Below are 54641 nucleotides of genomic sequence, written 5' to 3'. Positions count from 1 at the left end.
GGTCCAGACCCGCTGCACCAATCCGGCGCCGATCCAGCTGCGGATCCGCTCCTGGTGCTCGCGGACGTACTCCACCCCGGGCCCGGCCACGCCCGCCGCGCCGCTGTCCAGCAGTGCCTCGCCCTCGTTCACGGCCATCCGCAGCAGGTGCACCAGGGCCGCCATGCCCAGCGGGCCGGCGGCGACGCGCTCGCGCACCTGCTCCGGCTCGACGTCGGCCACCAGCTGGCAGACCGCCGACGGCGGCACCAGCTCCAGCATGCGGCGGCAGGAATCGGGGCTGAAGCTCATAAAGCTCACCTGCACCGCGCCGAGCCGGGAAGCAGCGGGGTCGAAGCCCCTCTCCAGCAGCAGCTCAAGGACCTTTTCCTCCAGCAGCAGGCCCGACGGGCTGGGATGCTTGAGCTCGATGGCCAGCCTGATCTCCCGTCCATCCTCCGCCAGCAGGTCCAGCACGTCCGCCAGGGTCATGAACTGCTCCGACGGTGCCCCGTACTCCACCGGCACCGCCGCACCCTTCCAAGAGGAAAAGTCGAAGGCCCGCAGCTCCTCGACCGTGTAGTCCCAGACGTCGCCGGTTCCGTCGGAGGTGCGGTCGAGGGTGTCGTCATGGATGCAGACCGGCTGGTCGTCCCGGCTGAGCCGGACGTCGCACTCCACGCCGTCGGCACCGTCGGCCAGCGCCTGCAGGAAGGCGGCCCTGGTGTGCTCGGCGTACCGGCCGCTGGCGCCCCGGTGGGCGAAGATCAGCTGGTCCAAGGGTCCTCCCGTCCCGCCGGCCCACGCCGGGCCCGCTCCTCCAACCCTAGGCGAGGCCCGTGCCTGCTGTCAGGGCAGGCGCACCGAACCGTATCAACGGCCGCCAAGGGCCGGGGACTACACTGGGGAGCCGGATCCCGGACCCGGGCTGATCCTCCCGGGTGCCCGGCCGCCAGGAACGAAGGAGCACCGGATGGCAGTCGCAGCCGTGACCGAGGAGCAGCGGGCCGAGGCCCTGCGCCGAATGAAGCTGCTGGCCACCGGCCTGCTGGGAGTCCTGGCCGTGATCTTCGTGTTCGCCTTCGCCTTCCAGGAGCGCTGGCCCTGGCTGCAGTACGTCCGCGCCGCGGCCGAGGGCGGCATGGTCGGCGCCCTGGCCGACTGGTTCGCGGTCACCGCCCTGTTCCGCCATCCCATGGGGCTGAAGATTCCGCACACCGCCATCATTCCGCGCCGCAAGGACCAGATCGGCGCCTCGCTTGGCCAGTTCGTGGAGGAGAACTTCCTGTCCGAGGAGGTCGTACGCTCCAAGCTCGCCTCGGTGGGGGTGGCCGAGAAGGCCGGAGCCTGGCTCGCCCGCCCGGAGGGCGCGGAGCGGGTGGCGGCCGAGGGGTCGGCCGCGATCCGCGGCATCCTGCGGGTGCTCGACGACGACGCCGTGCGGGACGTCATCGAGTCCATCTTCCGCCGCCACGTGGTGGACCCGCAGTGGGGGCCGCCGGCCGGGCGGATGCTGGAGCAGGTCTTTGAACAGGGCCACCACCACCGGCTGGTGGACTTGGTGGTGGACAGCGTCGTGGACTGGACCCGGAAGAATCCGGGGGTGCTGCCCCGCCTGGTGGCCGAACGGTCGCCGTCGTGGGTGCCGGCGTTCGTCGACGACCTGGTGGCCGAGCGGGTGCAGCTGGAACTGGACCGGTTCCTGGTGGCGGTCCAGCAGGACCCCGACCACCAGCTGCGCCGGGCCCTGGACGGCTACCTGACCGGGGTGGCCAAGGACCTGCAGACCGATCCGGAGGTGATGGCCCGGGCTGACTCCGTCAAGGAGCAGGTGCTGGACGACCCGCGGGTCCGGGACCTGGTCACCCGCACCTGGACCACCGTCAAGGGCGCCCTGGTCACGGCCGTCGAGGATCCGGACAGCGAGCTGAGCACCAATTTCAAGGCGGCGGTGCGGGAGTTCGGGCAGCGGCTGGTCGACGAGCCCGAGCTGGCCGGGAAGGTGAACCGGTACGTCGCGGATGCGGCGTCCTACCTGGTGAACACCTACCGCAGCGACATCGCCGGCGTGATCACCGAGACCGTGGAGCGCTGGGACGCGGTCGAGACCTCGGAGAAGATCGAACTCCAGGTCGGCCGGGACCTGCAGTACATCCGCATCAACGGCACCGTGGTGGGGTCGCTGGCCGGCCTGCTGATCTTCACGATCGCGCACGCCGTCTTCGGCTGATCTGCCCGGTTCGCCCGGCCGGCCGGGTCAGGCCGCCGGACCGTCCGGCAGGGCCCGCAGGTCGGCGGCCAGTTCGCCGTCGAGCGTCTCCGGGGCCGGGCCGAACGCCCGCCGGGTGGAGGCGATGACGGCGCGTCCCATGGCCAGGTTCCCGGCACCGCCGACGACGGCGCCCACGCCCAACGGCAGCGCCCGTCCCAGCATGGCGGTGCCCTGCCGGGCGACGACCTTGCGCATGAACCGGCGGCGGATGGTGGCCCCGAGGTTGCCCATGACGCCGGACGGCATGCCGCCGATGGTCCCGGCCCACGGGGACCCGCCCCGGCCGGAGGCCAGCTGCTGCATCAGGGAGGTGCCTTCTTCGCCGAGCATGATGGCCATGACCATGGTCCGCGCGCGCTCGGGGTCGGCGAGCCGGATGCCGTGGATCTCCGCGACCGACTGGGCGAACAGCGCAGTGGCTTCCAGGAACCCCACCGTCGCCGCGGCGGAGAGCCCCAGGGCTGCCACCGTTCCGACCGCGGGCACGACGGCGGTCGCGCCGACCGCGGCCCCGGTGCCGGTCACGGCGGCCAGGTAGTGCTTTTCGAGGATGCCTACGAGTTCAGCTGCGGAGGCGTCGGGGTGCTTGCGCTGCAGCCGGCGGATGTTGGCCAGGACCAGGGGCCGCTGCACCTCCACCGCTTTTTCGATGCCGCGCACCACTGCCGGCTTGGGGGTGCCGTCCTTGCCGAACACGCTGCGGCCGGCCAGGCGGAAGGCGCGGTTGGAATTCTTGGCCATGGCGAACAGAGCTTCCTTTCCTTCAGGGGCCGGGCGGCCCTGTGAAGAGGGTACGTGAGACACGTCAGGGGCGGCCCGGCGGAAGAATGCTTCCGCTGGACCGCCCCGTCGGCCGCTCCCGATGGAGCGGGAACTGCAGTTAGGCGCGTGCCCGGTTCTTGGTCAGGAAACCGTAGACGAGCAGGACGACGATGGAGCCCAGGATGGCCAGCAGCCAGGTCTGGATGGAGAAGAAGTCCTCCAGGCCTGCGTCGAAGAGGACGCTGCCAAGGAAGCCGCCCAGCAGGGCGCCGACGACGCCGAGCACCATCGTGATGATGATGCCGCCGCCCTGGCGGCCCGGGAGGATGGCCTTGGCGATCAGACCGGCAAGCAGTCCGAGGACGATCCAACCAATGATTCCCATGATGAATACTCCTTGCGTGGTACGAGTAGTGACTTTCCAGCTGACCTGTAGGTCTCTGCTGCCCCCACACTATTCATAAGCATGCTTAGGTTGCAAGTCAAGGGGTTTTGGAAGGTGGCATCCCCGGCGGCCAGAAGGGCCTGATTGGCGCTCCGGCTAGGCGAGATACCGGCGCAGGAAGACGCCGACGTCGCGCACTTCCTCGGCCCCGATCCGGTGCCCCATTCCGGGGTAGGTGCGCATGGTCAGAGCGGTGTTCGCCTCCAGCCACCGGGCGGTGTGCGCCACCGCGTCCTCATGGATCATCCAGTCCCGGCGGTCCCTGCCCCAGAAGAACGGCACCGGCTCCGAGAGCGGCTCGGCCATGGCCAGCAGCTCGTTCTCCGCGACGAAGCCGGAGAGCCCGACGACGGCGGTGAAGGCCTGAGGGCGAAGCCGCAGGATCGTCACGGCCATGGCCATGCCCTGGGAGAAGCCCAGCAGGCTCACCCCGGTGAACCCGCCCTCGCGGCGCAGCCGGTCGATCCTGGAGAGCAGCACGGTGCCCGCCTCGATCACCTCGCCGGTATCCGACTGCAGCAGGGGATCGAGCAGGAACCACCCGTAGTCGCTGCCCACCGGGAAGGGTCCGCGCAGCGCGGCGCCCGTCACGCCGTCGGGCAGCGCCGCGAACAGATCCCGCATCCGCTCCTCGGTGGAGCCGTAGCCGTGCAGCATGACCAGCAGGTGGGTGCCGGCGCGCCGCCCCTCGGGCGCGGACCACAGAACGGATTCCATTTCTCCAGCGTAGCGCTGCCCCATCAGGGCCCCGGCGCGGGCCCCACGCGCCGTCCCATTGCATTAGCTACGGGGGAAACCTAGAGTCGCTAAGACGCACATACCCGTGGCTCAAGGCCACAGATTGCGGGTGCGCATGAGAGTCGGACCAAGGCGGCACGCCACACCGACGGCGGTGGCCGCATGATCGTCACCCTGACCGCCAACCCCAGCCTGGACCGCACCATTGCCCTTCCCGGTCCGCTGCTTCGCGGAGCGGTACAGCGCGCCGACGCCGTCTCGGAAGAGCCGGGCGGCAAGGGCGTCAACGTCTGCCGCGCCCTGACGGCCTCCGGTGCCCGGGCCCTGGCCGTCCTGCCCGGGGCGGACACCGATCCGCTCATCACGGCCCTCGCCGGCACCGGCGTCCCCTACGCCAACCTGCCGATTTCCTCCGCGCTGCGGTCCAACATCACGCTGACGGAGCCGGACGGCACCACCACCAAGATCAACGAACCGGGCCCGGTCTTCACCGCCGCCGCACAGGAACAGCTGCTGGCCCTGCTGGTCCGGGCCTGCCGCGCCGCCGACGGGCCCGCCCGATGGGCGGTGCTGGCCGGGTCCCTGCCCCCGGGGCTGCCCGCCGACTTCTACGCCCTCGCCGCCCACGCCCTGCGGGAGGCCCTGGGCGCGGACGCCCCGGCGGTCGCCGTTGACTCCTCGGGCCCCCCGCTGCTTGGCGCGCTGCTGCACCAGGGCTCCCCCGACCTGATCAAACCCAATGCGGAGGAGCTGGCCGAGGCCTCTGCCGTCGCCACCGGCGAGGAGCTGGAGCAGGATCCGGCGCTGGCCGCCGCCGCCGCCCGGGTGCTCATCCGGCAGGGAGCCAAAACGGTCCTGGCGACGCTCGGCGGCAAGGGAGCCCTCCTGGTCACGGCGGAAGGCTGCTGGATGGGAGTGCACCCGCCCATCGTTCCGCGTTCGACGGTGGGCGCGGGAGATTCCTCCCTTGCCGGCTACCTTCTGGCCGCCGTCGCCGGCGCGTCTCCGCAGGACTGCCTGCGCCAGGCCGTGGCCCACGGTGCTGCGGCAACCGCCCTGCCCGGCACCGCCCTGCCGGCCCTCGCCGACACCACGCCCGAGGCGGTTACCGTCTCGACCATCGTCCCCGCCCCGCTGCCGCCCACCCCTGCGCCGGCCGGAACGGGACAGGAGGAGGACTGATGTCTGAACTCATCACCCCACAGCTGGTGACCCTGGACCGCAGCCTGGGCACGGACCGTGCCGAGGTCATCCGACACCTGGCCGAACAGGTGGTTGCGGACGGCCGGGCCACCGACTTCGACCAGCTGTATGCCGACGCCATGGCCCGGGAGCAAAAGACCGCCACCGGCGTGCCCGGCGGCATTGCCATCCCGCACTGCCGTTCCGCCGCTGTCACGCAGGCCTCCCTCGCGATGGCCCGGCTGGACCCGCCGGTGGACTGGGGCGCCAAGGACGGTCCGGCCGACATCGTGTTCTTCATCGCCGCACCCGAGGGCGCGGACCAGGAGCACCTGCAGCTGCTGGCCAAGCTGGCCCGCTCCCTGGTCCGCAAGGACTTCACGGCATCCCTTCGCGCGGCTTCCAGCCCCGGGCAGGTGGTTGAACTGGTCGACGGCGCCCTCGGCCTCGGGCCGGCCGCCGACGCCGGCTCGACGGCGCCTTCCGCTGCCGGGGCCGGAACGGCGGACGCCGCGGGATCGACCGCCAACGCCGCCTCGGCCGCGGGCACGGCGAGCGCCGGTGCAGCCGGTGCCACCGGCGCGCACGCGGCGGGTGCCGACACCGCTGCCGGGGCCGGAACGGACACGGGAGGAACCGGCTCCAGGCCGGCCCGCCTGGTCGCCGTCACCGCCTGCCCCACCGGCATCGCGCACACCTATATGGCAGCAGATGCGCTGGCTGCGGCCGCCGCGGAACAGGGCGTCGACCTGCAGGTGGAGACCCAGGGGTCCGCCGGCTCCACTCCCCTGGATCCGGCCGTCATCCGGGACGCTGACGCAGTCATCTTCGCGACCGACGTCGATGTCCGGGACAAGGGGCGGTTCGCCGGCAAGCCGGTGGTGGACGGGCCGGTGAAACGGGGCATCGACGAGCCCGGCGTGATGATCGACGAAGCCCTCGCCGCCGCCCGGAATCCCGACGCCCGCCGGGTCTCCGGCGACGGCGGCGACAGCTCCGGCCAGCCGGAGTCTGCGGCGGGCGAAAGCTTCGGCGGCCAGCTGAAGCGGGCCCTGCTCACCGGCGTCAGCTACATGATTCCCTTCGTGGCCGGCGGCGGCCTGCTGATCGCCCTGGGCTTCCTGCTGGGCGGCTCCAGCGGGTGGGAGCTGGCCCTGACGACCAATGACCAGCTCAGGGCTGATGTCATCCTTTCCGACTACACCCTGTTCAACCCACCGCCCGAAGGTGTGCTCTTTTTCCTGGGCGCGGTCTTCTACAAGATCGGCACCCTGTCGATGGGCTTCCTCGTGCCGGCGCTGGCCGGTTACATCGCGTACGCGCTGGCGGACCGGCCCGGCATTGCACCGGGGTTCACCGTGGGTGCGGTGGCCCTGTTCATGGACGCGGGCTTCATCGGCGGCATCATCGGCGGCCTGCTGGCGGGCTACGTGGCCCGCTGGATCGGCACCTGGACGGTTCCCAACTGGCTCCGCGGGCTGATGCCCGTGGTCATCATCCCCCTGCTGGGATCGCTGATCGCCTCGGGGCTCATGATCCTGGTCCTCGGCGGGCCCATTGCCGCCCTCACGCTGTGGCTGAATGATGCCCTCAGCGGGCTGAGCGGCGCCGCGGCCATCGTCCTGGGCCTGGTCCTGGGTCTGATGATGGGCTCGGACCTCGGCGGGCCGATCAACAAGGTGGCCTACGCCTTCGCCGTCGCGGGCCTGGGTGCGGGCAGCCTCGACAACCAGGCGCCCTGGCAGATCATGGCCGCGGTGATGGCTGCCGGCATGGTGCCACCGCTGGGCATGGCCCTGGCCTCGACCGTGCTGGCCAAGAACCGGTTCTCGCTGGCGCTGCGGGAAAACGGCAAGGCGGCGTGGCTGCTGGGAGCGGCCTTCATTTCCGAGGGCGCGATTCCGTTCGCCGCAGCGGATCCGTTCCGCGTGATCCCCGCTTCGATGGCCGGGGGCGCGGTGGCCGGAGCCATCTGCATGGCCTCCGGCGTGACGAGCCAGGCCCCGCACGGCGGGATCTTCGTGTTCTTCGCGATCGGCAACGTGCTCATGTTCGTCGTGGCCATCCTCGCCGGGATGGTGGTCTCCGCGCTGGTCCTTGTGGGCCTGATGCAGGTCGGCAACCGGGACCGCAGCAGGCAGTCGGCTACTGCGGCCGCGTAGGCTCTCCACTCACGACAGGAAGGCAGCTATATGCGCACCATCAAGGGAATCGGCGTCAGCGCCGGCCGGGTCCTCGGCCCCTCCCGGCGGATGCCGCCGCCGGTGCCGGAGCCGGCCGCCGATGCTCGTTTCGGCTCGGACAGCACCGTCGACGGCGAGAAGGAACGCCTGCGTGATGCCGCCGAAGCCGTGCAGCAGGACCTGCGGCACCGGGCCTCCACCGCATCCGGCGATTCGAAGGCCGTCCTCGAAGCGACGGCCATGATGGCCACCGACCCGATGCTGCTCAAGGCGGCCGGCAAGCACATCAACCAGGGGATGAGCGCCGAGCGCGCCGTCTGGGAGGCCGGCATGGAGGTTGCGGCCATGCTGCAGGGCCTGGGCGGCTACATGGCCGAGCGCACCCAGGACGTACTCGATGTCCGGGCACGGATCGTCGCCCGGCTCGACGGGCTGCCGGCCCCGGGCATTCCGGACTCGGAGGTGCCGTTCATCCTCACCGCGGAGGAGCTGGCCCCGGCGGACACGGCCACCCTGGACCCGAAGAAGATCATCGGCCTGGTCACCAGCGGCGGCGGCCCCCAGTCCCACACCGCCATCCTGGCCCGCTCGCTCGGCCTGCCCGCCGTCGTCGGGGCGCTGAGCGCGGACTCCATCGCCGACGGCGCCGAGGTCTTCCTCGACGGGACGGCCGGCACCGTGGTGGTCAACCCGGGGGTCGCCGAGCGGGAGGCCGCGCAGAAGTACGCTTCGCGGGTCTCGCTGCCGCCCTTCAGCGGGACCGGCGCGACGTCGGACGGGTACCGGGTCCCGCTGCTGGCCAATGTCGGCTCGGGCAAGGATGCCGAGAAGGCCGCGGCCGCCGGAGCGGAGGGGGTCGGGCTGCTGCGCACCGAATTCTGCTTCCTGGGCCGGGACACCGAGCCCTCCCATGAGGAGCAGGTGCAGGCCTACGGCTCGGTCTTCGCGGCGTTCCCGGGCCGCAAGGTCGTGGTCCGCACCCTGGACGCCGGCGCCGACAAGCCGCTGCCGTTCCTGACGGATATCAGCGAGCCGAACCCCGCCCTGGGCGTACGCGGCTTCCGCACCGACCGGGCGTTTCCGGGAGTGCTCGAACGCCAGCTGCAGGCGATCGCCGAAGCCGCCGGGACCCACGGAGCAGATGTGTGGGTCATGGCGCCGATGATCTCGACCGCCGAGGAGGCCGCCGATTTCGCTGTCATGTGCACGGCCGCAGGTTTGGCCGTGCCGGGAGTGATGATCGAAGTCCCGGCGGCGGCCGTCATGTCGGAAGCCATCCTGCGCCGGGTCCGGTTCGCGTCGCTGGGCACCAACGACCTGACGCAGTACACGATGGCGGCAGACCGCCAGCTCGGCACCCTTGCCGCCCTCAACGACCCCTGGCAGCCCGCCGTCCTGCAGCTGATCTCCCGAACCGTCGACGGCGGCCGCCGGGCGGGGCAGGGCTCCGGCGACGGCGTGGAGGGCCGCCCGGTCGGGGTCTGCGGCGAAGCGGCCGCGGATCCGGCGCTGGCGGTCGTCCTGGCCGGCATGGGCGTCACCACGCTCTCCATGACGCCACGGGCGCTGGCCACGGTAGGGGCTGTCCTGTCCTCCGTGACCATCGAGGAGGCCCGTGAGCTGGCGGCGCGGGCCCTCGCCGCCGCGACCGCCACGGAGGCCAGGACGCTGGTCCGCTCCCGGCTTCCGGTGCTGGAACAGCTCGGCCTCTAGCCCGGCCTCTGTTGCTCGATGAACTCCGCGCCCCGCCGGGGCCGCGGTCCAGGGAAAGGAAGGCAGAACATGGCGGAACGAAAAGCGACCATTGCCAGCCGGGTCGGGCTGCATGCGCGCCCGGCCTCCATCTTCGCCGAGGCGGCGGCGGCGCAGCCGGTGGATGTGACCATCGGGATGGACGGCGAGCCGGCGGAGGAGGCGATGGATGCGGCCAGCATGCTTGCCCTGATGAGCCTGGGCGCCTCCAACGGAGACGTGGTGGTGCTGCGGGCCGAGGGAGACGGGGCCGAGACAGCCCTGGACGAACTGGTCAAGGTCCTGGAGACGGACCTGGACGCGCAGTAGCCGTTCACGGCTGCGGAATATGCCGCGGAAAGCGCGCTGGAAAGCGAAGGAATCCCGGATAGTGCCGGACATGGCGAAGCCAGCGGCGGTTAGGCCGCTGGCTTCGGCTGTAACTTCACGCTGACCCCCCACAGGCAGCGGACGTTACATATTCATTATTCTGGCACACGATCATGTTAATGTGAACGCCGTTTCGAAAGTGTTATGTATGCGGCCGCACGGCGTTAATGGAAGCCAGCAGGTTCCGCCGGTCCCGCTGCTGCCGCCAATGCACGCCCTGGATCACCATGAGGCCCAGCGTGACTGCTATCACCGCGCAGAACGGCAGGTAGAAATTCAGGTCTCCCAGCTCCACGGGCGTCAGCCGGAGCAGCACGAAAAGGACCACTTTCAGCAGCCCGAGGGCGATGAGCCCGGCCGCGACCCTCGCCAGGCCCGGATAGCCGGAGCGGGCAGCTGTCGCCACCGCGGCAACCGCCACGCAGGCGGCCACATACCCGGGATAAAGGCGCCCCAGCGTGGCGTACAGCTCCACACTGAACTGATAGTCGTACCCGACCAGCCCCGTCCGGGTCTCCGGCAGGTCGCTCAGCACGAAGGTCAGCACGGTCAGCGCCCCCACGATGCCGAACACCCACCAGCCCACGGGACCGACGACAAGGCGTCCTGCGCGGGGTGCGTCGAAGGCGACCGCCATCCGGGAGCCCAAAATCAGGAAAATGACATAGAGGCAGAATCTCAGCAGCAGATTTGCCACATTCCCGCCGCCGAGGAAGGCGTCCACCGGTTCATAGAAAACGGGCAGGCTCAGTGCCATGGACACGGTCAGCAGCAGCAGGCACACGGTCATCGCCCGGCTCCGTCCGCGTACCGCGGCCGGGACCCGCACCACGAATCCCACGGCCGTAATCACCAAAGCGGCCCACTGCATTGCCGTGGCGGCATTCATCCGAGATTCTCCAACAGGGTCTGTTTGCGGTTTTCGTCGTGTTCCATTTTCCTCAGCGCCTTGCCCAGGACCTCCAGCCGATCCCGCGCCAGCAGGACCAGTTCGGACGCGCTGAGCCGGAACAGTGCCTGCTCCCGGCCCTGGAGCGGCCACCCGGCCTCGTCCGGGGTGAGCACTCCGGTGACCACCAGCCCGCTGGCCAGCGACACGCCGGCCAGCCGTCCGGCGGCGACGGCCAGTTCCGGGCTGAGCCGGCCCGCCTGCAGCTGCGCGGACAGATTCTGCGGTGCCACCCCGGTTTCCGCCGCAAGCCGCTGGCGCAGGTCGCCGGGGTCCACGGCGTCGAACCAGGCGCGGACGGAATAGGGATGCGGATAGGCGGAGAGCTCCGGCATGCGGTCCTCGCCCTCGCTGCGGGCGACCAGCACCTTCAGGATGCTGACGTAGTTGACCTGGCTGATCAGCTCGGCGTCGAGCGGCGGGCGTACGCCCGCCGCCAATCCGGAGTACTCGTCAAAGTAGGACAGCGCCTGGACCGGTTCCTGGTCGCAGGCACGCGCCACGCGGACCACCGTCGACTCCGAGACCTTTCCCCGGACCAGCTGCTGGGCGAGGGTGGAGCGTTTGATGCCGGCGAGCCGGCAGAGGTCGGCCGTGGACTCCCCGGGAGCGGCCAGCTGGCGCCAGGCGGTGAAGGCCTTTGCGCTCACGGACATGGCGCACCCCGCCCCCTGATTGGATTTATCCCCACGGCACCCAGTATAGTTGTGGCACTGGCTCCCCCTTCTGCGTTCCCCCCATATGCAGAGCGGGGAGCCAGCTCCAATTAACGCCGCGGTTCACGACGGCGCCGTGGGGCCCTCAGGGTTCCTGCGGCCAGGAGACCAGGTGGCTGTACCCTGGATGCTTTTCGAGATACCGCGCCATATACGAGCAGTACGGCTTGATCCTGCGGCCCTGCCCGGCAATGTCCTCCACCGCGTACTGCGCCAGCTGCGAGGACCAGCCCTGGTGCCGAAAGCGCGGTTCCACGACCGTATGGGTCAGCGCGACCGCACCGCCCTCCGGGACGAAGTCGGCAATGCCGGCCAGCTCACCGTCCACCCGCAGCTCGTATCGGTCCAGCTCGTCATTGCGCCGCACCTGCACATCTGCCCGCCTGTGTTCCATGGACAGAGCCTGCCACCGGCGGGCGGTTTTGGCCATAGCCCGACGCCGCTCACCCGCGTCCGGCTTCGCCGTCCAGCCGCCGCCACGCGGTTTCCAGCGCCTCGACGGCGCGGGCATACGAGGGCTGGTCGGAGGCCTGCTCCAGGGCCCGGCCCCGGGCCCCCTCCGCCTCACGCATGGCGCGGATCAGCGAGCTCGTCAGCGGCTGGGAAACATCGCTGAGGCCGGGCCGCTCCAGGGCCTTGAAGGGATCCAGTTCGTAGCTGCGCCACTGCTCCAGCACCAGCTCGTGCCGTTCCACGAGCGAGTCCAGCCGCCGCCGCTGCAGCCGGCGGCTCCTTTGTGCCAGCAGCGCACGCCGCCTCCGGTGGGTCCACCAGGCGGCGCCTCCGGCCGAAGCCAGCAGGACCGCGCCGGCCAGCGGGGCAAGCTGCGGCAGGACCAGGGCCGCCCAGACCGCGCCCAGCACCATGCCCAGGGCACCGGTGAGCACCACCCAGAAAAGTCGTTCGGTGTCTTCGGCCTCGTCGTCGCCCGTGCGCCGAAGCGAGGCGTCGGCCAACCAGGCGGTCCCGCCGGCCGCGCCGCCCATCAATACCAGGGCGGCAATGAACTGCAGCCACTCTCCCGGGCCCGTCATCGCCTGGCTTCCTTTCCGCCGGTGCCTGCGGCCGGGGCGTCCCCGCGCTCCGGCCTGCCTCCATTTCATGCCGTTCGACGCCGCTTGGCAACGTCCCCGGACCACGCCCGCGCGCCGCGCCGAACCAAGTATGCTGATTGTTCCCAGCGGTGCCGCCACGGCCCGCCGCCCCGACCCCGGCAGCGCCGGAGCTGAGGATAGACCATGACGATGCCCATGCCGCAGGCCCGCGGGCCGCTGAGCGCCGCCCTGCTGGACGCCCTGGGAACCCTGGACACCGCCTGCGACGACCGCACTGCGGATCTGCTCGCCCTGGCGGAGCGCAGGATTGAAGCCGGCACCGACGTGCTTCGGGACAACGACCTGCAGCTGAGCCTGTACTGCCTCTACGAGCTGTACTACGGCGGGCTGCCCGGTGTGCCGGCCGACGCGGAGTGGCATCCGGAGCTGATCCGGCTGCGGAGCGTGCTGGAGACGGCCTTCGAAACGGCCCTGCGCGCCGCGGTGACCCTTCCCGACCTCCCGGAGCCCACGGCGGCGGCGGTGTCGGAGCTGCTCTTCGCCCTGGCTGCTGAGGACGACGGGCCGTCCGTGTCCCGCTTCATCGGCCAAAAGGCCACCCTGGACCAGCTCCGCGAGTTCCTGATGCTGCGCTCCATCTACCAGCTGAGGGAGGCCGATCCGCACAGCTGGGCGATACCGCGCCTGCCGGTGGGCCGGGCCAAGGCGGCCCTGGTGGAGATCCAGGCGGATGAATACGGCGGCGGCCGGGCGGACCAGATGCACTCGCACCTGTTCGCCGTGACCATGGACGGCCTGGGCCTGGACAGCTCGTACGGCGGCTACCTGGACCGTGCCCCGGCCCTGGTGCTGGCCGCCAACAACGCCATGAGCCTGTTTGGGCTGAACCGCCGGCTGCGCGGCGCGGTGGCCGGGCACCTGGCAGCCTTCGAAATGACCTCGTCGATACCGAACTCCTTCTACGCCCGCGGCTTCCGCCGGCACGGGTTCGACGGTGCCGTCGTGCACTATTTCGATGAGCATGTGGAAGCCGATGCCGTGCACGAACAGATCGCCGCACGCGACCTGGCCGGCGGGCTGGTGGAGGCCGAGCCCGAGCTGCTGGCCGACGTCGTCTTCGGCGCCTGCACCGTGCTGGCCCTGGACGCACTGGCCGGCCGGGAACAGCTCGAGGCGTGGAAGGAAGGGCGCTCCGCACTGTATTTCCCGGAGGCTGCCGACGGCGGTTCCGGAGCCGCCGGCGCCGCGCTCGACGCCGCCGCCCTGGCCGAAGGAGTGCCCGCATGAGCCGGGACAACCAGACCGACGACGCCGCCGCCGCCTCGATTGTTGCCTACCCCAACGGACCGCTGCTGGTGCGGGGCAACTTCGAAATCGTCACGCCCGAGGGGGAACCGGTGCCGCGGGACCGCGAAACGGTGGCGCTGTGCCGCTGCGGCGGCTCGGCCATCAAGCCGTTCTGCGACGGCCGGCACAAGCTCCTGAACTTCGACACGGAATCCACGGCGAAGGCACCCACTCCGCGCACCCTTCCCGGTGCCGGCAACTGAACCGCAACCGCCCCTGGACAGCAAAAAAGTGCCCCCGGAACCAATGTTCCAGGGGCACTTTGCCGTAGGCCCTGTGGGGATCGAACCCACGACCCGCGGATTAAAAGTCCGCTGCTCTACCAACTGAGCTAAAGGCCCGCCACCGATCCGGACGCCGGCTCCGAAGGGCCGGCACGAATCAGCGTTTTTACTTTATCCCACCGGAACCCGGCGCGGGAAAACCCGCCGGCCGACGTCGTCTGCGGTGCCGACCCGGGGACCGTTGATCCGCCTCGATCCGGCGCCGCCCGCGGGAGTATTCTCGAAGCATGAGCGAGTCCTCATCCCAACCTCCCCGCCATCACAAGCCCAAGCCGTTCACTCCGCAGGACTTTGCGAACTTCGCCGGCGGCGCCGATCCGGCCCGGGTCTCCGAGGCCGCGCACCTCGCCGCCCAGGCGCTGGTCCACCACGGCCGCCGTGCCGATGACCCGGAGATCACCCGGCGCCTGGTCGAACTGGCCGACCGCCAGGGCCTGGAGTCCATCGCAGAGCTGTGGGCCGAAAGCCCGGCCCGGTCCCTTCCCGGGGCCCTGTGGCGCCTGTATGCGCTCCGCGCCGCCGTCCAGCAGGATCCTGAGCGGGTGGCCGCGTACTACGCCGCAGGCAAGGACGTTGCACAGGTGTCCAAGGTGGTCGCCGGCGTGGCCGAACCGCTCGGCGCCTCGGAGGTCCGCGGCATGGCCGACACCATCCTCTCGGGTGCCTTCCAGGGCGACTTCGACGTTGCCCTGGAACGGTTTGCCGCGTTCTGCCGGGTGGTGGCCCTCGGACAGACCCACCACGCCGATGACGCGGAGGCAGCCCACAGCGGGCGCGCCACCGCGCTGACACGCAACGCCCGGCAGCTGGTCCGCACGGCCGAAGACCTCGAGGCGTCCGCCCGTGCCTGGCGGCGCGGAGAACTGGACTGAACGGCGCTGCTGTGAGACCCGCCACCGGGCCCGGCCTCCGTGTTGACATCATCCACGGCGAGTAGAAGACTGAAACTGGTGTCGGACCGTGGAACCCCCGGGCTTCAACCTTTAGCCGCTGCGAGCGGCCTTCCGCCGAGAGGCGCTCCCGGTTCGGCACCATTACTCTGTCCGGGGCCGGCAGCGGCCGCCCCGCCCCAGACATCCGATATTCTTCTGGATGTGATGATCACCGAGCCGCACCCGGCGTCGTGAAGCTCCGCCTGTTTCCCCAGGACACCGCGGGCCTTGACCTGCTGTCCCGGACCGCCGGGCAGCTGCTGGACGGCACGGCCGTCCTGGCCGAGATGCTGGGAGCAGACCCCGACGGCTTCGACCGGCTGGTCGAAGACATGCACCGGATCGAAGCCGAAGCCACCGATCTGCACTTCGCCCTGATGACGCAGATGCGCACCAGCTTCATCAATCCCCTCCCCCGGGAAGACCTGTACGAGCTGTCCCTGCTGCTGCTCACCGCCGTCGAGCGCCTTGACGGAGCAGCGGAGATCATCGGCCTGTACCGGCCCGCCAAGCTCTCCCGCCGCGCCGCCGAGGTGCTGGAGGTGATCAGCCGCCAGTCCGAGCTGACCGTGGCCGCCATGCGTCGCCTGGCCTCGCTGCAGGACCTGGAAGAGTACTGGATCGAGATGCTGCGCCTGACCAAGCGGGCTGAACGCACGCACCGCATGTGGGTGGCTGAGATGCTGCAGGACCTCAAGCCCGCCGCGTACGCCCGCCACCGCGACCTGGCCGACCAGCTGGCCTCGGTGGTGTCCGGACTGCGCTCCACTGCCACCTACGTCGGCGGCGTGCTGGTGCGTGAATCGTAGGTGACCACCGTCCTGCTGGGCGCCACCGTGCTCATCGCCGGGGCCTACGCCTTCATCAACGGCTTCCATGACGTCTCCAATTCGGTGGCCACGTCCGTGCGCACCCGGGCCCTGACCCCGCGGATCGCCGCCGGCCTGGCCGCCGGCTTCAACCTGGCGGGCAGCCTGCTCAGCACCGCCCTCGCCGTCGCGCTCACGGTCCGGTTCGTGGAGCTGCCGGCGGGCACCGGCGGGCTCGGCATCCTGCTGGCCGGCCTGCTGGCGGCCTGCAGCTGGGGGCTGTGGACCTGGTGGCGGCGGATTCCCTCCTCCTCGACCCACGCCCTCGTCGGCGGCATCGTAGGCTCGGGTGCGGCTGCCACGCTGGTCGGCGGCGAGAACATCTCCGGCTCGGCCCGGGTGATCTGGGAACAGATCGCCCTGCCGCTGCTGCTGTCCCCGCTGATCGCCTTCGCCCTGGCCTACCTGCTGGTCTTTCCCGCCAGCTGGCTGATGCGCTACAGCTCCCCGCGGCGGGGCGACGCCGGCAACCGGATGGCGCAGTCGGTGTTCACCTCGGCCTTCGCCCTGGGCCACGGGCTGCAGGACGGGCAGCGGACCATGGCCGTGATCGTGCTGGCCCTGGCCGCCGCGGGCGCCGCCGACACGGCGGCCATCCCGCTCTGGGTGCAGATCTTCGCGGGCACCGCGCTGGCCGCCGGCACCCTGTTCGGTTCCTGGCGGCTGACGCACACGCTGGGCTACAACCTGGTCCGGGTGGATCCGCTGCGCGGCATGAGCGCCCAGGCGGTCAGCTCGAGCATGCTGTTCCTCGGCGGCCTCTGGCTGCACATGCCGCTGTCCAGCACGCAGCTGATGACGAGCGCGATCGTGGGCGCCGGCGTCAACCAGCGGTTCTCCACGCTGCGCCGGTCCGTGCTCCGCGAAATCCTGGCGACCTGGCTGGCCACCGCGCCGGCCGTGGCGGTGCTGGGCGGCATCCTGTTCCTCGCCCTGTCCCCCCTGCTGGGCTGACGAACGTCCCGGGCCTACCCGAAGCGGCCGGAGACGTAGTCCTCGGTGGCCTTCTGGGACGGGGTGCTGAAGATCGTGGCGGTGTCGTCGTATTCGATCAGCTTGCCGGGCTTGCCGGTGCCGGCGATGTTGAAGAACGCCGTCTTGTCCGAGACCCGGGCGGCCTGCTGCATGTTGTGCGTGACGATGACCACGGTGTAGTCGCTCTTGAGCTCCTCGATGAGGTCCTCGATGGCGAGCGTGGAGATCGGATCCAGCGCCGAGCAGGGTTCGTCCATGAGGATCACCTCGGGCGAGACGGCGATGGCGCGGGCGATGCACAGGCGCTGCTGCTGGCCGCCGGAGAGGCCCGAGCCGGGCTTGTCGAGCCGGTCCTTGACCTCACGCCACAGGTTGGCGCCCTGCAGCGACTTCTCCACCAGGTCGTCGGCATCGGACCTGGAGATCCGCTTGTTGTTCAGCTTGACGCCGGCCAGCACGTTGTCGCGGATGGACATGGTGGGGAACGGGTTCGGCCGCTGGAAGACCATGCCGACGTGGGTGCGGACGGTGACCGGATCCACGCCGGGGCCGTAGAGGTTCTCTCCGTCCAGCAGCACCTCACCCTCGACGCGGGCGCCGGGAAGCACTTCGTGCATCCGGTTCAGGGTGCGCAGGAAGGTGGACTTGCCGCAGCCGGAGGGGCCGATGAAGGCGGTGACGGACCGGGCCTCGATGTTGATGTTCACGTCCTCCACGGCCAGGAAGTCGCCGTAGTAGACGTTGAGGTCCTTGACATCGATTCGCTTGGACACTGTGGTTCCTTTTCTTTGCAGGTCCCGGCGCCTAGCGCCCGGCCTTCGGGGCGAAAATGCGCGCGATCAGGCGGGCGGCGAGGTTCAGCAGCATCACCGTGAGGATCAGCAGCAGCGCCGCCGCCCAGGCCCGCTGGGTGCTGGGGTCGGTATTGGTCGGCGAGGTGGGGCTCATCAGCTGCCGGTAGATGAAGGTCGGCAGCGTGGTCATCCAGCCGGAGAACGCGTTGAAGTTGATGGTGTTGACGAAGCCGGCGGTGACCAGCAGGGGCGCGGTCTCGCCGATGATGCGGGCAATGGCGAGGGTGACGCCGGAGGCGATGCCGGAGATCGCCGTCGGGATGACCACCTTCACGATGGTGCGCCATTTGCGCACGCCCAGGGCGTAGGAGGCCTCACGCAGCTCGTTGGGAACGATCTTGAGCATCTCCTCGGTGGAGCGGACCACCACCGGGATCATCAGCACGGACAGCGCGACGGCGGCCACGATGCCCATGCGGGCGCCGGGCCCGAGGATCAGGCCGAAGAACGCGGCGGCGAACAGGCCGGCGACGATCGAGGGGATGCCGGTCATCACGTCCACGAAGAAGGTGATGGCCCGGGGCAGGGGCCCGCCGCTGCTGTATTCGACCAGGTAGACCGCTGCGAGCAGGCCCACCGGCACGGAGATCAAGGTGGCCCAGAAGGTGATCTGGAGGGTGCCGACGATGGCGTGGTAGGCGCCGCCGAGGACGGGGCCGCCGGTTTCCACGGTGTTGTTGTCCACCGAGCCGGTCATGCCGCCCATCGAGGTGAGCAGGAAGTCCGGGGACAGGCCGGGCAGGCCGCGGGCCAGCACCGTCCAGATCACCGAGACCAGCGGCACCAGGGCCACGATGAACGCCCCGTAGATGAGGTAGGTGGCGAGGCGGTCGACGGCCTTGCGCCGGCCTTCGACCATCCCGGTCACCGCGGTGGCGCCGAGCACGAACAGGACGGCGGAGAGGATCGCGAAGGACGCGATGCTGAAGCCGATCAGGGCGGAGAGGGCCGCCCCCAGCACGATCGCGGCGCCGAGCACCACCCAGACGGCATAGCCCGGCAGCCGGTTCTTGGACAGCAGCGCGGCCGGTCGGTTCAGGACGGTCTGGCTCATCAGTTGGCTCCGGAGAATTCTTTGTGGCGGGCAATGATCCAGCGGGCGATCATGTTCACCGCGAGGGTGATCAGGAACAGCACCAGGCCGGCGGCGATCAGCTCGGAGAGGCGCAGGCCGTAGGCCTCGGGGAAGTTCAGGGCGATCTCGGCGGCGATGGTCTGGTTGCCCGGCCGGATCAGGCTGGCGATGAGGCCGCCGGAGGACAGGACCAGGGCGACGGCCATGGTCTCGCCCAGGGCGCGGCCCAGGCCGAGCATGACGGCGCTGATGATGCCGGGGCGGGCGAAGGGGAAGACCGCCATCCGGATCATCTCCCAGCGCGTGGCACCCATGGCCAGGGCGGCCTCCTCATGCAGCTTGGGGGTCTGCAGGAAGATCTCGCGGGACAGCGAGGTGATGATCGGCAGCACCATGACGGACAGGACGATTCCCGCCGTCAGCATGGTCTTGCCGGTCTGGCTGGCCGGGCCGGAGAACAGCGGGATCCAGCCGGCGTTCTCGGCCAGCCAGTTGTACGGACCCACCAGTGCGGGGGCGAGGACCAGCATGCCCCAGGCGCCGTAGACCACCGACGGAATCGCCGCCAGCAGGTCCACGAGGTAGCCCAGGCCCTGGGAGAGGCGCCGCGGCGCGTAGTGGCTGATGAACAGGGCCACGCCCAGGCCCACCGGAGTGGCGATCACCAGGGCGATGAACGCCGCGATGACGGTGCCCACCACCAGCGGCAGGATGTAGCTGAGGAACCCGTGTCCGCCGGTGATGTCCTCGCCCGGTGCGCTGAACGTCGGCAGCGCCTGCCAGAGCAGGAAGACGGCGACGGCAAAGAGGACCAGGAGGATCAGGCAGCCGGCGAAGAGGGTGGCCCCGGAGAAGACTCTGTCTCCGGCCCGGCCGGCGCTGTCATTGGCGCCCTTGAGGGACTTGCTGGTCACTGAAATACCCTTCAACAAACTTGTCGGCGAACGTTACGGGATCTGGTGTTCGGGACTTCGCCGGTGGCCACTTTTACCTTACCGAAGTCGGGAGGCGGCCTGTCCCGCCGCAGGCCTCCCCCGGTCCGGGAAACCGGATCGGGGGAGGCCCGGGCTGTGACGGAATCCGCTAGGACGCGGCCTGGATGGAGTCGATGGCGGTCTCCGCCTGTTCCCTGAGGTTCTCGGAGAGCGGAGCGTTGCCCGCGGCGTCGGCCGCGGCCGACTGGCCCTCCTCGCTGATCACGTAGTGGCCGAAGGCCTTCACCAGGTCCGCGGCCTCCTGGTTTTCGTAGCTGGTGCAGAAGACATGGTAGGAGACCAGGACCAGCGGGTAGGCGCCGGCTTCAGTGGTGGTCCGGTCCAGCTGCATGGCCATGTCGGCCTCCGGCCGGTGCTCCCCCTCGACCGGTGAGGACGCCTCCACGGCCTTGGCGGCGGCGTCGGCGCTGTAGGCGACGTATTCCCCGCCGACTTCAAGGGCGACCGTGCCCAGCCCGCCGACGGCGGATGCGTCGGCGTAGGTGATCGCGCCCTCCGTGCCGGACGCGGCGGAGACGACGCCGCTGGTGCCCTGGCCGTTCTCGAAGCCGCCGAGCGCCTCGGGCCACTCGCCGTCGGGCTCGTCGGTCCAGACCTCGGGCGCGGCGGCGGCCAGGTACTCGGTGAAGTTGGTGGTGGTTCCCGAGTCGTCGGCGCGGTGCACCACGGTGATCGGAGTGTCCGGCAGTTCGGTGCCCTCGTTGTGGGCGGCGATGGCCGGATCGTTCCAGGCGGTGATGTCGCCGCGGAAGATGGAGGCGAGGGTGGCCGCGTCCAGGTTCAGGGTCTCGACGCCGGGCAGGTTGAAGGCCACGGCGATCGGGGAGATGTAGGCGGGGACGTGGAGGGCGCCGTCGGGCCCGCAGGCCTCAAGGGCGGCGGCCGCCTCTTCATCGTCAAGGTAGGCGTCCGATCCGGCGAACTGCACGCCGCCGGCCAGCAGCGCGTCCCGCCCGGCGCCGGAGCCGTCCGGCGAGTACTGCACGGACGCGCCGGGGTGGGCCGCTGCGAACCCGGCGATCCAGGCCTGCATGGCCGAGTCCTGCGACGATGCTCCGGCACCCGAGAGGGTGCCGGTGATGGTGCTGGTGCTGTCGCCGGCGGTGTTGCCCGCCGCCGGGGCGGCGCTGTCGCTGCCGCACGCCGCCAAACCGAATGCGGCCACCGAGAGGACGGCCGCGGTACGGCCGAAACGCATTGCTTTCACTTCTGTCCCTTCCAGGGGATGGATGCCATGTGGCCGGTCCGGCGCCGGTGGACCCTTTGTGTCCGGGGAGGGATTCCCCATAAACGAGACTGCACCCCGAAGGTGAACGGCAGGTGAACTGCCGGGGAGCGGCCGGGGAGCGGCCGGGGAAGTTTCGGTGGCCGGCACGCGCCCGGCGCTGCAGGCCGTCACAGAGCGGAGGAGCCTCCGTGTACGTTTGCCCGCCGCATAGACTTGGACCCATGCCAGCCCGCGAGCGCCTGTCCCGAAGCCGGGGGTTCCTGCGCAACCGCTTCAAGGTGGGGCTGCGGCGCAGCCGGAACTCCCTGGTCCCCGCCCTGCAGATGACGATCTGCGCGGTCGGCGCCTACGCCTTCGCGGAATACGTGCTCGGCCACGAAGGCCCCCTGTTCGCCGCCACGGCGGCCCTGGTCTCCCTGGGCTTCTCGCGCGAACCGCGTACCCGGCGGGTGCTGGAGGTCGGCATCGGCTGCACCCTGGGCATCACCGTGGGCGAGCTGCTGCTGACCCTGCTCGGCCCGGGCCTGTGGCAGGCCGCCATCGTGCTGTTCGTCTCGGTGATGCTCGCCCGCTTCCTGGACCGCGGCGTCATCTTCACCACCCAGCTCGGCCTGCAGTCGCTGCTGGTGGTGCTCCTGCCCGCTCCGGAGGGCGGGGCGTTCACCCGCAGCGTGGATGCCGTCGTCGGCGGCCTGTTCGCGCTGCTGGTCACGATGCTGGCGCCCCGTGATCCTCGGCGGGAGCCGCGGACCGCCGTGCGGGAGCTGCTGCAGGAGCTGTCGGCCGTGCTGCGGCAGACCGGCGAGGCCGTGGCGCGCAGCGACTCCACCGCCGCCTGGCACGCCCTCGTGCGGGCCCGCAACACCCAGCCCCAGCTCGACCTGCTCGAGCGCAGCGTCCGCGACGCCAGGGAAATCGCCCGCCTCTCCCCCGCCTACCGCCGCCACCTGGCGGAACTGGGCGACCTGCGCGGGTCGATCAGCTACCTTGACCTGGCGGTGCGCAACAGCCGGGTGCTGGCCCGGCGCGCGGCGTCCGTGATCAACCACGCCTCCCTCAGCGACGACGCGATCGAGAACGTCTCCGAAGTGCTGCAGGACACTGCGGAGGCCGTGGACATCCTCGCCCGGGCGCTGGGCGGGCATGAATCCACCGACACCCGCGAGCGCCTGCTGCGCCACGCCCGGAACGCGCTGGCCGCCGTCGGAATGCGCCTGGAACCGCGCGCCATGGACGTGACCAATCCGCAGGGCGACGCCCTGATCATGCTCTTCCGCCCCATGCTCGTGGACCTGCTGGAATCCACCGGGCTGTCCCACGACGAGGCGGTGTCCTACCTGGCGGAGGTCTGACCCCGGCGGTGTCGGCGCCCCGGGATAGCCTTTTGCCATGGCCACCAAGACCCGTTCCCGCGCCGCCGCCAACTACCGCTGCACCGAATGCGGCTGGACCACCGCCAAATGGGTGGGGCGCTGCGGCGAGTGCCAGGCCTGGGGCACCGTCGAGGAAGCCGTCGACACCGTCGCCCGCACCACCGCAGCGGCCACCGTGGCCCGCCCCGCCCTGCCGATCGGCGAGGTCGACGCCGCCACCGCCGCCTACCAGCCCACGGGCGTGGGCGAGCTGGACCGGGTGCTCGGCGGCGGGCTGGTGCCCGGGGCCGTGATCCTGCTCGCCGGCGAGCCCGGCGTCGGCAAGTCCACGCTGCTGCTCGACGTCGCCGCGCGGGTGGCCGGGCAGGGCCGCAGGGTCCTGTATGTGACGGGCGAGGAATCCGCCGCCCAGGTGAAGCTGCGCGCGGAACGGATCAACGCCGTCAGCAGCGCCCTGTACCTGTCCGCGGAGACCGACCTCGCCCAGGCCCTGGGGCAGGTGGAGCAGGTGGATCCGGGGCTGCTGGTGGTCGACTCGGTGCAGACGCTCAGCAGCACCGCGGTCGACGGCAGCGCCGGCGGCGTGAGCCAGGTCCGCGAGGTCGCGGCGTCGCTGATCAACGCCGCCAAGACCCGGAACATGACCACCCTGCTGGTCGGCCATGTCACCAAGGACGGCTCCATCGCCGGGCCGCGGCTGCTCGAGCACCTGGTGGATGTGGTCTGCCAGTTCGACGGCGACCGGCACTCCCGGCTGCGGCTGGTCCGTGCGGTGAAGAACCGGTACGGGCCCACCGACGAGGTGGGCTGCTTCGACCTCACCGAAGACGGCATCGAAGGCCTGGCGGATCCCAGCGGGCTGTTCGTCTCCCGGACCAAGGACCCCGTCTCGGGCACCTGCATCACGGTGACCCTGGAGGGCCGGCGTCCGCTCGTGGCCGAGGTGCAGGCCCTGCTCGCCGAGACCGGCAACGCGCAGGCCCGCCGCGCCACCAGCGGCCTGGACTCCGCGCGGGTGGCCATGCTGCTGGCGGTCCTGCAGCAGCGGGCGTCCATGAACCTCGCCAAGGACGACAGCTACGTGGCGACGGTGGGCGGGGTCCGGCTCACCGAGCCGGCGACCGACCTGGCGGTGGCCCTGGCCATGGCCTCGGCGAAGATGGACAAGCCGCTGCCGGCCCGGCTGATTGCCTTCGGCGAAGTGGGCCTGGCCGGCGAGGTCCGGCCGGTGCCGGGGATCAGCCGCCGGATCAACGAGGCGGAGCGGCTCGGTTTCACCCACGCCGTGGTCCCGGCCTCCCCGAACGGTCCGGGCCAGGTGCCCGCCGGGTTCAAGGTGCGGGAGGTCGGCACCCTCGGCGAGGCCCTCGAACTGCTGTTCTAGGCGGAAACTACCCGGGCGGCGGCCGAAACCGCGGCCGTCATGTGACCTTTTCCGGCCTCGGGACGCTCCGTGCGCCCACTAGGATGGGAAAGTCTGAGCATAACTGTGCCCGAAACCGCCCCCGGGCCCAGGGCCGGAAGGATCTAACATGGCACGCACGCCCGAGGACGCACTCCGGGCCACCTTGGCGCGGGTCGCGCCCGGCACCGACCTGCGCGACGGGCTGGAGCGCATCCTGCGCGGCCGCACCGGCGCGCTCATCGTGCTCGGCTTCGACCGTACCGTCGACTCGATCTGCTCCGGCGGCTTCGACATCGGCATCGACTTCTCCCCCACCCGGCTGCGGGAACTGGCCAAGATGGACGGCGCCATCGTCTGCGACAAGGAGGCCCGGAGCATCCTGCGGGCCGCGGTGCAGCTGGTCCCCGACCACACGATCGAGACCCACGAATCAGGCACCCGCCACCGCACCGCGGAGCGCGTGGCCATCCAGACCGGTTTTCCGGTCATCTCGGTCAGCCAGTCCATGCAGATCATCCAGCTCTACGTCGGCGGGCTGCGCCACGTGCTGGAGGGCTCCGAGCCGGTGGCGGCACGGGCCAACCAGGCGCTGGCCACGCTGGAACGCTACCGGTCGCGGCTGGACCAGGTGACGAACTCGCTGTCCGCCCTGGAGATCGAGGCGATGGTGACCGTCCGCGACGTCGCGGTCACGCTGCAGCGGCAGGAAATGGTGCGGCGGATCTCCGAGGAGATCGCCCAGTACGTGCTGGAGCTCGGTGTGGACGGCCGCCTGCTCTCCCTCCAGCTCGAGGAGCTTACGGCCGGCCTGGGCCCGGGCAGCGACATGATCATCCGGGACTACATGCATCTGGCCGACGGCGAGCTGGCCGTCGACGAGCAGGTGGCCACGCTGCAGCGGCTGAGCCCCTCCGACATGGTGGACCTGGGCAAGATCGCCGCCGTGGTGGGTTTCCAGCCCGGACAGGACTCGCTGGAGGCAGTGGTCCAGCCGCGCGGCTACCGGCTGCTGGGCAACATCAAGTCCGTTCCCCCCGCCGTATCCAACCGGCTGGTGGAGCATTTCGGCGGGCTGCAGAACCTGATGGCGGCCAACATCGAAGACCTCATGCAGGTCGAGGGCATCGGTGAACAGCGGGCCCGCACCGTGCGGGAGGGCCTGTCCCGGATCGCCGAGACCAGCCTGCTGGACCGCTTCATGTAGCTACTCGAGCTGGAACACTGCCTTTTCGCTGGTCAGCGCCCCCAGGGCCGCGGTGAAAACGTAGGTCCCCGGTGCCGGGTTCCCGGGCACGGGCGCGCAGCCGGGGGCTGACCGTATGCGGTCCCAGGGCAGGACCGCCGATTCCGTCGCCCCGGGTTCGAAAGCCTTCCACAGGTCCTCTCCGGGCTCCTGGCAGTCCACCGATGAGAAGATGCGGTCCGAGCCGCTGGTGACCAGGAATTCCATCCGGCTGGTTCCCACGTTGATGTCGCAGGGCTCGGAGCCGGTGTTGGTCACGCTGAGCGTCAGCAGCGGACTGGTCCCGGCCGCGTAGACCGGCGAGTCGGTGCCTGCCTCCACCCGAATCACCCCGGCCGGGCACTCGTTGCGCCCCGGCTCCCCGTTGTCGGCGCCGTCGGCCGCGCCCGTCTGCTGCGGCTCCGCCCCCTCCTGCGCCGCCCCCTCCGTCGTTCCCGGGGTGGCCGCGGGTGACGGGGCGGGCGCTGCGGAGGGCGCCGGCCCGGCCGACGCAGTGTCCCCGCCGGAGGTCAGTGCCCGCACCACGGCAATGCCGCCGAAGACGATGCCTGCCAGCAGCAGCAGGGCCAGCAGGGCGGCCAGCCGGCGACGCCGGTACACCGCCGGGCTTTGCCGCTTCGGCCCGCCGGGGGAGGATCGCCCGACTGTGCCGCTGCGCCTGGGATCCGGGTTTCCTGCCATGACTTAAGGCTAGGGACCCCGGGACGCATAGGGCGGCGGGGCACGCCGGTGGCGGCCGGAATCACTGTCTGTCACGGCGGCACGGCACGGAGCGCCGCAGAGCACGGCAGTAAAGTAGGGGGTCGGCAAAGAGGAGGCACCACGGTGGAGACCGGTTCGACGGTTCAGCAGCTGCATCGGCTGATTCCGGAATGGTTCGGGCACGCCGCCCGGGACCTGCCCTGGCGGAAGCAGGAGTGCACCGCCTGGGGCGTGCTGGTCAGCGAGGTGATGCTGCAGCAGACGCCGGTGGTGCGGGTGCTGCCGGTCTGGGAGGAATGGATGCGGCGCTGGCCCGGACCCGAGGACCTTGCCGCCGAGCCGGCCGGGGAGGCCGTCCGGGCCTGGGGGCGGCTGGGGTACCCGCGGCGCGCCCTTCGGCTGCATGCCGCAGCCCGGGCCATTGCCGCGGACCACGGCGGCACGGTGCCGGACAACCGGGAGCAGCTGCTCGAACTGCCCGGCGTCGGAGACTACACCGCCGCCGCGGTTGCGGCGTTCGCCTGGGGCCGGCGGGAAACCGTGGTGGACACCAACATCCGGCGGGTGCACGCCCGGGCGGTCTCCGGCCGGGCGCTGCCGGCACGGTCACTGACGGCAGCCGAGATGCGCCTGGCCGAGGAGCTGCTGCCCGCCGGACGGGCGGACTCCGTGAAGTGGAACGCATCCGTCATGGAGCTGGGGGCCCTGATCTGCACGGCCCGCTCGCCGCGCTGCGATGAGTGCCCGGTGCGAGCCGAATGCGCCTGGGTGGCGGCCGGACGCCCGGAGCCGGATTACGTGCCGCGCGGCCAGGCGTGGGCCGGCACCGACCGGCAGGTGCGCGGTGCGATGATGGCGGTGCTGCGTGCCGCGTCCGGACCCGTTCCACGCGGCCTGCTGCTGCAGGGCCCGGTGGACCTGGTCGAGCCCGATGCGGACACGGAGCTGGCGCCGCTGGCGCGCCTGCACGGGCTCCAGGCCCCGGCCGAACAGATGGAGCGGGCGCTGGCCGGGCTGCTCGCGGACCGGCTCGCCGAGGAGCAGCCGGCCGGGATCCGCCTGCCGGGCTGACCTGCGGCCGGATCCAGCTGCTGGACCTGCGGCTAGATCTCGCCGAAGCCGTTGCGGACTTCGACGCCGAGGATTTCCACCGCCCGTTCGGCATCTGGTCCGGTGGCTTCGACCTCCAGCGTCTGCCCTTGGCGCAGGCCCAGCGTCATCAGCATCATCACGCTCTTGCCGTCCACGCCGTTGATCGTGATGTCGGCATCCAGGTCCGCCATGGCCTGGGCCACCGCGGCGGCCGGCCGGGCATGCAGCCCCATGGGGTTCACCAGCGTCCACGCCCCACGGTGCACGGCACCGTCGTCGGGGTCGGTGTCGTCTCGGGTGCGTCCGTCCGCGGCCGGCGCCTCGGCCCGACCCCCTGCTCCCCCGGCGGCCTCCGCATCTGCCACCACTTCTGCCACCCCGCGCCCGCCCTGGGCCGCGACGGCCGCCGCCACGGCTCCCTCCACGAGCGGCGCGTCGGCCATCCGCACCCGTTCCTGCTGCTCCGGGTCCAGGAACTCCACGGCCGACTCCGCGGTCATCACGGCTGAGCCCAGGTCGGTCAGCAGGACCGCCCCGTCGCCGGTATCCACCTCGGCGATTCCGGCGAGGATCTTTTCGAGGCTGGTGCCGATGCCGTCGTCGTCCGTGCCGCCGGCCGCTGCTATGGGCACGTCGGCGGCCATCTGGGCCGCCAGTTCCCTGACGCCCTGGGCCAGCCGGGCACTGTGCGAGACGATCACCAGGCCCACCGTCATTCCGGCGCCCCCGCCGCACGGGCGGCCGCCCTGAGGATCAGGGCAGTGGAGGCCGCGCCCGGGTCCAGGTGACCGGCGCTGCGCTCACCCAGGTAGCTGGCGCGGCCCTTGCGCGCGGTCAGCGGCTCCGTGGCCGCCAGGCCCTCCTCGGCGGCGTCGGCGGCGGCGGCCAGGGTCTGGGCGGCGTCGCCGCCGTGCTCAGCCGTACGGCGCGCGGCCTCAGCCGCCGGCGTCCACGCATCGACCATGGTCTTGTCGCCGGGTTCGGCCTTGCCGCGCGACGTCAGCCCGCCCAGCGCGGCCTCCACCATGTCGGCGACGTCGGTTCCGCCAAGCTCGGCCTTGCCGGCGGTGGAGGTGGCCGCGCGCAGGAAGGCGGTCCCGTAGAGCGGGCCGGCCGCGCCGCCCACCTTGGACATGAGGGTCATGGCCGCCGTCTTCAGCACATCGGAGGGCGCGGCCGGCGGCTCCGGAGCGGCATCAAGCTTCCCGACGACGGCGGTGAACCCGCGGTCCATGTTCTCGCCGTGGTCGGCGTCGCCGATCTCCCGGTCCAGGTCGATCAGCCGCTGCCGGTTCGCGGCCAGCACCTCGGCGCTGTCACGCATCCACTGCACCGCCCAGGCGGCGTCGGCGGCCATCTCAGGCACCCCACCGCAGGGCCGGGGTGTGCACCGGCGAGTCCCACAGATCGATCATTTCGTCGTCGAGCACCAGCACGGTGATCGAGGCACCCTGCATCTCCAGGGCGGTGATGTAGTTACCCACCAGCGAGCGTTCAACGTGCAGGCCACGGTCCTGGAGCACCTGCGCGGCGTGGGCATAGAGGATGTAGAGCTCGCTGAGCGGGGTGCCGCCCATGCCGTTGACGAACAGCAGCACCCGCGAACCGTCGGCGGCGTCGAGGTCGCCCAGCACGGGGGTGATGAGCTGGTCGGCGATGGCGTCGGCCGTCTCCATCGGCATCCGGCGCCGGCCGGGCTCCCCGTGGATCCCCACGCCGAGTTCGATTTCGTCCTCGGCCAGGGTGAAGCTGGGCTCTCCGGCGTGCGGGACGGTGCAGGCGGTCAGGGCCACTCCCATGGACCGCACACCGGCGTTGACCCGCTCCGCGACGGCGGTGACGGCGTCGAGATCGTCGCCGCGTTCGGCGGCGGCGCCGGCGATCCGTTCCACAAGCACGGTTCCGGCGACTCCGCGCCGTCCGGCCGTGTAGGTGGAGTCCTCGACGGCGACGTCGTCGTTCACCACCACGGTGCGGATCTCCAGGCCTTCGGCGACGGCGAGTTCGGCCGCGGTTTCGAAGTTGAGGATGTCGCCGGTGTAGTTCTTGACGATCAGCAGCACCCCGGCTCCGGCATCGGTGTGCTGGATGGCCGGGAGGATCTGGTCCGGGGTCGGCGAGGTGAACACGGCCCCGGGAACGGCGGCGTCGAGCATGCCGCGGCCCACGTAACCGGAGTGCAGCGGTTCGTGGCCGCTGCCCCCGCCGGAGACCAGGGCGACCTTCCCCCGGACCGGCGCATCGCGGCGGACCACGTAGTCCGGGTCGGTATGCACCTTCACCAGGTCGTGGTGGGCGAGGCCGAAACCCCGCAGGGAGTCTGCGACGACCTCCCGGGGATCATTGATGAGCTTCTTCACGGGCGGGCTCCTCCTGCCGGGCACGGGCCGGGGAACACCGCCCGCACATTTGCGCCCCACCCTACTCCGCCCGGACGGTGGGGCAACAGGGTTCATGCGGTGCACGGACGACAGCGGCGGCGGGAAGGAGCTTCCCTTCCCGCCGCCGCTGATAAAGCGTCTGCCGCTCCGGGGCGGACGCTTCGTGGAGCGCGTCCGCCGGCCGGGGCTACTTGCCCTTGAAGGCGTCCTTGATGTTCTCGCCGGCGTCCTTGACGCTGGACTTGGCCTGGTCGCCGTGGCCTTCGGCTTCCATCTGCTCGTTGCCGGTGGCCTTGCCCAGGCCTTCCTTGACCTTGCCGCCGAGGTTCTCGGCCTTGTTCTGCATCTTGTCGTCTGCGCCCATGGTGGACTCCTTCCGTCGAATGATGCTAAGTACCCTTACCTTATCGTGGAACGGGGCACTCCGCCACCGGGGCCCGCTCCGGAGACCTGGGCTCAGATACGGTCGGTCAGCTGACAGATCATCCTGGTGTTGCCCAGGGTGTTGGGCTTGACCCGCGCCAGGTCCAGGAATTCGGCCACGCCCTCATCATGGGAACGCAGCAGTTCGGAGTAGACCTCGGGGTCGACGGCGCGCTGGTCGGCCATCACCTCGAAGCCGTGGCGGCGGAAGAAGGCGACCTCAAAGGTGAGGCAGAAAACCCGGCTGACGCCGAGCTCGGCGGCGTCGTCGAGCAGCTGCTCCAGCAGCCGATGCCCGACGCCGAGCCCCCGGACGGCGGGATCGGTGGCCAGGGTGCGGACCTCGCCGAGGTCCTCCCACATCACGTGCAGGGCGCCGCAGCCGACGATGCGCCCCGCGGCGTCCTCGGCGACCCGGAACTCCTGGAGCGCCTCGTAGTAGGCCACGGCCTCCTTCGCGACCAGGATGCGCTCCTCCGCCAGCGGGGCGACCAGCGCCCGGATGCCGGGCACGTCGGAGGTTCGGGCCCGGCGGATGGTCAGGGACGGCGCGGAAGTCACCGGTTCAGTCTAGGACCGCCCGTACCGCGGGCTGCAAATCCTGTCCCGAAACACGGGAGGACCCGGCGGGCTGCTGCCCGCCGGGTCCTTTACCGCGTGTGCCTGTCAGCGATGGAGTCAGTCGCCCGGAACTCCGGCCTCGATGGCCGGCGGAGCTTCCTCCAGGGCCTTCGGGGTGCCGTGGCCGATGAAGGTGAACTTCGCCTCGTCACCCTCGCCCTCGACATCGACGGAGACCAGTTCGCCGGGCTTGAGCTCGCCGAACAGGATCTTCTCGGAGAGCTGATCCTCGATCTCGCGCTGGATGGTCCGGCGCAGCGGCCGGGCACCCATGGCGGGGTCGTAGCCGCGGGTGGCCAGCAGGACCTTGGCGGCGGGGGTGAGCTCGATGCTCATGCCCTTCTCCGCCAGGCGCTTGCCCAGCCGCTCCAGGAACAGGTCCACGATCTGGACGATCTCTTCCTGGGTCAGCTGCGGGAACACCACGGTGTCATCGACGCGGTTGAGGAACTCGGGGCGGAAGTGCTGGCGCAGCTCCTCGGTGACCCGGGCCCGCATCCGGTCGTAACCGGTCTTGGTGTCGGTGCCGGACTGGAAGCCGGTCATGACGCCCTTGGAGATGTCCTTGGTGCCGAGGTTGGTCGTCATGATGATGATGGTGTTCTTGAAGTCCACCACCCGGCCCTGGCTGTCGGTCAGGCGGCCGTCCTCGAGGATCTGCAGCAGCGAGTTGAACAGGTCCGCGTGGGCCTTTTCCACCTCGTCGAACAGGACCACGGAGAACGGACGACGCCGGACCTTCTCGGTCAGCTGGCCGCCCTCTTCGTAGCCGACGTATCCGGGAGGGGCACCGAACAGGCGGGACACCGTGTGCTTCTCGGAGTACTCGGACATGTCGAGGGTGATCAGGGCATCCTCGTCGCCGAACAGGAACTCGGCGAGGGCCTTGGCGAGCTCGGTCTTGCCGACGCCGGTGGGGCCGGCGAAGATGAACGAGCCGCCGGGGCGCTTCGGATCCTTCAGGCCGGCACGGGTACGCCGCATGGCCTGCGAGATGGACTTGATCGCCTCGTCCTGGCCGATGACCCGCTTGTGCAGCTCATCTTCCATCTTGAGCAGCCGCGTGGACTCTTCCTCGTTCAGCTTCACCACGGGGATGCCGGTGGAGTTGGCCAGCACCTCGGCGATGAGTTCCTCATCCACCTCGGCGATGTCGTCCAGGCCGCCGGACTTCCACTGGCGTTCCTTTTCGGCGCGCTGGTCCTGGAGCTTCTGCTCCTTGTCCCGCAGCGCCGCGGCCACCTCGAAGTCCTGCGCGTCGATGGCCGATTCCTTCTCCATCTTCAGCTCGGAGATGCGGTCGTCGATCTCCTTCAGCTCCGGCGGAGCGGTCATCCGGCGGATGCGCAGCCGGGCGCCGGCCTCGTCGATCAGGTCGATGGCCTTGTCCGGCAGGAAGCGGTCGCTGATGTAGCGCTCGGCCAGGGTGGCGGCCGAGGACAGCGCGGCGTCGGTGATCGAGACCCGGTGGTGTGCCTCGTAACGGTCGCGCAGGCCCTTGAGGATCTCGATGGCATGCGCCACCGACGGCTCCTTGACCTGGATCGGCTGGAAGCGGCGCTCCAGCGCGGCATCCTTCTCGATGTGCTTGCGGTACTCATCCAGCGTGGTGGCGCCGATGGTCTGCAGCTCGCCGCGGGCCAGCATCGGCTTCAGGATCGAAGCCGCGTCGATGGCGCCCTCGGCGGCACCTGCACCCACGAGCGTGTGGATCTCGTCGATGAACAGGATGATGTCGCCGCGGGTGCGGATCTCCTTGAGGACCTTCTTCAGGCGTTCCTCGAAGTCGCCGCGGTAGCGGGAACCGGCCACCAGGGACCCGAGGTCCAGGGTGTACAGCTGCTTGTCGCGAAGGGTCTCGGGGACGTCGCCGCGGATGATGGCCTGGGCCAGGCCCTCGACGACGGCGGTCTTGCCGACGCCGGGCTCACCGATCAGCACGGGGTTGTTCTTGGTGCGGCGCGAGAGGACCTGCATGACGCGTTCCATCTCGTGTTCACGGCCGATCACCGGATCAAGCTTGCCTTCACGCGCGGCCTGGGTGAGGTTGCGGCCGAACTGGTCCAGCACCACCGAGCCGGCGGGCTGGCCTTCCTGCTGCTGGCCGCCGGTGGAGACCGGCTCCTTGCCCTGGTAGCCGGAGAGCAGCTGGATGACCTGCTGCCGCACGCGGTTCAGGTCGGCGCCCAGCTTCACCAGGACCTGGGCGGCCACGCCTTCGCCCTCGCGGATCAGGCCGAGCAGGATGTGCTCGGTGCCGATGTAGTTGTGGCCGAGCTGCAGCGCTTCCCGCAGCGACAGCTCCAGCACCTTCTTGGCGCGGGGGGTGAAGGGGATGTGGCCGGAGGGGGCCTGCTGGCCCTGGCCGATGATCTCCTGCACCTGCTCACGGACGGCACCGAGGGAGATGCTCAGCGACTCGAGGGCCTTGGCGGCAACCCCTTCGCCCTCATGAATGAGCCCAAGCAGGATGTGCTCGGTGCCGATGTAGTTGTGGTTGAGCATGCGTGCCTCTTCTTGGGCAAGCACGACAACGCGACGGGCACGGTCGGTAAATCTTTCAAACATGAGGCACACTCCTAGCTAACGCGTAATTCGATGCTACGTGTGCCGCGTCGGCTTTTGGAGCGTGTTCGCCACGGGCGTGAGAGCCCTCCCGCCCGCGGCGAACGTTCCGCCGCTATCCCTGGGCGGCGCGGTAAGCCTCGATGATCTCGCTGTTCACCCGGCCGCGCTCGGAAACGGTGTACCCGTTGTTGCGGGCCCATTCCCGGATCTGTGCGGCTTCATTGCTGCGGCTGCCGGATCCGGTGCTGCGCTGGCGCCCCCCGCCGCTGCGCGTCCCGACCTTGCGGCCCGCGTCAACATACGGCTTCAGCGCATCCCGCAGGTTCTTCGCATTGTCTTTTGAAAGGTCAATCTCGTACTGTGTGCCGTCGAGGCCGAAACGCACGGTCTCGTCCGCACTTCCGGCGTCGAGGTCGTCGACCAGAATGATTTTTACCTTTTGCGCCACGTCAGGCTCCTAAGCAGTCAAACAGCGGGGGAAACATATTTGAGACCACTTACGATTATGGCGCATTAGCCTTAGGGCGTCAAAGCTGCCCGGCCGATTTATCGGATTTGCTTTCCCCGTCTTCAGGACCATCCGCCCGGGCTTCGGCATCAGCCTCGGCCTGAGCCTTTCGCTCGGATCGGTCCGCATTGAGCAGCGCCTTCATGGCGAAAAAGAAGAGCACGCCAACGGCCACCGACGGCAGCAGTACTTCGACATATTCCACGGTTATCCCATTTCCGGCTTAAGCAGGGGGAACAAAATCGTCTCCCTGATTCCCGCATTTGTGAAAAGCATCACGAGCCGATCGATTCCCAGGCCGATGCCGCCCATGGGCGGCGCGCCGTACTCGAGCGCCCGCAGGAAGTCTTCATCCAGGGCCATCGCCTCGGGGTCTCCGCCGGCCGCCCGGAGGGACTGCTCGGTCAGGCGCTGGCGCTGGATGACCGGGTCGATCAGCTCGGAGAAGGCGGTGCCGCGCTCCATGCCGCCGATGATGAGGTCCCAGGCCTCGATCAGCCGCGGGTCGTCCCGGTGCTGGCGGGCCAGCGGCTGGGCGGAGGGCGGGTAGTCGTAGACAAACGTGGGCTGGATCAGCGTGGGCTCCACGATTTCTCCGAACAGCTCGATAACGAGCTTTTCGGCATCCCAGGCCGGATCCACCTTTACGCCGTGCTCCTCCGCGACGGCGCGCAGCGTGGCGGCATCCGTTTCCGGGGTGATTTCCCGGCCCACCGCCTCGGAAAGGCCGGGGTAGACGGCCAGCCAGCGCCATTCACCGTTCAGGTCGATGGTTCCGGCCGGTGTTTCGATCACCCGGCTGCCGACGGCGTCGGCGGCATTGAGGATGATTTCGCGAATACGGTCGGCCATCACGAACTGGTCGGCGTAGGCCTCATAGGATTCGAGGGTGGTGAATTCCGGGCTGTGGGTGGAGTCCACGCCCTCGTTCCGGAAGATCCGGCCCAGTTCGTAAACCCGCTCGATGCCGCCCACGACCGCCCGCTTCAGGAAAAGCTCGGTGGCGATGCGCAGGGTCATCTTCTGGTCAAAGGCATTCAGGTGGGTTTCGAAGGGCCGGGCCGCGGCGCCGCCGTGAACCAGCTGCAGCATGGGAGTTTCGACTTCGACATATCCGTGCCCGTGCAGGGTGTCCCGGACCGCGCGGATAACCGCGGCGCGCTTGTAGACCATTTCGCGCGCTTCTTCGCGCACCATCAGATCCACATATCGCTGGCGGACGCGGGTTTCCTCGTTGAGATCGGCGTGCAGCACGGGAAGCGGCCGCAGCGCCTTGGCCGCCATGGACCACTGATCGGCCATGACGGACAGCTCGCCGCGGCGCGAGGAGATCACCTCGCCGTGCACGAAGACATGGTCACCGAGATCCACGAGGGACTTCCACTCGGCCAGGGACTCCTCCCCCACCTCCGCCAGGCTCAGCATGACCTGCAGCCGGGTGCCGCTGCCCTCCTGCAGGGTGGCGAAGCAGAGCTTGCCGGTGTTGCGGATGAAGACCACCCGGCCGGTGACGCCGACCGTCTCGCCGCTGGCCTCATCGGCCTGCAGGTGGCCGTACTTCTCCCGCACCTCGGCGAGCGAGTGCGTGCGCGGCACGCTCACCGGATAGGCTTCCCGGCCCGATGCCAGCAGCCGGGCGCGCTTTTCCGCGCGGATGCGCATCTGCTCGGAGTAGTCGGCGTCGGGCTGCGGGGACACGGGGGAATCTTCAGTGGTCACGGGAATTAAGTCTACCCAGTCTGTCCTAATTGACGCGTCCCGGGCCCGCGGTCCCTCCCGTGCGGCCCCTGCGGGGCGGGAAGCAGGGGCGCGGGGGCCGGCAGGTCAGGCTGGAATCAGCTCCATGTTGTCGATCAGGCGCACCGCGCCCACGCGGGCCGCCACCAGCGCCAGGGCGTTGGCGGCCAGCGGTTCCCCGGGGCCGGCGGGCAGGGCGGCCAGCGTGGCCGGGTCGACGACGTCGAGATAGTCAAGCTGCACGCCCGCCGCGGCCGCGAGGCGGGCCCGGGCTGCCGGGAGGTCAAGGGGCCTGCCGGCGGCGGCCCGGTCGCGCAGGTCTGCCAGCGTGCCGGCCAGCGCCAGGGCGGCTTCGCGCTCCTTGGGGGCGAGGAAGGCGTTGCGGCTGGATTCGGCGAGCCCGTCGGCGCCCCGGACGATCGGCACGCCCCGCACCTGGACCGGCCAGTTCAGGTCCTGCACCATCCGCCGGATCAGCACCAGCTGCTGGGCGTCCTTCTGTCCGAAGTAGGCGCGGTATTCGGCGGGCACCGGCGGCTGGGCGATGTGCAGCAGCTTGGCCACCACGGTCAGCACGCCGTCGAAGTGGCCGGGACGTGACGCGCCTTCGTAGCGGGTGCCGAGCTCGCCGGAGCTGACCCGGATCAGGGGCTCCCCGCCGGGGTACATCTCCTCCACGTCGGGTGCGAAGACGACGTCGACGCCGGCCTCGGCGAGCAGCGCCAGGTCCGCTTCGAGGGTGCGGGGATAGCGGGCCAGGTCCGCCGGGTCGTCGAACTGCAGCGGGTTGACGAAAATCGATGCCACCACCAGGTCGTTTTCTGCGCGGGCGGCGCGGGCCAGGGCGGCGTGCCCGTGGTGCAGCGCTCCCATGGTGGGAACCAGCCCCAGCTCGGGGCGGTCCTTTCCGGTGCCGGCAAGCAGCCGTGCGATGGTGTCCTGCAGTTCGGCGGCCGTGCGGGCCACACCGGGAGTGTTCAACTCGTACCTTCTTGGTCGTGCGGCAGTGCTTTCAGGATCGCCTCGCCCTGGGCGGGGCTCAGCAGGCCGCGCTCGACGGCGCGGCGGGCGGTGGCGCGGGAGAGCGCCTCGTAGGCCTCCCGCAGGTCTTCGGGCTGTCCGGCCAGGACGTCCGCGTGGGCACGGACGGTGCCGGCGTCGCCGCGGGCCACGGGCCCGGTGAGTGCGGTTTCGCCGGAGGCCAGCGCGTTTTCGAGCGAGGCGCGCATCAGCGGGCCGAGCAGCTGGTCCGGTTTCTCCACTCCGAGGCTGCGCAGCAGCTGGGTGGACTGGGCGGCGATCGTCACCAGGTGGTTGGAGGCATGCGCGAGGGCCGCGTGGTAGGCGGCCCGATCGGCCTCGTCGATGACCACCGGTTCGGCGCCCATCTCCACCACGAGGGCCTGGGCGATCGGCAGCACCGCGGCGGGGGCGGTCACGCCGAAGCTGCTGTCCGCCAGCCGGGTGAGGTCCAGGCTGAGGCCGGTGAAGGTCATGGCCGGGTGCAGGGCCAGCGGAATGGCTCCGCGCTGTCGCGCCGGATCCAGGACCGAGGTGCCGAACCGGCCGGAGGTGTGGGCCACCAGCTGCCCGGGCTGCCAGGACCCGGTGGCCGCGAGTCCGGCAACCAGGTCCGGCAGGGCGTCGTCGGGCACCGCCAGCAGCACCAGCTCGGACCGCTCCACGATGTCCGGGATCTCCAGCACGGGAACTCCGGGGAGCAGGTTCTCGGCCCGCTCCCGGCTGGCTTCGGAGACGGCGGAGACGCCGACGACGGCGTGTTCGGCGGCGCGCAGGGCCGCGCCAAGGACGGCGCCCACCTTGCCTGCGCCGATCACCCCGACGCCGAGCCGTCCGGCCCGTCGTCCCTGCGGCGTGGAAGGATCAGCGGTGCTCATCGGGCAGCTCCTCGGGTGCGGGGTGGTGCCGGTCCGCGGGTGCGGGCCCGGAGGCGCGGGCCTCGGCCTCGCGCCAGCGTTCGGTGCGGTCCCGCCGCCGGGCCTCCCGGGCCCGGCCGGCCTGCTCGACGAACAGGGCACGGGCGGTGCCGGCGTCCAGCTGGAGGATCCGGGGGCTGACCGGCCCGGCGGTGGAGTGCAGCCTCAGGTCAGCGAGGGCGAAGCGGCGGTTCAGCGGCCCCTGGTGCAGGGCCATGGACTGGGTGCGGGCGTGCGGGACGATGTCCAGCTGGCGGCGCAGCCGGCCGCTGCGTGCCAGCAGGGCCGTGCCGGTTGCCGCGTATCCGTTGCGGCGCCAGGCCAGCGGGGCGAGCCACCGCCCGCGGCGCGGAGTGGTGGTGTAGCCCCAGGCGTCGCCGCTGCCGTCCATGCCGGCGGAAAACACCTCGATCGGTTCCGCGGTGCCGGGATCCGGCAGGGCCAGCGCCAGGACCCGGAAGACCTCGTCGCGGGTGCCGGCAGGCAGCAGGCGGGTGCGGCCGTCGGCGTCGCCGCCGCTGTAGCCCGCCACGTTGACCGTGATGCGGTACCAGCCGGGGAACCGCCAGAGCATGGGCTGGGCGATGGAGAGGGCCTGGATCCGGCCGGGCGGAACCGTCTGGGCCCGGGTGTCCAGCAGCCCGGAGCGGATGCGCAGCCCGTCCGGGGAGGTCGCGGCGCGGAAGTTGAACCCGCTGCTGAACTGGGACCAGTAGGACCCGACGGTTCCGGCCAGGATCGGCACCAGCACCGCTAGGCTGAGCGGTTCGCGGGTGGCGAAGCCCAGGATCGCGGTGCCGCCGAGCCCGAAGACCACGAGGAAGACCGTGGTGCCGGAGAGCAGGGTCGAGGCGATCACCCGGCCCGGCCGCAGCGCCACCACGGGCAGCTCCGGCGCCTCTTCGGTGTCGGCGTCGGTCCCCGCAGCGGCGCCCGAGGCGCGGGCGAGGATGGCAGCGCGGAGCTTTTGCGCGTCGTCAAGCCGCAGGTAGGCGAGCCGGACGGCGGATTCGCCGGAGTCGGCAACCTCGAAGCGCAGCTCGGCGAGCCCGAACACGCGGGCCAGCAGCGGTTGGATGACGTCGATGGCCTGGACCCGGTCCAGGCGGGCCTGCCGCTGCTGGCGGAACACCACACCGGAGTGCACGCGCACGTGCTCCCTGGTCAGCTGGTAACGGGTGAAGCGCCAGGAGAGGTAGAACGCCACGGCAATGATGAGCAGCACCCCGGCGAGGGCCAGCAGGACCTGCAGGAGCGGGAAGTCGTCCAGGCCGAGGTCGCCGCGTTCGAAGAAGGCTTCGGCGCGTTCCCGGCCGGCGAAGTAGAGGATCGCCACCAGGGCAATCCAGCCCCGGACCAGCGGAGAAACGGGATGGACCCGGTGCCAGGTCTCCCCCGCGTCGGGCCCGGGGACTGGCAGCTGCCCGTCCGGGCCCGGCCCGGGCCCGGCCGCGGCGTCGTCGGCGGTCACAGTCCCGCCAGCTGCGCTTCGCCGCGCGCGGAGAGGTGCTCGCGCAGCCGTGCGCCCTCGTCGGCCGGCAGCCCCGGGATCTGCGCGTCCGTGCCGGGAGAAGCGGTGTGCAGCTTCAGCGTGCACAGCCCGAAGGCCCGCTCCAGCGGACCGACGGACACGTCCACGTACTGCATCCGCCCGTAGGGCACCACGAGCACGCGCTGGAAGAAGATGCCGCGGCGGATCAAAAGGTCCTCGTCCCGTTCGGCGAAGCCGATGGCGCGGACCTGCCGGGGCAGCAGCACCGCACGCCACAGGCACAGCACCAGCAGCAGGCCCGGGATGCCCCAGGCCAGCCAGGGGGCGAGGTTCCAGACGCCGGTGAGGGTGAGCACCAGCGGAACGGCGGCGGCGGCCAGCAGGAACACCGTCTCCGCGGACCAGCCGATGATCCGCAGCCGCAGGTAGCGCGGGCTGACCCGCTGCCAGGCGAGCCCGGGTGGATCAATTGCCGCGTCACGCATATTCGCCCTCGCCGTCCGGTGTTTCGGGATCATTGCCGTTGGTGCCCTCGGGCCCGTCGTCGGGCGGAATCCTGCAGAAGTTCTCCACCAGCAGCCCGGCGGCGGTCAGCACCGCGCCGCCGGCGGTCATCGCCAGGGCGGACCAGGTGGGGGCGTGTCCCGGCCGCAGCTGCCACAGCGGCAGCTGGTCCAGGAAGACGCCCACGTGCCAGCCCAGCAGCAGGACCCCGGCGTAGGCGGAGGCCTGCGCCAGCACCAGCGTACGTGCGGCGGCGATCGGGTCCAGCCTGGTCTTTCCGCCGCTGGCGCGCCAGCGGCGCACGCGCAGGCCCAGCACCAGCACCAGCACGACGACGGCAAGGACGGTCAGCAGCGCGGTGAGGCTCAGCGCAGGCACGGGCAGCGACCAGCGCTCGGCGAGCACGGAGCCGGCCCAGCCCGCGAGGCCGGCCAGGACACAGATGAGTGCCAGCCGGCGGTACCGAAGGGTCCTCACCGCATCAGTCTCCCTCGTAGATCTCCAGGCCCGGGAGGTCCTCGGCCCGGGCGGCGAGCTCGGCGACCGGCTCACCCTCCAGCATGGCCTCCGGCTCCATCCACGCCCAGGGCTGCAGGACGAAGGCGCGGGACGAGGCCCGCGGATGCGGAATGGTCAGGTCGGGGTCCTGAAGCCGCAGGTCCCCGTAGGTGATGATGTCGACGTCAAGGGTCCGCGGCCCCCAGCGCACGATGCGTTCGCGGTGGTGGCGCTGTTCAACCTGCTGGCAGTGCGCCAGCAGCTCGTGCGGGGCCAGGGTGGTGTCCACGGCGATGACCAGGTTCAGGTAGTCGGGCTGGCCCTCCGGGCCGCCCACGGGCCGGGTGCGCACCACCGGGGATACCGCGGCCAGGCTCATGCCCGGATGGTCGGCCAGGTCCGCGACGGCGGCGGACAGGGTGTCCCGGGATTCGCCGAGGTTGCTGCCCAGCGCCAGGACGGCCCGGACGGCGTCGTTTGCGGAATTCATGCGCGCTCCCGGTGGATGGTGACGGCGACGTCCCCGAAGGGAACCGTGATCGGTGCCTGGGGTTTGTGCACGGTGACCTGGACGGCGTCGATGGTGGGGAATCCCGCCAGCACGGCGGCTGCGATGCGCTCGGCCAGGGTCTCGACCAGGTTCACCGGTTCGCCGGTGAGTTCGGCGCTGACCGCTTCGGCGATCTCGCCGTAGTGGGCCGTCAGCGTCAGGTCGTCGGTGGCCGCGGCGGCGCGCAGGTCCGTATAAAGCACCAGATCGGCGATGAAGGTCTGCCCGTCGCGGCGTTCCTCGTCAAAGACGCCGTGGTACCCCGTGGCGGTGATGCCCCCGAGGCGGATGGTGTCCCGCGGCGGTCCGGCGGGAGCCGCTGCCGGCGTCACTGTCCGCCCTCCCGCCAGGCGGCGGCGACCCGGACGGCGGCGGCGCTGGAGGCGACGTCGTGGACCCGCACGCACCAGGCGCCCGCGGCGGCGGACAGCGCGGAGACCGCCGTGGTGGCGGCATCGCGCTCCTGCGCAGGCACGACAGCGCCGTCCGTGCCGGGCAGGGTGCCGAGGAAGCGCTTCCGCGAGGCGCCGACCAGTACCCGGTGCCCCTCGGCGGTGAACCGGTCCAGGGCGTGCAGCAGGGCCCAGTCGTGTGCGGCGGTCTTGGAGAAGCCCAGGCCCGGGTCGAGGATGATCTTCTCCGCGGCCACCCCGGCGTCGAGGAGGCGGCCGCGCAGCGAGCGCAGCTCGTCGAGGACCTCGGCCGGGGCGTCGTCGTAGACGGCCCGGGGATCCTGCCGGCGCACCGGCCCGCGGCTGTGCATCAGGACGTAGTACGCGCCGGTCCGGGCCACCAGTTCGGGCATGCCCTCGGCCATGGCCGCGCCGGAGACGTCGTTGATCAGCACCGCGCCGGCGGCCAGGGCCTTCTCCGCGGTCTGGACGTTCATGGTGTCGATGCTGACCGTCACCCCGGCGGCGGCGAGGGCGGTGATGACCGGAAGCACGCGCCGCTGCTCCTGGGCGGGGCTGATGCGCTCGGCGTCGGGACGGGTGGATTCACCGCCCACGTCGACGATGTCGGCGCCGGCGCGGACCAGGTCCAGCCCGGCGGCGACGGCGTCGTCCACCGTGGCGAAGCGGCCGCCGTCGCTGAAGGAGTCAGGAGTGACGTTGAGGATCCCCATCACCAGGGTGCGTCCGGTTGGCAGCCGGCGGAAGCGTTCATCGGCGCTGCTGCGGCGCAGCACGGGCAGCGGCGAGGTGGACGGGCCGGTTCCGGGGGCGGCGGCAAGGGAATCCATACGTGGGTCCTATCGTCCGAGGATCAGGGACATGGCTTCGGCGCGGGTGGCGGTTTCCCGCAGCTGGCCGCGCACGGCCGAGGTCACTGTACGTGCTCCGGGCTTGCGGACCCCGCGCATGGACATGCACAGGTGTTCGCATTCGATGACGACGATCGCCCCGCGCGGCTGCAGGTTCTCCACCAGCGCGTCGACGATCTGGGTGGTGAGCCGCTCCTGGACCTGCGGGCGCCGGGCATAGAGCTCCACCAGCCGGGCGAGCTTGCTCAGCCCGGTCACCTTGCCCTCGTGGGACGGGATGTAGCCGATGTGCGCGGTGCCGTGGAAGGGCACCAGATGGTGCTCGCAGGTGGAGTAGAAGGGGATGTCCTTGACCAGCACCATCTCCTCGTGGTCGAGGTCGAAGGTGGTGGCGAGCAGGTCCTCGGGGCTTTCGTGCAGCCCGGCGAACACCTCTGCGTAGGCCCTGGCCACCCGCTTGGGGGTGTCCTGCAGGCCGTCGCGGTCGGGGTCCTCGCCGATGGCCAGGAGGATCTCCCGCACCGCCCGCTCAATCCGGGGCTGGTCAATCGCATCGGAGGCCGCCAGGTCCATGGCCGCCAGTTCGTCGTCGAAATCCGTCACTGCTTGATCCTACCGCGCATGCCGCAGACGGCAGGCGGGCCGGGACCTGTCGGTCCCGGCCCGCCCGTGCGCTACGGCTTCCGTGTGTCGTCGGGGGTGTCGAAACCCGCCCGCGAGCCGCGCGAGCCCTCCGGCTCCGGCAGCCCGTCGGCGTTGACGTCGAAGTCCCGGGGGATGTCGGCGTCGGCAATCTGGTCCTGCGGGGCCACGGTCGCCGGGTCCGGCCCGCCGGCCGCCCGGGCCTGTTCGCGTTCGCGCGGGGAGACGACCGGGGGCAGCTCGTGGACCGGGCGGGTCGGCTTGGACAGCCAGATCTCGCGGACGTCGCGCTTGCGCACGTCGCGGAAGATCTCGGCGATCTCGGCCTGGTTCAGCGTCTCGCGTTCGAGCAGCTCCAGCGCCAGCCGGTCCAGGACGTCCCGGTTCTCGGTGAGGATCTGGTACGCCTCGTCGTGGGCGTTGTCCATCAGCCGGCGCACCTCCTCGTCCACCACGTAGGCGACCTGGTCGGAGTAGTTGCGTTCCTGGCCCATGTCCCGGCCCAGGAACGGCTCGCCGCCGCCGGAGCCGAGCTTCACGGAGCCGATCCGCTCGCTCATGCCGTACTGGGTGACCATCTTGCGGGCCGTGGAGGTGGCCTTCTCGATGTCGTTGGACGCGCCGGTGGAGGGATCGTGGAAGACGATCTCCTCGGCCACCCGGCCGCCCATGGCGTAGGCGAGCTGGTCCAGCAGCTCGTTGCGGGTCACCGAGTACTTGTCGTCCGCCGGCATCACCATGGTGTACCCGAGCGCGCGGCCGCGGGGCAGGATGGTGACCTTGGTGACCGGGTCGGTGTTGCGCAGCGCGGCCGCCACGAGCGCGTGTCCGCCCTCGTGGTAGGCGGTGATCTTGCGCTCCAGCTCCTTCATCACGCGGCTGCGCTTCTGCGGGCCGGCAATGACCCGGTCGATCGCCTCGTCGAGGGCGCGGTCGTCGATCAGCTGCGCGTTGGAGCGGGCGGTGAGCAGGGCCGCCTCGTTGAGCACGTTGGCCAGGTCGGCGCCGGTGAAGCCGGGGGTCTTCTTGGCCACGGTCTCCAGGTCGACGCCGGGTGCCATCGGCTTGCCCTTGGCGTGCACCTGCAGGATCCGCAGCCGGCCCTGCATGTCCGGGGCCTCCACGCCGATCTGCCGGTCGAACCGGCCCGGGCGCAGCAGCGCCGGGTCCAGCACGTCGGGCCGGTTGGTGGCGGCGATGAGGATCACGTTGGTGGTGTTGTCGAAGCCGTCCATCTCGACCAGCAGCTGGTTCAGGGTCTGCTCGCGCTCGTCGTTGCCGCCGCCGACGCCGGCGCCGCGGTGGCGGCCGACGGCGTCGATCTCGTCGACGAAGATGATGGCCGGGGAGTTGTTCTTGGCCTGCTCGAACAGGTCGCGGACGCGGGAGGCGCCCACGCCGACGAACATTTCCACGAAGTCGGAGCCGGAGATGGAGTAGAACGGCACGCCGGCCTCGCCGGCCACGGCGCGCGCCAGCAGGGTCTTGCCGGTTCCGGGAGGACCGTAGAGCAGCACGCCCTTGGGGATCTTCGCGCCCACGGACTGGAACTTGCCCGGCTCCTGCAGGAACTCCTTGATTTCGTGGAGCTCCTCCACGGCCTCGTCGGCGCCGGCGACGTCGGCGAAGGTGACCTGCGGCATGTCCTTGTTGGTCAGCTTGGCCTTGGACTTGCCGAACTGCATGACCTTGGAGCCACCGCCCTGCATCCGGGAGAGCAGGAACCAGAAGATGAGGCCGATGATGATCAGCGGCAGGAACAGGCCCAGGAAGCTGGTGAACCAGTTGCTCTGGACCGGCTGGTCGGTGAAGCCCTCCACCGCGGCGTTGTCGATGGCCTCCACCACGTCGTCGGCGCGGGCGGAGCTGAAGTAGAACTGGACGTTCTCGCCCTTGTCCTCGTAGGGCTCCTTCAGCAGCAGGTCGACGCGCTGGTCGCCGTCGTAGATCTTCGCCTGCTCGACCTTGTTGTCCTCAAGCAGTTCAAGGCCGACCTTGGTGTCGACCTGGCTGGCCCCGCTGCCGGAGGACAGGGCGGGGAGAATGATCAAGAGAGCGGCCAGCGCCAGCGCGATCCAGATGACCGGTCCCTTGAAGAAGCTCTTAGATTTCATTCGTCGTCAGGGCCGAGGCCCCGTCCCTCCTGATCAGCAACGCATGCGAATGCGCAAAAGTATCTTGTTCGGTGGTGCATCATCCCCAAGGAACACGGATTGCCGGGGCTTTTAGTTCCCCCGGATGACCGTACTCCGCCTGTGATGCCGACCGCAGGGACGCGGCGGGCGGGCTACTCGTAGACGTGCGGAGCGAGGGTGCCGATGAAGTCCAGGTTGCGGTACTTCTCGGCGAAATCGAGGCCGTAGCCGACCACGAATTCATTGGGAATCTCGTAGCCGACGTACTTCACGTCGATTTCGACCTTGGCGGCGTCGGGCTTGCGCAGCAGGGTGCAGATCTCCACGCTGGCCGGGCCGCGGGACTCAAGGTTGGTGCGCAGCCAGGACAGGGTCAGGCCGGAGTCGATGATGTCCTCGACGATCAGCACGTGCTTGCCCATCAGGTCCGTCTCGAGGTCCTTGATGATGCGCACGACGCCGGAGGACTGGGTGCCGGAGCCGTAGGAGGACACGGCCATCCAGTCCATGGTGATGTGGCTGTGCAGGGCGCGGGACAGGTCCGCCATGACCATGACGGCGCCCTTGAGCACGCCTACGAGCAGGACGTCGCGGCCGGCGTAGTCCCGGTCGATGTCGGCCGCCAGCTCCTCGATCCGCGACTGGATCTGCTCTTTGGTGTAGAGAACGTGCTTAAGGTCTGACTGGACGTCGTGTGAATCCACGAAGATCTCCCGGTTACGAGTTGGCAGCTGGCGGTGGGGTGCTGCGGCTTTTCCTAAACACAAGATTGCCACAGCTTGGCTTCCCGTGGGCAACCGGCCGTCCGCGCACCTGCCGGTACACCTCGACCTTGCCGCCCAGCTGTACCGGCCCCGCGGACCCGGTCCTGCGCAGCAGCGACTCCGCGGCGAGCAGGCGTTCGAAACTGGGGCTGCCCCCGCCGGCGGCCACCGCCGCCAGGGCCAGCACGCGCTGGCGCAGCGCCGGGTCCAGCGCGCGCAGGGCGTCTTCGGGCAGCAGCACCGCGGCCGGCGCGCCGGCGTCGGCGGGCAGGTCAGAGCGCAGCCGGGCGAAGGCCTCGGCCGCCTCCGCGTCCAGGTGCGCGGCATCCTGGCCCAGGATCCGCGCGGACCGGTACAGCGCCTCGGCGATGCCGGGGCCGAGCTGCTCCTCCAGGAACGGCAGCACGACGGCGCGCACGCGGGACCGGGCGAAGGCCGGATCCCGGTTCGTCGGGTCGTGCCAGGGCTCCAGCCCGGCGATCGAGCACAGCTCGAGGGTCTCGGCCCGGCGCACCGGCAGGAAGGGACGCAGGTAGCGACCGCGGCGCTCCGGCATGCCGGCCAGCGACCGGGTGCCCGAGCCGCGGGCCAGGCCGAGGAGCACCTGCTCGGCCTGGTCGTCGAGGGTGTGGCCCAGCAGGACGGCGGCGGCGCCCAGGTCCTCGGCGGCGGCGTCGAGCGCACCGTAACGTGCCGTGCGCGCCGCGGCTTCGGGCCCCTCGCCGCTGCCGGCGACCTGCACCCCGCTCACCAGCACCGGATCCAGGCCCAGGCCGCGCAGCTGAGCCGCCGCCCGGGCCGCGACCCCGCCGCTGCCCGGCTGCAGGCCGTGGTCCACGACGACGGCACCCACCCGGTAGTCGCCGCGGCGCTGGAAGAAGGCTGCCGCGGCGGCCAGCGCCAGCGAATCCGGGCCGCCGCTGCAGGCGACCAGCACCAGCGGGGCCGGGCCGTCGTCGGCACCGGCCGGGCCCGGCGGGACGCCGGCGTCGGCCAGCGCGGCGCGCACCAGGTTCCGGGCACGGCCCATCAGGGGCGGCAGCCGCCGGGGCCGGCCGCCGGAGTTCGGAGCGGGCATCCGTCAGGAACCCACGCGGGCGATCCAGAGGCCCGGCTCGTGCAGCTCGGCTTCCGTGGGCAGGTTTTCGGCCCGCTCCCAGACCCGGTTGAAGCCGTCCATGCCCACTTCGTCGACGACGGCGCGCACGAACCGCGCGCCGTCGCGGTACTGGCGCATCTTGGCGTCCAGGCCGAGGACCTGGCGCAGCAGCTTTTCGATCCGTCCGTGCGAGGCGCCGCGGGCATTGAAGCGGCGCCGGATGGTCTTCACGCTGGGCACGATGGAGGCGTCGACGGCGTCCATCACCACGTTCGCGTGGCCTTCCAGCAGGCTCATGACCGCGGTCAGGTGCGAGAGCCGTTCCTTGTCCCCGGGGTCCTGCAGCAGCGAGAGCACGTCGCGGGGGCGGTCGTCGGCCTTCGCGACGTCGTCGGCCCCGGCCCCGACGCCGCGGCCCAGGGAGCGGACCGCCTGTCCGAGCCGGTCGGACAGCGTTTCGGCGTGCTCCATGAGCCCGCCGGTGAGGGCGCCGATCTGTTCGATCATGTGTCCGCGCAGCCAGGGTGCGGCGGCGAACTGCACCCGGTGGGTCTGCTCGTGCAGGCAGACCCAGAGCCGGAAGTCGGCCGGTTCGACGTTCAGTTCCCGCTCCACCTCGACGATGTTCGGGGCCACCAGCAGCAGCCGCCCGCCGGTACCGGCGGTGCCGGCGCTGAAGGGGTCGTACTGGCCGAGGACCTTGCTGGCAAGGAAGGCCAGGACCGCACCGAGCTGCGCGCCGGTGAGGGTGGCGGCCAGCTCGGTGTTGGTGCGGCGCAGCTGCTCGGGCCGGGTGGCTGCGAGCCGGTCGAGGGCGGGGGTGAGCAGGGTGGCGAAGCTGCGGGAGTTGGCCTTGGCCCAGGAGGCACGGTCCACCACGAGCACCTGCGAGTCGCGCAGGTCGCGGGCAGCCTCCAGGCCGGTGATGCGGTGGACGTGGGGCACGGATTCGTCGGCCCGGCGGCGCAGGTCGGCGACGGCTTCGCGGACCTCGCGCGCGGACAGCCGGGGGCCTGCCGGGACCATGACCGCTGCGGTGCCGGCAGCCAGGTCCCAGTTGACCAGTTCGGGGGTGGACGGTGCGGACGGCAGGTTCTGCTCCATTGCTCCATTCGACCACAGGCGGAGCCGGGGAGCACCCGGAGCGGACAAACACCGTACCGCCCCGCCGGGCACCGTCAGCTGCAGCCGCAGGCGGCGAGCGCGGCGGCCGCGGCGTCGACCACGGCCCGGGCCTCGCCCAGGTTTCCGTCCAGACCGTCCGCCACGAAGGCGAACGCCAGCAGCCGCCCGTCGGCGTCGGTGACGTAGCCGCCCAGCGAGGTTACCGCGAACAGGGTGCCGGTCTTGGCGCGGACCACCCCCGCGCCGGCGCTGCCGTCGCCGTACCGGTTTTCGAGCGTGCCGGTGAGCCCGGCCACGGGAAGGCTGCGGGCGACGCCGCGCAGCCCGTCGTCGGGCGCCGTCAGCAGCAGGGCCACCAGCCGGGACAGCTGCCCGGCGCTGACCCTCGTGCCCTCGCCGAGCCCGCTGACGTCGCCGAGCGCCATGCCGGAGGTGTCCAGGCCCAGCCGGTCCACGGCTTCGAGCACCGCGGTCCGCGCCCCGTCGTTGGATGCCGGGTGGCCGGCGGCGTCGGCGGTGAGGCGGCCCAGCGCCTCGGCGGCGTAGTTGTCCGAGTCGAGCAGCATTTGCCGGACCTGTTCGGCGATGGTCGCGGATTCGACGGCGGCCACCTCCCGGGCACCCTGGCCGGGTGTGCCGCGGGACAGCCCCGGCTCCACGCTGAAGCCGTCGGCCGCGGCGGCCAGCGCGTCCCGGAATGCGGCACCGGCGTCGAGCGCGGGGTCGGCGGACCGCACGCCGGGAGCCGCCCAGCCGGAGGTGAGGGCCAGTGCGTGGACCGGGGCGATCTCGCCCGCCTCCACGTCGCCCTCCGCCCAGGCCGGGCTCAGGTCGGGGCCGGTGAAGAGGGTGTCGTCCACTGTGACGGTCACCGTGCCGCCGGGCAGCTCCTCGGCCAGCACGGCGGCTGCCTCGGCGGCGAGGGTGGCCAGGCCGGCGCGGCCGACGGCAGTGTCTTCCCCCGCGCCGTCCTGCCCGCTGCCGGCCGTTCCGTCCGCCTGGTCCTCGGCCGAGCGTCCCGCCCCGAGCATCACGTCGCCGCCGCCGCGCAGGACGACGGTCCCGGAGGCCGGGTCGAGCCAGGCGGAGGTCCGCAGCCGGGTGTCGGCGCCCAGCGTGCTGACCGCGGCAGCCGCGGTGAGGAGCTTCAGGTTCGACGCCGGGGTGGCCGGGTTGTCGGCGCCCCGGCCGTACAGTTCGGTGCCGGTGGCGGCGTCGATGACACTGGCGCTGAGCGTGCCGGGGCCCTGCAGCGTCAGCAGCGGATCCAGCAGGGCAGCCAGCGCCGCCGGGTCGGGTGCGGGTCCGGCGGCGGGGGTGACGCCCTCGGCCGGTCCGACGCCGGCGGCGGGGCGCTGGTGGGCCGGGACCGCGGCGGCGCGCTCAGGGGCGCCGGCCAGGGCCTTGGCCAGCGGCGGACCGGCGTGGAAGGCCAGCGGGACGAGGAGCGCGGCGAAGGCGCAGAACAGCAGCACCGATCCAAACCGCCGCCCCATGTGTCCTTGCCGCTGCCTTCCGTGGTTGCCGCCCGTCGTGCTCCGCCCATGCCTGGGCGGTAGTGCCGGGTTTCGGCACGGTTTCCGGTGCCCCGTCCGCAGGGAGGGCCCCGGGACATATATCTTTAAGACTAAACCGGCGCGGCGGCCGTCCCGTTCATGGCCGCCGGCGCGCGTTGGCAGCACTGTCCGCACCCTTTTCCGCGGCCCGGCGGGGCCCGGCACTTCCTAGGAGACGCAATGAAGCTCGACGTAACCATCGAGATCCCCAAGGGATCCCGCGTCAAGTACGAGATCGACCACGAGACCCACCGCCTGCGCCTGGACCGTGTGCTGTTCACCTCGATGGCCTACCCCACCCACTACGGGTACTTCGAGAACACCCTGGGCGAGGACGGCGATCCGCTGGACGCGCTGGTCATGCTGCAGGACTGGGACCTGATGCCCGGCGTGCTGGTCGAATCCCGTCCGATCGGCGTCTTCAACATGGTCGACGACGGCGGTGGAGACGCGAAGGTGCTGTGCGTGCCGGTGGACCCGCGCTTCGACCACATCCAGGACATCTCCGATGTGTCGGACTTCCTGCTGGACGAGATCAAGCACTTCTTCACCAAGTACAAGGACCTGGAACCGGGCAAGTGGGTCGAGGCCGCCGACTGGGCCGGCCGCGAAGCCGCCGAGGCCGAGGTCGAGGCGTCGCTGAAGCGCTTCGAGGCCCTTGGCGAGGCGAGCGAGGAAGACGAGCCCCAGGGCCGCGACGTCGACGCCGACACCGAGAACAACTGACCTTTTCCGCACCTGCGGACCACACGGTGCGGCCGTCCCTGCGGGGGCGGCCGCACCGTTTTGCATTGCGCCGGAGTGTCACCGGGCCCGCCGCGGCGGCTCTGGCATGCTGATCGCATGCATCTGGTGCTGACCATGAATCAGCGGGACAGCCGGCGCTCCGGTGACCTGGTTCCCGAACTGCTGCACGCGCTGCGGCCGATACCGGCCGCCGTGCCCTTCCAGCGGTCCGTGGGCGACGAGGCCCAGGGCGTGCCGGCGGATCCGGCCGCCGCCGTCGAGGCCGTGCTGGCAGCCGTCCGCCAGCGCCGCTGGAACATCGGCATCGGCGTCGGCGCACTGGAGCCGCCGCTGCCCGCCGGGCTGGCCGCGGCGTCGGGCCCGGGCCTGGGCTTTTCCCGGCTGGCCGTGGAGCGGGCCGCCCGCAAGGCCGGGGACCGGCAGCCGGTGGTTGTCGTCGCCCCGGACCCGGAGGCTGCGGCGCAGGCCGAGGCTGTGCTGTGCCTGCTGGCCGGCATCGTCGCCTCGCGCAGCGCCGCGGAGTGGCGCGTGCTCGACCTGCTGGTACCGGGCGCCCGCGGACAGCAGAAGTACGCGGCCCAGGAGCTGGGCATTTCCGCCCAGGCGGTGAGCCGGGCGGTGATCCGGTCCCAGTGGCAGGAGGAGCAGGCGGCGCGGCCGGCCGCCGCACGGCTGCTGCAGCTGTGCCTGCCGGCCGCGGTCCCGGCCGGGCTGGGTTAGCCCCGGCCCGGTCCTGCGGGCACGAGGCTGCGCAGCACCGCTGCGGCCCCGTCTTCGTACACCGTCCCGGTGACCTCGTCGGCGGCCTCGAGGACCTCGGGCGGAGAACCGCCCATGGCCACGCCCCGCGCGGCCCAGCCGAGCATTTCGATGTCGTTGCGTCCGTCGCCCATCGCGACGGTGTCGGCGGGGTCGATGTCGAGCCGTCGGCGGACCTGTTCCAGGGCACTGGCCTTGGAGACGCCGGCCGCGGCAATGTCCAGCCATGCGGTCCAGCCCACCGAGTAGGTGACGCCGTGCAGGCCGATGGCGCCCACCGCCTCACCGAACTCCTCGGCGGTGCTGTCGGTGCTGAACACCACCACACGGACCGCCTTGGCGCGGCGCATGTGCTCGAAATCCACGGCTTCGGCCTCTGCGCCGAAACTTGCGTCCTGGAACCGTTCGCTGGAGAGGAAGCGGCCGTCGGCGTCCTCCAGGGCGAACTTCGCCGTCGGCAGCTCGCGGCGCAGCGCGTCGAGGGCCGGCTGCGGGTCAAAGACCACGCGGTCCACCACGGACCAGCGTTCCGGCGAGGACGCGTCGATGCGCAGGGTGACGGCGCCGTTCGAGCAGACGCAGTACCCCTTTTCGATGCCGAGGCGCTCCACGATGGGCAGCGCCGCGCCGTAGGAGCGGCCGGTGGAGACGACGAGCTCGTGCCCGGACCGGCGGGCCAGTTCGGCTGCCTCGCGGACGGCGTCCGACATGCGTCCGTCGTGGTCCACGAGGGTGCCGTCGACGTCGAGGGCGATCAGTTTGCGGGTGTCCTGGTTCAGCTGGTCTTCGATGCCAGCGGCAGTGAGAGATGTCATCGACTCATATAAGCAGACTTGGGAAAACCCCGATAGGACAAAGGCCACACCCCGGGTGAACGTCCGGTGTTCTTCGATCCCTGACGTTCACCGGGAAGACAGTCAGAGGACCGGCAGCACTTCCATGCCGCCCAGGTAGGGGCGCAGTGCGGCGGGCACGGTGACGGACCCGTCGGGGTTCTGGTGCTGCTCCAGGATCGCGACGATCCAGCGGGTGGTGGCCAGGGTGCCGTTGAGGGTCGCGACGGCGCGGGTGCCCTTGGCGTCACCGCCCTGGCGTTCGCGGATGTTCAGCCGGCGGGCCTGGTAGGTGGTGCAGTTGGAGGTGGAGGTCAGCTCCCGGTACCGGCCCTGCGTCGGCACCCAGGCCTCGCAGTCGAACTTGCGGGCGGCGGAGGTGCCGAGGTCTCCGGCGGCGGTGTCGATGACCCGGTAGGGCAGCTCCACCTTGGCGAGCATCTGCTCTTCCCAGTCCAGCAGCCGGCGGTGCTCGGCCTCGGCGTCTTCGATCCGGGCATAGCTGAACATCTCGACCTTGTTGAACTGGTGCACCCGGATGATGCCGCGGGTGTCCTTGCCGTGCGAGCCGGCTTCGCGCCGGTAGCAGGAGGACCAGCCGGCGTAGCGGACGGGGCCGTCGGAGAGGTCGATGATCTCGTCGGCGTGGTAGCCGGCCAGCGGCACCTCGGAGGTGCCGACCAGGTACAGGTCGTCTTCGGCCAGCCGGTAGATCTCTGCGTCGTGCGCGACGTCGAAACCGGTGCCCTGCATGGTTTCCGGGCGGACGAGGGTGGGGGTGATCATCGGGGTGAAGCCGTTGGCCACGGCCTGGTCCATGGCCATCTGCAGCAGTGCCAGCTCCAGGCGGGCGCCCACGCCCTTGAGGAAGTAGAACCGGGCGCCGGAGACCTTGGCGCCGCGTTCCATGTCGATGGCGCCGAGCAGCTCGCCGATTTCGAGGTGGTCGCGGGGCGTGAAGCCCTCGGCCTCGAAGTCCCGGGGAGTGCCGACGGTCTTGAGGACCACGTAGTCGTCTTCGCCGCCGGTCGGCACGCCGTCCTCGACGACGTTCGCCATCCGGCGCACCAGCTGCTCCTGCTCGGCCTGCAGCGCGTCTGCGGCGGCTCCCGCGGCCTTGACCGACGCGGCCAGTTCCTTCACTTCGGCGAGCAGGGCCTGCTTTTCCTCGCCCTTGGCGGCGGCCACGCGCTTGCCGAAGGCGTTCTGCTCGGCGCGAAGGTTCTCGTACCGGGTGCGGGCCTCGCGGCGGGCGGTGTCGGCGGCGATGATGGCGTCAACGAGGCTCTCGTCCGCCAGCCGGGCGCGCTGGGAGGCGCGGAACTTTTCGGGGTTGTCGCGGAGCTCGTTTACATCGATCACGTGTCAAGACTACCGAACTGCCGCCGGGTGCCGGTGCCGGTTTCCGCCGGACCGGGGTGGCTATTCTGGACATCACCATGCCCGTTGACTCCTCCGCCCTGCCCGTGCTGACGGTACTGCTGTCCGCCGCCCTCCTGCTCGGGGCGTTCCTGGCCGTTTTCCTGCTGCGCCGCCGCGTCCGTACCGTGCCGCAGGGGCCCGGTCCGACGGCGGGAGGGCAGGCAGTGCAGGTGGCCCTGGTCCGCAATCCCGTGAAGCTGGGCGCCGACGACGTCGTCGGGCTTCTCGAGCGGGCCTGCCGGGAGGCAGGCTGGCCTGCCCCCCTGGTGCTGGAGACCGCCGTGGAGGACCCCGGCTACGGCCAGGCCCGGCGGGCCTTGGCGGCGGGCGCCGACGTCGTGCTGGCCGCGGGCGGGGACGGCACGGTCCGCGAGGTCGCCCGCGCGCTGGCCGGCACCGGCACGCCGCTGGGACTGGTGCCGCTGGGCACCGGGAACCTGCTGGCGCGGGCCCTCGACCTGCCTGTCGGCCGGCCCGAGGCGGCGGTGGCGGTGGCCCTGCACGGCACCACCCGGCGGATCGACGTGGGCCGGGTGGAGCTGGAGAACGCCGTGACGGGGGCGCGGCACCGGGACGTGTTCCTGGTGATGGGCGGGATCGGCGTGGATGCGGAGGTCATTGCCGCCACCCGGGACGACCTGAAGCGGTGGGTGGGCTGGCTGGCGTACAGCGAGGCCGGGCTGCGGCTGCTGATGCGTCCGCAGCGGCGCACCCGGATGTCCGTGTCGCTCGACGGCGGTGCGGGGCAGGCCCGCAAGGCCCGCACGGTCCTGTTCGCCAACACGGGCCGGATGCCGGCCGGCATTGAGTTCATTCCGGACGCGCGGCTGGACGACGGGCGGCTGGACGTGGTGGTGGTCAGCCCGCGCAGCATGATCGGCTGGGCCTGGGTGGCCGGCAAGGCGGTGACGGGCTACCGGCGGGACATTCCGGTGATCGAGTACCTCGGCTCGCGGCGGGTCACAGTGAGCGTGGAGCAGCCCACGGCCACCCAGCTGGACGGGGACGTGACGGGGGAGGCCACCTCAGTCAGCGCATGGGTGGAGCCGCTGGCCCTGGCGGTGCGGGTCGAGACGCTGCCGGCGGTGGAGCCGGTACGGAAAACGGGCCGGAACCCGTAGCGGATTCCGGCCCGTGCACGCGGCGGCGGGGGGGGCTAGTTGCCGGTGCCCTCGGAGTCGGTGTAGCCGCCCTTTTCCTCCCCGGAGTCCCGGGAAGGGGCGCCCTTGGCGCCGTCGGCGTCGGTGTACTCGCCCTCGGCGGCCGCGTAGGTGCCCTGGTCGGTGGCGGGCACGTTGGTGTTCATGGACGGCTTGGAGGCCTGCTCGCGGATGAGCGCCTCCTCTTCGGCGAAACGGATGTCGTTGCCCTGGTCGCCGACGTCGCCGCGCAGGTTGTCGTCGTTCTGCGCCTGGCCGCTGGGGCTGGGGTTGCGCAGCTGTTCCTGGTTCTCGGGATATTCGCTCATGGTCGGAACTTCCTTTCGATCGACTGTCATCAGCATACTTATGATGTGCCGTCGGGGAAAGCCCGTCCGGTTTGGCGCCGGGCGGTTCCGGGGCGTCCGCCTAGTCGGTGAGCATCAGCCGGACGGCTGTTTCCGAACCGGAGTAGCCGGTCACCGGGATCACTTCACCGTCGAGGAACCGGTCCACCACCCTGGGGTCGATGTACGACTTCCGGGCGACGGCGGGAGTGTTGCCCAGGTGCTCGGCGACGCTGCGCGCCGTTGCCGCCACGGCCTGCTGCCGGGCCCGCTTGGTGGTGGCCTCGGCGAAGGCCCGGGCCAGGTGCATGGCCGCGACCACCGTCGCCTGCCAGGTGCGGAAGTCCTTCGCGGTGAAGTCCTGCCCCACGAGCTCCTTGAGGAAGGCGTTCAGCGACGCGCCGTCGGTGCTGTGCCAGGCGCCGTCGGCCCCGACGTAGGCCAGGGCGGTATCCGCGCCGGGGCGCTCCAGCATGGGCGCCAGCGCGGCCACGAGGTCAGGGTCGGTGATGGAGGTATGCCATTCCTGGCCACTCTTGCCCGGGAAGTCGAACCGGACCTCGTCGCCGTCCACGCTGACGTGCTCCACCCGCAGCGTGGTGGTGCCGTAGGAGCCGTTCGCTTCGGCATAGCGCGTGCCGCCCACGCGCAGCGCTCCGGCGTCGATGATCCGCAGCGCCGCGGCGTAGGCGCGCGCCGGGCCGACGCCGTCGTCGCGCAGGTGCTTGGTGATCAGCCGGCGCGCTGCGGGCAGGGCCTGCGCGAAGGCCAGTGCCCGGTCGAACTTCTCCCGGTCCTTCATTTCCCGCCAGTG

57 protein-coding genes and 1 tRNA gene (2 of these 58 running past the window's edge) are annotated in these 54641 nt (G+C 71.0%); 17 read left to right on the top strand and 41 right to left on the bottom strand.

Going from position 1 to position 54641, the window contains the following annotated elements:
- Window positions 1-759, bottom strand: the 5' portion of a protein-coding gene (locus tag AC5RUW_RS03725; protein ID WP_494159439.1) for a glycerophosphodiester phosphodiesterase. The gene continues 141 nt to the left of window position 1, outside the view; only the first 759 of its 900 coding nucleotides appear in the window; the start codon lies at window positions 757-759; its stop codon lies off the left edge, out of view.
- A 193-nt stretch (window positions 760-952) separates the two neighbouring features.
- Here AC5RUW_RS03725 and AC5RUW_RS03720 point away from each other — a divergent pair, with 193 nt between their 5' ends.
- The gene (locus tag AC5RUW_RS03720) at window positions 953-2209 is read left to right on the top strand and encodes a DUF445 domain-containing protein (protein ID WP_494159438.1); all 1257 of its coding nucleotides are present in this window, start codon (window positions 953-955) and stop codon (window positions 2207-2209) included.
- Window positions 2210-2236: 27 nt separating this feature from the next.
- On the opposite strand, the gene AC5RUW_RS03715 is transcribed toward AC5RUW_RS03720, so the two are convergent.
- The 3 genes from AC5RUW_RS03715 to AC5RUW_RS03705 form a co-directional block, all read right to left on the bottom strand.
- A complete protein-coding gene (locus tag AC5RUW_RS03715) occupies window positions 2237-2992 on the bottom strand; it encodes a hypothetical protein (RefSeq protein ID WP_494159437.1) in 756 nt (251 codons plus the stop codon).
- A 139-nt stretch (window positions 2993-3131) separates the two neighbouring features.
- On the bottom strand, window positions 3132-3398 hold the full coding sequence (locus AC5RUW_RS03710; RefSeq protein WP_494006489.1) for a GlsB/YeaQ/YmgE family stress response membrane protein: 267 nt from the start codon (window positions 3396-3398) through the stop codon (window positions 3132-3134).
- Window positions 3399-3554: 156 nt separating this feature from the next.
- The gene (locus tag AC5RUW_RS03705; RefSeq protein ID WP_494159436.1) at window positions 3555-4175 is read right to left on the bottom strand and encodes an alpha/beta hydrolase; all 621 of its coding nucleotides are present in this window, start codon (window positions 4173-4175) and stop codon (window positions 3555-3557) included.
- A gap of 183 nt (window positions 4176-4358) precedes the next feature.
- On the opposite strand from AC5RUW_RS03705, the gene AC5RUW_RS03700 reads away from it, so the two are divergent.
- The 4 genes from AC5RUW_RS03700 to AC5RUW_RS03685 all read left to right on the top strand — a co-directional run bounded on the left by AC5RUW_RS03700 (window position 4359) and on the right by AC5RUW_RS03685 (window position 9622).
- Window positions 4359-5378, top strand: a complete 1020-nt coding sequence (locus AC5RUW_RS03700; protein ID WP_494159435.1) for a 1-phosphofructokinase family hexose kinase — start codon at window positions 4359-4361, stop codon at window positions 5376-5378.
- Window positions 5378-7540 carry a PTS fructose transporter subunit IIABC gene (locus AC5RUW_RS03695; protein WP_494159434.1) on the top strand — a complete coding sequence of 721 codons (2163 nt, stop codon included), beginning with the start codon at window positions 5378-5380 and terminating at the stop codon, window positions 7538-7540. Before AC5RUW_RS03700 ends, AC5RUW_RS03695 begins: the two co-directional genes overlap by 1 nt.
- A gap of 30 nt (window positions 7541-7570) precedes the next feature.
- A complete protein-coding gene (gene ptsP / locus AC5RUW_RS03690; RefSeq protein ID WP_494159433.1) occupies window positions 7571-9274 on the top strand; it encodes a phosphoenolpyruvate--protein phosphotransferase in 1704 nt (567 codons plus the stop codon).
- 69 nt (window positions 9275-9343) lie between these two features.
- Window positions 9344-9622: an HPr family phosphocarrier protein gene (locus tag AC5RUW_RS03685; protein WP_494006484.1), complete on the top strand. Its 279-nt coding sequence runs from the start codon at window positions 9344-9346 to the stop codon at window positions 9620-9622.
- Between the two features lie 202 nt (window positions 9623-9824).
- Here the strand turns inward: AC5RUW_RS03685 and AC5RUW_RS03680 are convergent, their stop codons facing one another.
- The 4 genes from AC5RUW_RS03680 to AC5RUW_RS03665 all read right to left on the bottom strand — a co-directional run bounded on the left by AC5RUW_RS03680 (window position 9825) and on the right by AC5RUW_RS03665 (window position 12381).
- Window positions 9825-10571, bottom strand: coding sequence for a hypothetical protein (locus tag AC5RUW_RS03680; protein ID WP_494159432.1), 747 nt, complete (start codon window positions 10569-10571; stop codon window positions 9825-9827).
- Window positions 10568-11287 (bottom strand): hypothetical protein, encoded by a 720-nt coding sequence (locus tag AC5RUW_RS03675; RefSeq protein WP_494159431.1) that lies wholly within the window; start codon window positions 11285-11287, stop codon window positions 10568-10570. The genes AC5RUW_RS03680 and AC5RUW_RS03675 overlap by 4 nt, the downstream gene beginning before the upstream one ends.
- A gap of 145 nt (window positions 11288-11432) precedes the next feature.
- Entirely contained in the window at window positions 11433-11741 is a 309-nt protein-coding gene (locus tag AC5RUW_RS03670) for a GNAT family N-acetyltransferase (protein ID WP_494006481.1), read from the bottom strand.
- A gap of 49 nt (window positions 11742-11790) precedes the next feature.
- Window positions 11791-12381: a hypothetical protein gene (locus AC5RUW_RS03665; protein ID WP_494159430.1), complete on the bottom strand. Its 591-nt coding sequence runs from the start codon at window positions 12379-12381 to the stop codon at window positions 11791-11793.
- Between the two features lie 210 nt (window positions 12382-12591).
- Here AC5RUW_RS03665 and AC5RUW_RS03660 point away from each other — a divergent pair, with 210 nt between their 5' ends.
- Window positions 12592-13689 (top strand): iron-containing redox enzyme family protein, encoded by a 1098-nt coding sequence (locus tag AC5RUW_RS03660; protein ID WP_494159560.1) that lies wholly within the window; start codon window positions 12592-12594, stop codon window positions 13687-13689.
- A complete protein-coding gene (locus AC5RUW_RS03655) occupies window positions 13686-13952 on the top strand; it encodes a CDGSH iron-sulfur domain-containing protein (RefSeq protein ID WP_494159429.1) in 267 nt (88 codons plus the stop codon). Before AC5RUW_RS03660 ends, AC5RUW_RS03655 begins: the two co-directional genes overlap by 4 nt.
- Window positions 13953-14017: 65 nt before the next feature.
- Here AC5RUW_RS03655 and AC5RUW_RS03650 read toward each other — a convergent pair.
- Window positions 14018-14090 (bottom strand) — tRNA-Lys (locus AC5RUW_RS03650).
- 170 nt (window positions 14091-14260) lie between these two features.
- On the opposite strand from AC5RUW_RS03650, the gene AC5RUW_RS03645 reads away from it, so the two are divergent.
- The 3 genes from AC5RUW_RS03645 to AC5RUW_RS03635 all read left to right on the top strand — a co-directional run bounded on the left by AC5RUW_RS03645 (window position 14261) and on the right by AC5RUW_RS03635 (window position 16788).
- Window positions 14261-14905, top strand: a complete 645-nt coding sequence (locus tag AC5RUW_RS03645; protein ID WP_494159428.1) for a hypothetical protein — start codon at window positions 14261-14263, stop codon at window positions 14903-14905.
- A 251-nt stretch (window positions 14906-15156) separates the two neighbouring features.
- Window positions 15157-15774: a DUF47 domain-containing protein gene (locus tag AC5RUW_RS03640; RefSeq protein ID WP_494159427.1), complete on the top strand. Its 618-nt coding sequence runs from the start codon at window positions 15157-15159 to the stop codon at window positions 15772-15774.
- Window positions 15775-16788, top strand: a complete 1014-nt coding sequence (locus AC5RUW_RS03635) for an inorganic phosphate transporter (RefSeq protein ID WP_494159426.1) — start codon at window positions 15775-15777, stop codon at window positions 16786-16788. It begins immediately after the preceding gene.
- A gap of 14 nt (window positions 16789-16802) precedes the next feature.
- Here AC5RUW_RS03635 and pstB read toward each other — a convergent pair whose 3' ends face one another.
- The 4 genes from pstB to pstS form a co-directional block, all read right to left on the bottom strand.
- Entirely contained in the window at window positions 16803-17582 is a 780-nt protein-coding gene (pstB, locus tag AC5RUW_RS03630; protein ID WP_494159425.1) for a phosphate ABC transporter ATP-binding protein PstB, read from the bottom strand.
- Between the two features lie 31 nt (window positions 17583-17613).
- On the bottom strand, window positions 17614-18717 hold the full coding sequence (gene pstA / locus AC5RUW_RS03625; protein WP_494159424.1) for a phosphate ABC transporter permease PstA: 1104 nt from the start codon (window positions 18715-18717) through the stop codon (window positions 17614-17616).
- Window positions 18717-19652 carry a phosphate ABC transporter permease subunit PstC gene (pstC, locus tag AC5RUW_RS03620; protein ID WP_494159423.1) on the bottom strand — a complete coding sequence of 312 codons (936 nt, stop codon included), beginning with the start codon at window positions 19650-19652 and terminating at the stop codon, window positions 18717-18719. The genes pstA and pstC overlap by 1 nt, the downstream gene beginning before the upstream one ends.
- A gap of 169 nt (window positions 19653-19821) precedes the next feature.
- The gene (gene pstS, locus AC5RUW_RS03615) at window positions 19822-20940 is read right to left on the bottom strand and encodes a phosphate ABC transporter substrate-binding protein PstS (protein WP_494159422.1); all 1119 of its coding nucleotides are present in this window, start codon (window positions 20938-20940) and stop codon (window positions 19822-19824) included.
- A 242-nt stretch (window positions 20941-21182) separates the two neighbouring features.
- On the opposite strand from pstS, the gene AC5RUW_RS03610 reads away from it, so the two are divergent.
- From AC5RUW_RS03610 to disA, 3 genes are all read left to right on the top strand, one after another.
- The gene (locus tag AC5RUW_RS03610; protein ID WP_494006471.1) at window positions 21183-22313 is read left to right on the top strand and encodes an FUSC family protein; all 1131 of its coding nucleotides are present in this window, start codon (window positions 21183-21185) and stop codon (window positions 22311-22313) included.
- 37 nt (window positions 22314-22350) lie between these two features.
- The gene (gene radA, locus AC5RUW_RS03605; RefSeq protein ID WP_494006470.1) at window positions 22351-23718 is read left to right on the top strand and encodes a DNA repair protein RadA; all 1368 of its coding nucleotides are present in this window, start codon (window positions 22351-22353) and stop codon (window positions 23716-23718) included.
- Between the two features lie 148 nt (window positions 23719-23866).
- Window positions 23867-24943: a DNA integrity scanning diadenylate cyclase DisA gene (gene disA / locus AC5RUW_RS03600; protein ID WP_494006469.1), complete on the top strand. Its 1077-nt coding sequence runs from the start codon at window positions 23867-23869 to the stop codon at window positions 24941-24943.
- Here the strand turns inward: disA and AC5RUW_RS03595 are convergent, their stop codons facing one another.
- Window positions 24944-25663, bottom strand: coding sequence for a hypothetical protein (locus AC5RUW_RS03595; protein ID WP_494159421.1), 720 nt, complete (start codon window positions 25661-25663; stop codon window positions 24944-24946). It lies immediately after the preceding gene.
- A gap of 144 nt (window positions 25664-25807) precedes the next feature.
- Here AC5RUW_RS03595 and AC5RUW_RS03590 point away from each other — a divergent pair, with 144 nt between their 5' ends.
- Window positions 25808-26755 carry an HhH-GPD family protein gene (locus AC5RUW_RS03590; protein ID WP_494159420.1) on the top strand — a complete coding sequence of 316 codons (948 nt, stop codon included), beginning with the start codon at window positions 25808-25810 and terminating at the stop codon, window positions 26753-26755.
- A gap of 32 nt (window positions 26756-26787) precedes the next feature.
- Here AC5RUW_RS03590 and dhaM read toward each other — a convergent pair whose 3' ends face one another.
- From dhaM to dacB, 23 genes are all read right to left on the bottom strand, one after another.
- The gene (gene dhaM, locus AC5RUW_RS03585; protein ID WP_494159419.1) at window positions 26788-27492 is read right to left on the bottom strand and encodes a dihydroxyacetone kinase phosphoryl donor subunit DhaM; all 705 of its coding nucleotides are present in this window, start codon (window positions 27490-27492) and stop codon (window positions 26788-26790) included.
- Entirely contained in the window at window positions 27489-28133 is a 645-nt protein-coding gene (dhaL, locus tag AC5RUW_RS03580) for a dihydroxyacetone kinase subunit DhaL (RefSeq protein ID WP_494159418.1), read from the bottom strand. The genes dhaM and dhaL overlap by 4 nt, the downstream gene beginning before the upstream one ends.
- Window position 28134: 1 nt before the next feature.
- Window positions 28135-29136: a dihydroxyacetone kinase subunit DhaK gene (gene dhaK, locus AC5RUW_RS03575; protein ID WP_494159417.1), complete on the bottom strand. Its 1002-nt coding sequence runs from the start codon at window positions 29134-29136 to the stop codon at window positions 28135-28137.
- A 208-nt stretch (window positions 29137-29344) separates the two neighbouring features.
- Window positions 29345-29521: a CsbD family protein gene (locus AC5RUW_RS03570; protein WP_227903213.1), complete on the bottom strand. Its 177-nt coding sequence runs from the start codon at window positions 29519-29521 to the stop codon at window positions 29345-29347.
- A 92-nt stretch (window positions 29522-29613) separates the two neighbouring features.
- Window positions 29614-30141: an amino-acid N-acetyltransferase gene (locus AC5RUW_RS03565; protein ID WP_494159416.1), complete on the bottom strand. Its 528-nt coding sequence runs from the start codon at window positions 30139-30141 to the stop codon at window positions 29614-29616.
- Window positions 30142-30258: 117 nt separating this feature from the next.
- A complete protein-coding gene (locus AC5RUW_RS03560) occupies window positions 30259-32769 on the bottom strand; it encodes an ATP-dependent Clp protease ATP-binding subunit (protein ID WP_494006461.1) in 2511 nt (836 codons plus the stop codon).
- 112 nt (window positions 32770-32881) lie between these two features.
- Window positions 32882-33217: a histone-like nucleoid-structuring protein Lsr2 gene (locus AC5RUW_RS03555; protein ID WP_494006460.1), complete on the bottom strand. Its 336-nt coding sequence runs from the start codon at window positions 33215-33217 to the stop codon at window positions 32882-32884.
- A gap of 79 nt (window positions 33218-33296) precedes the next feature.
- Complete coding sequence (locus AC5RUW_RS03550) at window positions 33297-33482, bottom strand: hypothetical protein (protein ID WP_494159415.1); 186 nt, start codon at window positions 33480-33482, stop codon at window positions 33297-33299.
- Between the two features lie 2 nt (window positions 33483-33484).
- Window positions 33485-34939 carry a lysine--tRNA ligase gene (gene lysS, locus AC5RUW_RS03545; protein ID WP_494159559.1) on the bottom strand — a complete coding sequence of 485 codons (1455 nt, stop codon included), beginning with the start codon at window positions 34937-34939 and terminating at the stop codon, window positions 33485-33487.
- 162 nt (window positions 34940-35101) lie between these two features.
- A complete protein-coding gene (gene panC / locus AC5RUW_RS03540; RefSeq protein ID WP_494159414.1) occupies window positions 35102-35995 on the bottom strand; it encodes a pantoate--beta-alanine ligase in 894 nt (297 codons plus the stop codon).
- The gene (locus tag AC5RUW_RS03535; protein WP_494159413.1) at window positions 35992-36912 is read right to left on the bottom strand and encodes a Rossmann-like and DUF2520 domain-containing protein; all 921 of its coding nucleotides are present in this window, start codon (window positions 36910-36912) and stop codon (window positions 35992-35994) included. The genes panC and AC5RUW_RS03535 overlap by 4 nt, the downstream gene beginning before the upstream one ends.
- Window positions 36899-38422: a PH domain-containing protein gene (locus AC5RUW_RS03530; protein WP_494159412.1), complete on the bottom strand. Its 1524-nt coding sequence runs from the start codon at window positions 38420-38422 to the stop codon at window positions 36899-36901. The genes AC5RUW_RS03535 and AC5RUW_RS03530 overlap by 14 nt, the downstream gene beginning before the upstream one ends.
- Window positions 38419-38928, bottom strand: coding sequence for a PH domain-containing protein (locus AC5RUW_RS03525; RefSeq protein WP_494159411.1), 510 nt, complete (start codon window positions 38926-38928; stop codon window positions 38419-38421). Before AC5RUW_RS03525 ends, AC5RUW_RS03530 begins: the two co-directional genes overlap by 4 nt.
- Entirely contained in the window at window positions 38921-39424 is a 504-nt protein-coding gene (locus AC5RUW_RS03520; RefSeq protein ID WP_494159410.1) for a DUF3180 domain-containing protein, read from the bottom strand. The genes AC5RUW_RS03525 and AC5RUW_RS03520 overlap by 8 nt, the downstream gene beginning before the upstream one ends.
- 4 nt (window positions 39425-39428) lie before the next feature.
- On the bottom strand, window positions 39429-39935 hold the full coding sequence (gene folK, locus AC5RUW_RS03515; protein WP_494159409.1) for a 2-amino-4-hydroxy-6-hydroxymethyldihydropteridine diphosphokinase: 507 nt from the start codon (window positions 39933-39935) through the stop codon (window positions 39429-39431).
- A complete protein-coding gene (folB, locus tag AC5RUW_RS03510) occupies window positions 39932-40327 on the bottom strand; it encodes a dihydroneopterin aldolase (RefSeq protein WP_494159408.1) in 396 nt (131 codons plus the stop codon). Before folB ends, folK begins: the two co-directional genes overlap by 4 nt.
- Window positions 40324-41238, bottom strand: coding sequence for a dihydropteroate synthase (folP, locus tag AC5RUW_RS03505; protein WP_494159407.1), 915 nt, complete (start codon window positions 41236-41238; stop codon window positions 40324-40326). Before folP ends, folB begins: the two co-directional genes overlap by 4 nt.
- Window positions 41239-41247: 9 nt before the next feature.
- Window positions 41248-41862 (bottom strand): GTP cyclohydrolase I FolE, encoded by a 615-nt coding sequence (folE, locus tag AC5RUW_RS03500; RefSeq protein WP_494006450.1) that lies wholly within the window; start codon window positions 41860-41862, stop codon window positions 41248-41250.
- A gap of 71 nt (window positions 41863-41933) precedes the next feature.
- Entirely contained in the window at window positions 41934-44015 is a 2082-nt protein-coding gene (gene ftsH, locus AC5RUW_RS03495) for an ATP-dependent zinc metalloprotease FtsH (protein WP_494159406.1), read from the bottom strand.
- A 173-nt stretch (window positions 44016-44188) separates the two neighbouring features.
- Window positions 44189-44740: a hypoxanthine phosphoribosyltransferase gene (hpt, locus tag AC5RUW_RS03490; protein ID WP_494006448.1), complete on the bottom strand. Its 552-nt coding sequence runs from the start codon at window positions 44738-44740 to the stop codon at window positions 44189-44191.
- Between the two features lie 13 nt (window positions 44741-44753).
- Window positions 44754-45878: a tRNA lysidine(34) synthetase TilS gene (gene tilS, locus AC5RUW_RS03485; RefSeq protein WP_494159405.1), complete on the bottom strand. Its 1125-nt coding sequence runs from the start codon at window positions 45876-45878 to the stop codon at window positions 44754-44756.
- 3 nt (window positions 45879-45881) lie between these two features.
- Complete coding sequence (locus tag AC5RUW_RS03480; protein WP_494159404.1) at window positions 45882-47003, bottom strand: zinc-dependent metalloprotease; 1122 nt, start codon at window positions 47001-47003, stop codon at window positions 45882-45884.
- Window positions 47004-47077: 74 nt separating this feature from the next.
- Window positions 47078-48520 (bottom strand): D-alanyl-D-alanine carboxypeptidase/D-alanyl-D-alanine endopeptidase, encoded by a 1443-nt coding sequence (gene dacB / locus AC5RUW_RS03475; protein WP_494159403.1) that lies wholly within the window; start codon window positions 48518-48520, stop codon window positions 47078-47080.
- A 240-nt stretch (window positions 48521-48760) separates the two neighbouring features.
- On the opposite strand from dacB, the gene AC5RUW_RS03470 reads away from it, so the two are divergent.
- Both AC5RUW_RS03470 and AC5RUW_RS03465 read left to right on the top strand, forming a co-directional pair.
- The gene (locus AC5RUW_RS03470) at window positions 48761-49306 is read left to right on the top strand and encodes an inorganic diphosphatase (protein WP_494006444.1); all 546 of its coding nucleotides are present in this window, start codon (window positions 48761-48763) and stop codon (window positions 49304-49306) included.
- A gap of 117 nt (window positions 49307-49423) precedes the next feature.
- On the top strand, window positions 49424-50047 hold the full coding sequence (locus AC5RUW_RS03465; RefSeq protein ID WP_494159402.1) for a hypothetical protein: 624 nt from the start codon (window positions 49424-49426) through the stop codon (window positions 50045-50047).
- Here AC5RUW_RS03465 and AC5RUW_RS03460 read toward each other — a convergent pair.
- Complete coding sequence (locus AC5RUW_RS03460) at window positions 50044-50901, bottom strand: HAD family hydrolase (protein WP_494159401.1); 858 nt, start codon at window positions 50899-50901, stop codon at window positions 50044-50046. The two genes, AC5RUW_RS03465 and AC5RUW_RS03460, sit on opposite strands and share 4 nt — an antisense overlap.
- 102 nt (window positions 50902-51003) lie before the next feature.
- The gene (gene serS / locus AC5RUW_RS03455) at window positions 51004-52281 is read right to left on the bottom strand and encodes a serine--tRNA ligase (RefSeq protein ID WP_494159400.1); all 1278 of its coding nucleotides are present in this window, start codon (window positions 52279-52281) and stop codon (window positions 51004-51006) included.
- A gap of 56 nt (window positions 52282-52337) precedes the next feature.
- Here serS and AC5RUW_RS03450 point away from each other — a divergent pair, with 56 nt between their 5' ends.
- A complete protein-coding gene (locus tag AC5RUW_RS03450; protein WP_494159399.1) occupies window positions 52338-53462 on the top strand; it encodes a diacylglycerol/lipid kinase family protein in 1125 nt (374 codons plus the stop codon).
- A gap of 35 nt (window positions 53463-53497) precedes the next feature.
- Here AC5RUW_RS03450 and AC5RUW_RS03445 read toward each other — a convergent pair whose 3' ends face one another.
- A complete protein-coding gene (locus AC5RUW_RS03445; RefSeq protein WP_494006439.1) occupies window positions 53498-53809 on the bottom strand; it encodes a hypothetical protein in 312 nt (103 codons plus the stop codon).
- Between the two features lie 100 nt (window positions 53810-53909).
- Window positions 53910-54641 carry the 3' portion of a DNA topoisomerase IB gene (locus tag AC5RUW_RS03440; RefSeq protein WP_494159398.1) on the bottom strand. It continues 240 nt past the right edge of the window, so the window shows 732 of its 972 coding nt (coding positions 241-972); its start codon lies beyond the right edge, outside the window; it ends in the stop codon at window positions 53910-53912.

It is taken from the genome of Arthrobacter sp. Y3222053 (genome assembly GCF_059092805.1).
Note: the sequence above shows the minus strand (reverse complement) of the source record. Positions and strands in the feature narration are given on the sequence as shown.

What these genes read in the sequence shown, in the direction of transcription:
- AC5RUW_RS03570 (WP_227903213.1), bottom strand. Translation starts at nt 29,521, where the DNA reads ATGGGCGCAGACGACAAGATGCAGAACAAGGCCGAGAACCTCGGCGGC.
- AC5RUW_RS03710 (WP_494006489.1), bottom strand. Translation starts at nt 3,398, where the DNA reads ATGGGAATCATTGGTTGGATCGTCCTCGGACTGCTTGCCGGTCTGATC.
- AC5RUW_RS03670 (WP_494006481.1), bottom strand. Translation starts at nt 11,741, where the DNA reads ATGGAACACAGGCGGGCAGATGTGCAGGTGCGGCGCAATGACGAGCTG.
- AC5RUW_RS03715 (WP_494159437.1), bottom strand. Translation starts at nt 2,992, where the DNA reads ATGGCCAAGAATTCCAACCGCGCCTTCCGCCTGGCCGGCCGCAGCGTG.
- AC5RUW_RS03720 (WP_494159438.1), top strand. Translation starts at nt 953, where the DNA reads ATGGCAGTCGCAGCCGTGACCGAGGAGCAGCGGGCCGAGGCCCTGCGC.
- tilS (WP_494159405.1), bottom strand. Translation starts at nt 45,878, where the DNA reads ATGCCCGCTCCGAACTCCGGCGGCCGGCCCCGGCGGCTGCCGCCCCTG.
- AC5RUW_RS03560 (WP_494006461.1), bottom strand. Translation starts at nt 32,769, where the DNA reads ATGTTTGAAAGATTTACCGACCGTGCCCGTCGCGTTGTCGTGCTTGCC.
- AC5RUW_RS03695 (WP_494159434.1), top strand. Translation starts at nt 5,378, where the DNA reads ATGTCTGAACTCATCACCCCACAGCTGGTGACCCTGGACCGCAGCCTG.
- AC5RUW_RS03610 (WP_494006471.1), top strand. Translation starts at nt 21,183, where the DNA reads ATGCCAGCCCGCGAGCGCCTGTCCCGAAGCCGGGGGTTCCTGCGCAAC.
- AC5RUW_RS03595 (WP_494159421.1), bottom strand. Translation starts at nt 25,663, where the DNA reads ATGGCAGGAAACCCGGATCCCAGGCGCAGCGGCACAGTCGGGCGATCC.
- AC5RUW_RS03665 (WP_494159430.1), bottom strand. Translation starts at nt 12,381, where the DNA reads ATGACGGGCCCGGGAGAGTGGCTGCAGTTCATTGCCGCCCTGGTATTG.
- disA (WP_494006469.1), top strand. Translation starts at nt 23,867, where the DNA reads ATGGCACGCACGCCCGAGGACGCACTCCGGGCCACCTTGGCGCGGGTC.
- AC5RUW_RS03680 (WP_494159432.1), bottom strand. Translation starts at nt 10,571, where the DNA reads ATGAATGCCGCCACGGCAATGCAGTGGGCCGCTTTGGTGATTACGGCC.
- AC5RUW_RS03645 (WP_494159428.1), top strand. Translation starts at nt 14,261, where the DNA reads ATGAGCGAGTCCTCATCCCAACCTCCCCGCCATCACAAGCCCAAGCCG.
- dhaM (WP_494159419.1), bottom strand. Translation starts at nt 27,492, where the DNA reads ATGACGGTGGGCCTGGTGATCGTCTCGCACAGTGCCCGGCTGGCCCAG.
- AC5RUW_RS03470 (WP_494006444.1), top strand. Translation starts at nt 48,761, where the DNA reads ATGAAGCTCGACGTAACCATCGAGATCCCCAAGGGATCCCGCGTCAAG.
- radA (WP_494006470.1), top strand. Translation starts at nt 22,351, where the DNA reads ATGGCCACCAAGACCCGTTCCCGCGCCGCCGCCAACTACCGCTGCACC.
- AC5RUW_RS03460 (WP_494159401.1), bottom strand. Translation starts at nt 50,901, where the DNA reads ATGACATCTCTCACTGCCGCTGGCATCGAAGACCAGCTGAACCAGGAC.
- AC5RUW_RS03655 (WP_494159429.1), top strand. Translation starts at nt 13,686, where the DNA reads ATGAGCCGGGACAACCAGACCGACGACGCCGCCGCCGCCTCGATTGTT.
- folK (WP_494159409.1), bottom strand. Translation starts at nt 39,935, where the DNA reads ATGAATTCCGCAAACGACGCCGTCCGGGCCGTCCTGGCGCTGGGCAGC.
- AC5RUW_RS03525 (WP_494159411.1), bottom strand. Translation starts at nt 38,928, where the DNA reads ATGCGTGACGCGGCAATTGATCCACCCGGGCTCGCCTGGCAGCGGGTC.
- dhaL (WP_494159418.1), bottom strand. Translation starts at nt 28,133, where the DNA reads ATGGCCGCCGACGCCGCCTGGGCGGTGCAGTGGATGCGTGACAGCGCC.
- AC5RUW_RS03535 (WP_494159413.1), bottom strand. Translation starts at nt 36,912, where the DNA reads ATGAGCACCGCTGATCCTTCCACGCCGCAGGGACGACGGGCCGGACGG.
- ftsH (WP_494159406.1), bottom strand. Translation starts at nt 44,015, where the DNA reads ATGAAATCTAAGAGCTTCTTCAAGGGACCGGTCATCTGGATCGCGCTG.
- folP (WP_494159407.1), bottom strand. Translation starts at nt 41,238, where the DNA reads ATGGATTCCCTTGCCGCCGCCCCCGGAACCGGCCCGTCCACCTCGCCG.
- AC5RUW_RS03685 (WP_494006484.1), top strand. Translation starts at nt 9,344, where the DNA reads ATGGCGGAACGAAAAGCGACCATTGCCAGCCGGGTCGGGCTGCATGCG.
- AC5RUW_RS03465 (WP_494159402.1), top strand. Translation starts at nt 49,424, where the DNA reads ATGCATCTGGTGCTGACCATGAATCAGCGGGACAGCCGGCGCTCCGGT.
- pstA (WP_494159424.1), bottom strand. Translation starts at nt 18,717, where the DNA reads ATGAGCCAGACCGTCCTGAACCGACCGGCCGCGCTGCTGTCCAAGAAC.
- lysS (WP_494159559.1), bottom strand. Translation starts at nt 34,939, where the DNA reads ATGCGCATCCGCGCGGAAAAGCGCGCCCGGCTGCTGGCATCGGGCCGG.
- AC5RUW_RS03705 (WP_494159436.1), bottom strand. Translation starts at nt 4,175, where the DNA reads ATGGAATCCGTTCTGTGGTCCGCGCCCGAGGGGCGGCGCGCCGGCACC.
- ptsP (WP_494159433.1), top strand. Translation starts at nt 7,571, where the DNA reads ATGCGCACCATCAAGGGAATCGGCGTCAGCGCCGGCCGGGTCCTCGGC.
- AC5RUW_RS03700 (WP_494159435.1), top strand. Translation starts at nt 4,359, where the DNA reads ATGATCGTCACCCTGACCGCCAACCCCAGCCTGGACCGCACCATTGCC.
- AC5RUW_RS03480 (WP_494159404.1), bottom strand. Translation starts at nt 47,003, where the DNA reads ATGGAGCAGAACCTGCCGTCCGCACCGTCCACCCCCGAACTGGTCAAC.
- dacB (WP_494159403.1), bottom strand. Translation starts at nt 48,520, where the DNA reads ATGGGGCGGCGGTTTGGATCGGTGCTGCTGTTCTGCGCCTTCGCCGCG.
- AC5RUW_RS03445 (WP_494006439.1), bottom strand. Translation starts at nt 53,809, where the DNA reads ATGAGCGAATATCCCGAGAACCAGGAACAGCTGCGCAACCCCAGCCCC.
- AC5RUW_RS03660 (WP_494159560.1), top strand. Translation starts at nt 12,592, where the DNA reads ATGCCCATGCCGCAGGCCCGCGGGCCGCTGAGCGCCGCCCTGCTGGAC.
- AC5RUW_RS03675 (WP_494159431.1), bottom strand. Translation starts at nt 11,287, where the DNA reads ATGTCCGTGAGCGCAAAGGCCTTCACCGCCTGGCGCCAGCTGGCCGCT.